The 56219-nt window shown below is 39.8% G+C and carries 64 protein-coding genes and 1 pseudogene (2 of these 65 only partly in view); 13 read left to right on the plus strand and 52 right to left on the minus strand.

The genetic code is table 11. The annotated features are described in order from the left end of the window. The 4 genes in view from AC5WOE_RS05465 to AC5WOE_RS05480 are tightly spaced (at most 15 nt apart) and all read right to left on the minus strand, a layout consistent with a single transcriptional unit that may run on beyond the window. Positions 1-248, minus strand: the start of a protein-coding gene (locus tag AC5WOE_RS05465) for an acyl-CoA carboxylase subunit beta (RefSeq protein ID WP_496049715.1). 1294 nt of this gene lie to the left of the window's left edge; only the first 248 of its 1542 coding nucleotides appear in the window; the start codon lies at positions 246-248; its stop codon lies off the left edge, out of view. Positions 249-251: 3 nt separating this feature from the next. Beyond that, entirely contained in the window at positions 252-668 is a 417-nt protein-coding gene (mce, locus tag AC5WOE_RS05470) for a methylmalonyl-CoA epimerase (RefSeq protein WP_496049714.1), read from the minus strand. 4 nt (positions 669-672) lie between these two features. Continuing rightward, positions 673-1071 carry a cobalamin B12-binding domain-containing protein gene (locus tag AC5WOE_RS05475; RefSeq protein WP_496049713.1) on the minus strand — a complete coding sequence of 133 codons (399 nt, stop codon included), beginning with the start codon at positions 1069-1071 and terminating at the stop codon, positions 673-675. 15 nt (positions 1072-1086) lie between these two features. After that, positions 1087-2652: an acyl-CoA mutase large subunit family protein gene (locus tag AC5WOE_RS05480; protein WP_496052106.1), complete on the minus strand. Its 1566-nt coding sequence runs from the start codon at positions 2650-2652 to the stop codon at positions 1087-1089. Positions 2653-2785: 133 nt separating this feature from the next. On the opposite strand from AC5WOE_RS05480, the gene AC5WOE_RS05485 reads away from it, so the two are divergent. Beyond that, positions 2786-2962: a hypothetical protein gene (locus AC5WOE_RS05485; RefSeq protein ID WP_496049711.1), complete on the plus strand. Its 177-nt coding sequence runs from the start codon at positions 2786-2788 to the stop codon at positions 2960-2962. A 56-nt stretch (positions 2963-3018) separates the two neighbouring features. Here the strand turns inward: AC5WOE_RS05485 and lipB are convergent, their stop codons facing one another. From lipB to yqiS, 7 genes are all read right to left on the minus strand, one after another. Then, the gene (lipB, locus tag AC5WOE_RS05490) at positions 3019-3663 is read right to left on the minus strand and encodes a lipoyl(octanoyl) transferase LipB (RefSeq protein WP_496049710.1); all 645 of its coding nucleotides are present in this window, start codon (positions 3661-3663) and stop codon (positions 3019-3021) included. Between the two features lie 34 nt (positions 3664-3697). Further along, positions 3698-4924, minus strand: coding sequence for a dihydrolipoamide acetyltransferase family protein (locus AC5WOE_RS05495; RefSeq protein ID WP_496049709.1), 1227 nt, complete (start codon positions 4922-4924; stop codon positions 3698-3700). A gap of 19 nt (positions 4925-4943) precedes the next feature. Next, on the minus strand, positions 4944-5927 hold the full coding sequence (locus AC5WOE_RS05500) for an alpha-ketoacid dehydrogenase subunit beta (RefSeq protein ID WP_496049708.1): 984 nt from the start codon (positions 5925-5927) through the stop codon (positions 4944-4946). 16 nt (positions 5928-5943) lie between these two features. Then, positions 5944-6882 carry a thiamine pyrophosphate-dependent dehydrogenase E1 component subunit alpha gene (locus AC5WOE_RS05505; protein WP_496049958.1) on the minus strand — a complete coding sequence of 313 codons (939 nt, stop codon included), beginning with the start codon at positions 6880-6882 and terminating at the stop codon, positions 5944-5946. A gap of 68 nt (positions 6883-6950) precedes the next feature. Beyond that, on the minus strand, positions 6951-8363 hold the full coding sequence (gene lpdA, locus AC5WOE_RS05510) for a dihydrolipoyl dehydrogenase (RefSeq protein ID WP_496049707.1): 1413 nt from the start codon (positions 8361-8363) through the stop codon (positions 6951-6953). A 177-nt stretch (positions 8364-8540) separates the two neighbouring features. Beyond that, entirely contained in the window at positions 8541-9647 is a 1107-nt protein-coding gene (locus AC5WOE_RS05515; RefSeq protein WP_496049706.1) for a Glu/Leu/Phe/Val family dehydrogenase, read from the minus strand. 18 nt (positions 9648-9665) lie between these two features. Then, positions 9666-10592, minus strand: coding sequence for a phosphate butyryltransferase (gene yqiS, locus AC5WOE_RS05520; RefSeq protein ID WP_496052238.1), 927 nt, complete (start codon positions 10590-10592; stop codon positions 9666-9668). 214 nt (positions 10593-10806) lie between these two features. Here yqiS and AC5WOE_RS05525 point away from each other — a divergent pair, with 214 nt between their 5' ends. The 3 genes from AC5WOE_RS05525 to AC5WOE_RS05535 all read left to right on the plus strand — a co-directional run bounded on the left by AC5WOE_RS05525 (position 10807) and on the right by AC5WOE_RS05535 (position 12495). Then, positions 10807-11100 carry a DUF2627 family protein gene (locus tag AC5WOE_RS05525; protein ID WP_496049705.1) on the plus strand — a complete coding sequence of 98 codons (294 nt, stop codon included), beginning with the start codon at positions 10807-10809 and terminating at the stop codon, positions 11098-11100. A gap of 78 nt (positions 11101-11178) precedes the next feature. Then, positions 11179-12126 carry a superoxide dismutase gene (locus AC5WOE_RS05530; protein ID WP_496052107.1) on the plus strand — a complete coding sequence of 316 codons (948 nt, stop codon included), beginning with the start codon at positions 11179-11181 and terminating at the stop codon, positions 12124-12126. Positions 12127-12258: 132 nt separating this feature from the next. Next, on the plus strand, positions 12259-12495 hold the full coding sequence (locus AC5WOE_RS05535) for a hypothetical protein (protein ID WP_496049703.1): 237 nt from the start codon (positions 12259-12261) through the stop codon (positions 12493-12495). 93 nt (positions 12496-12588) lie between these two features. Here AC5WOE_RS05535 and AC5WOE_RS05540 read toward each other — a convergent pair whose 3' ends face one another. From AC5WOE_RS05540 to folD, 13 genes are all read right to left on the minus strand, one after another. Then, positions 12589-13893, minus strand: coding sequence for a hypothetical protein (locus tag AC5WOE_RS05540; protein WP_496052108.1), 1305 nt, complete (start codon positions 13891-13893; stop codon positions 12589-12591). 167 nt (positions 13894-14060) lie between these two features. Further along, a complete protein-coding gene (spo0A, locus tag AC5WOE_RS05545) occupies positions 14061-14837 on the minus strand; it encodes a sporulation transcription factor Spo0A (RefSeq protein ID WP_496049701.1) in 777 nt (258 codons plus the stop codon). A 99-nt stretch (positions 14838-14936) separates the two neighbouring features. Beyond that, positions 14937-16190 carry a SpoIVB peptidase gene (gene spoIVB, locus AC5WOE_RS05550; protein ID WP_496049700.1) on the minus strand — a complete coding sequence of 418 codons (1254 nt, stop codon included), beginning with the start codon at positions 16188-16190 and terminating at the stop codon, positions 14937-14939. A 131-nt stretch (positions 16191-16321) separates the two neighbouring features. Then, positions 16322-18019 carry a DNA repair protein RecN gene (gene recN / locus AC5WOE_RS05555; RefSeq protein ID WP_496052109.1) on the minus strand — a complete coding sequence of 566 codons (1698 nt, stop codon included), beginning with the start codon at positions 18017-18019 and terminating at the stop codon, positions 16322-16324. A gap of 14 nt (positions 18020-18033) precedes the next feature. Then, positions 18034-18480, minus strand: a complete 447-nt coding sequence (gene ahrC, locus AC5WOE_RS05560; RefSeq protein WP_496049698.1) for a transcriptional regulator AhrC/ArgR — start codon at positions 18478-18480, stop codon at positions 18034-18036. An 11-nt stretch (positions 18481-18491) separates the two neighbouring features. Further along, complete coding sequence (locus AC5WOE_RS05565; protein ID WP_496049697.1) at positions 18492-19343, minus strand: NAD(+)/NADH kinase; 852 nt, start codon at positions 19341-19343, stop codon at positions 18492-18494. 24 nt (positions 19344-19367) lie between these two features. Further along, complete coding sequence (locus tag AC5WOE_RS05570; RefSeq protein ID WP_496049696.1) at positions 19368-19901, minus strand: hypothetical protein; 534 nt, start codon at positions 19899-19901, stop codon at positions 19368-19370. A gap of 26 nt (positions 19902-19927) precedes the next feature. Continuing rightward, positions 19928-20746: a TlyA family RNA methyltransferase gene (locus tag AC5WOE_RS05575; protein WP_496049695.1), complete on the minus strand. Its 819-nt coding sequence runs from the start codon at positions 20744-20746 to the stop codon at positions 19928-19930. 9 nt (positions 20747-20755) lie between these two features. Continuing rightward, on the minus strand, positions 20756-22642 hold the full coding sequence (dxs, locus tag AC5WOE_RS05580; RefSeq protein WP_496052110.1) for a 1-deoxy-D-xylulose-5-phosphate synthase: 1887 nt from the start codon (positions 22640-22642) through the stop codon (positions 20756-20758). 152 nt (positions 22643-22794) lie between these two features. Next, positions 22795-23691, minus strand: coding sequence for a polyprenyl synthetase family protein (locus AC5WOE_RS05585; protein ID WP_496052111.1), 897 nt, complete (start codon positions 23689-23691; stop codon positions 22795-22797). Positions 23692-23883: 192 nt separating this feature from the next. Beyond that, positions 23884-24126: an exodeoxyribonuclease VII small subunit gene (gene xseB, locus AC5WOE_RS05590; protein ID WP_496049956.1), complete on the minus strand. Its 243-nt coding sequence runs from the start codon at positions 24124-24126 to the stop codon at positions 23884-23886. Beyond that, complete coding sequence (xseA, locus tag AC5WOE_RS05595) at positions 24123-25460, minus strand: exodeoxyribonuclease VII large subunit (RefSeq protein WP_496052112.1); 1338 nt, start codon at positions 25458-25460, stop codon at positions 24123-24125. Before xseA ends, xseB begins: the two co-directional genes overlap by 4 nt. Continuing rightward, complete coding sequence (gene folD / locus AC5WOE_RS05600; protein ID WP_496049691.1) at positions 25460-26308, minus strand: bifunctional methylenetetrahydrofolate dehydrogenase/methenyltetrahydrofolate cyclohydrolase FolD; 849 nt, start codon at positions 26306-26308, stop codon at positions 25460-25462. Before folD ends, xseA begins: the two co-directional genes overlap by 1 nt. 82 nt (positions 26309-26390) lie before the next feature. Between folD and AC5WOE_RS05605 the strand changes: the two genes are divergently transcribed. Beyond that, positions 26391-27569: an endonuclease Q family protein gene (locus AC5WOE_RS05605; RefSeq protein WP_496052113.1), complete on the plus strand. Its 1179-nt coding sequence runs from the start codon at positions 26391-26393 to the stop codon at positions 27567-27569. Here the strand turns inward: AC5WOE_RS05605 and nusB are convergent. The 4 genes from nusB to accB all read right to left on the minus strand — a co-directional run bounded on the left by nusB (position 27541) and on the right by accB (position 30297). Beyond that, positions 27541-27948, minus strand: coding sequence for a transcription antitermination factor NusB (nusB, locus tag AC5WOE_RS05610; protein ID WP_496049689.1), 408 nt, complete (start codon positions 27946-27948; stop codon positions 27541-27543). The two genes, AC5WOE_RS05605 and nusB, sit on opposite strands and share 29 nt — an antisense overlap. 101 nt (positions 27949-28049) lie before the next feature. Continuing rightward, a complete protein-coding gene (locus tag AC5WOE_RS05615) occupies positions 28050-28439 on the minus strand; it encodes an Asp23/Gls24 family envelope stress response protein (protein ID WP_496052114.1) in 390 nt (129 codons plus the stop codon). Further along, positions 28439-29797: an acetyl-CoA carboxylase biotin carboxylase subunit gene (gene accC, locus AC5WOE_RS05620; RefSeq protein ID WP_496049687.1), complete on the minus strand. Its 1359-nt coding sequence runs from the start codon at positions 29795-29797 to the stop codon at positions 28439-28441. Before accC ends, AC5WOE_RS05615 begins: the two co-directional genes overlap by 1 nt. A gap of 17 nt (positions 29798-29814) precedes the next feature. Beyond that, entirely contained in the window at positions 29815-30297 is a 483-nt protein-coding gene (accB, locus tag AC5WOE_RS05625) for an acetyl-CoA carboxylase biotin carboxyl carrier protein (RefSeq protein ID WP_496049686.1), read from the minus strand. A 192-nt stretch (positions 30298-30489) separates the two neighbouring features. Here accB and AC5WOE_RS05630 point away from each other — a divergent pair, with 192 nt between their 5' ends. Beyond that, the gene (locus AC5WOE_RS05630; protein ID WP_496049685.1) at positions 30490-30750 is read left to right on the plus strand and encodes a hypothetical protein; all 261 of its coding nucleotides are present in this window, start codon (positions 30490-30492) and stop codon (positions 30748-30750) included. A gap of 166 nt (positions 30751-30916) precedes the next feature. Further along, positions 30917-32710 (plus strand): oligoendopeptidase F, encoded by a 1794-nt coding sequence (pepF, locus tag AC5WOE_RS05635; RefSeq protein WP_496052115.1) that lies wholly within the window; start codon positions 30917-30919, stop codon positions 32708-32710. Positions 32711-32877: 167 nt separating this feature from the next. On the opposite strand, the gene AC5WOE_RS05640 is transcribed toward pepF, so the two are convergent. The 10 genes from AC5WOE_RS05640 to AC5WOE_RS05685 form a co-directional block, all read right to left on the minus strand. After that, entirely contained in the window at positions 32878-33276 is a 399-nt protein-coding gene (locus AC5WOE_RS05640) for an Imm1 family immunity protein (protein WP_496052116.1), read from the minus strand. 19 nt (positions 33277-33295) lie between these two features. Continuing rightward, positions 33296-34696, minus strand: coding sequence for a hypothetical protein (locus AC5WOE_RS05645; RefSeq protein ID WP_496052117.1), 1401 nt, complete (start codon positions 34694-34696; stop codon positions 33296-33298). Positions 34697-34787: 91 nt separating this feature from the next. Further along, the gene (locus AC5WOE_RS05650; protein WP_496052118.1) at positions 34788-35078 is read right to left on the minus strand and encodes a hypothetical protein; all 291 of its coding nucleotides are present in this window, start codon (positions 35076-35078) and stop codon (positions 34788-34790) included. Positions 35079-35082: 4 nt separating this feature from the next. After that, a complete protein-coding gene (locus AC5WOE_RS05655) occupies positions 35083-35295 on the minus strand; it encodes a hypothetical protein (protein WP_496049681.1) in 213 nt (70 codons plus the stop codon). A 104-nt stretch (positions 35296-35399) separates the two neighbouring features. Next, a complete protein-coding gene (locus tag AC5WOE_RS05660) occupies positions 35400-35588 on the minus strand; it encodes a hypothetical protein (RefSeq protein ID WP_496052119.1) in 189 nt (62 codons plus the stop codon). 341 nt (positions 35589-35929) lie between these two features. Beyond that, the gene (locus AC5WOE_RS05665) at positions 35930-36391 is read right to left on the minus strand and encodes an NUDIX hydrolase (protein WP_496052120.1); all 462 of its coding nucleotides are present in this window, start codon (positions 36389-36391) and stop codon (positions 35930-35932) included. Between the two features lie 30 nt (positions 36392-36421). Further along, complete coding sequence (locus tag AC5WOE_RS05670) at positions 36422-36643, minus strand: aldo/keto reductase (protein ID WP_496052239.1); 222 nt, start codon at positions 36641-36643, stop codon at positions 36422-36424. A 16-nt stretch (positions 36644-36659) separates the two neighbouring features. Next, a complete protein-coding gene (locus tag AC5WOE_RS05675) occupies positions 36660-37040 on the minus strand; it encodes a hypothetical protein (protein ID WP_496052121.1) in 381 nt (126 codons plus the stop codon). Positions 37041-37080: 40 nt separating this feature from the next. Further along, positions 37081-37341, minus strand: coding sequence for a hypothetical protein (locus AC5WOE_RS05680; protein WP_496049677.1), 261 nt, complete (start codon positions 37339-37341; stop codon positions 37081-37083). Next, positions 37338-37577 (minus strand): hypothetical protein, encoded by a 240-nt coding sequence (locus AC5WOE_RS05685; protein ID WP_496049676.1) that lies wholly within the window; start codon positions 37575-37577, stop codon positions 37338-37340. The genes AC5WOE_RS05680 and AC5WOE_RS05685 overlap by 4 nt, the downstream gene beginning before the upstream one ends. 411 nt (positions 37578-37988) lie before the next feature. Between AC5WOE_RS05685 and AC5WOE_RS05690 the strand changes: the two genes are divergently transcribed. After that, positions 37989-39359 (plus strand): helix-turn-helix domain-containing protein, encoded by a 1371-nt coding sequence (locus tag AC5WOE_RS05690; RefSeq protein WP_496052122.1) that lies wholly within the window; start codon positions 37989-37991, stop codon positions 39357-39359. 373 nt (positions 39360-39732) lie between these two features. Here AC5WOE_RS05690 and AC5WOE_RS05695 read toward each other — a convergent pair whose 3' ends face one another. The 3 genes from AC5WOE_RS05695 to AC5WOE_RS05705 all read right to left on the minus strand — a co-directional run bounded on the left by AC5WOE_RS05695 (position 39733) and on the right by AC5WOE_RS05705 (position 42258). Beyond that, positions 39733-40755, minus strand: a complete 1023-nt coding sequence (locus AC5WOE_RS05695; protein WP_496052123.1) for a beta/gamma crystallin family protein — start codon at positions 40753-40755, stop codon at positions 39733-39735. A 307-nt stretch (positions 40756-41062) separates the two neighbouring features. Beyond that, entirely contained in the window at positions 41063-41572 is a 510-nt protein-coding gene (locus tag AC5WOE_RS05700) for an SRPBCC domain-containing protein (protein ID WP_496049673.1), read from the minus strand. Between the two features lie 245 nt (positions 41573-41817). Then, a complete protein-coding gene (locus AC5WOE_RS05705; RefSeq protein ID WP_496052124.1) occupies positions 41818-42258 on the minus strand; it encodes an Lrp/AsnC family transcriptional regulator in 441 nt (146 codons plus the stop codon). Positions 42259-42411: 153 nt separating this feature from the next. Between AC5WOE_RS05705 and AC5WOE_RS05710 the strand changes: the two are divergent. Continuing rightward, positions 42412-43707, plus strand: a pseudogene (locus tag AC5WOE_RS05710) (APC family permease). A 192-nt stretch (positions 43708-43899) separates the two neighbouring features. On the opposite strand, the gene AC5WOE_RS05715 reads toward AC5WOE_RS05710, so the two are convergent. From AC5WOE_RS05715 to AC5WOE_RS05760, 10 genes are all read right to left on the minus strand, one after another. After that, positions 43900-45144 carry a hypothetical protein gene (locus AC5WOE_RS05715; protein ID WP_496052125.1) on the minus strand — a complete coding sequence of 415 codons (1245 nt, stop codon included), beginning with the start codon at positions 45142-45144 and terminating at the stop codon, positions 43900-43902. Between the two features lie 147 nt (positions 45145-45291). Continuing rightward, on the minus strand, positions 45292-45852 hold the full coding sequence (locus AC5WOE_RS05720; RefSeq protein WP_496049668.1) for a SpoIIIAH-like family protein: 561 nt from the start codon (positions 45850-45852) through the stop codon (positions 45292-45294). A 12-nt stretch (positions 45853-45864) separates the two neighbouring features. Further along, positions 45865-46446 (minus strand): stage III sporulation protein AG, encoded by a 582-nt coding sequence (gene spoIIIAG, locus AC5WOE_RS05725; protein ID WP_496049667.1) that lies wholly within the window; start codon positions 46444-46446, stop codon positions 45865-45867. 11 nt (positions 46447-46457) lie between these two features. Beyond that, positions 46458-47069, minus strand: a complete 612-nt coding sequence (gene spoIIIAF, locus AC5WOE_RS05730) for a stage III sporulation protein AF (protein WP_496049666.1) — start codon at positions 47067-47069, stop codon at positions 46458-46460. A 13-nt stretch (positions 47070-47082) separates the two neighbouring features. Further along, positions 47083-48273, minus strand: coding sequence for a stage III sporulation protein AE (gene spoIIIAE / locus AC5WOE_RS05735; protein ID WP_496049665.1), 1191 nt, complete (start codon positions 48271-48273; stop codon positions 47083-47085). Between the two features lie 11 nt (positions 48274-48284). Beyond that, positions 48285-48674, minus strand: a complete 390-nt coding sequence (gene spoIIIAD, locus AC5WOE_RS05740) for a stage III sporulation protein AD (protein ID WP_240873997.1) — start codon at positions 48672-48674, stop codon at positions 48285-48287. 16 nt (positions 48675-48690) lie between these two features. Further along, complete coding sequence (gene spoIIIAC / locus AC5WOE_RS05745; protein ID WP_160802473.1) at positions 48691-48897, minus strand: stage III sporulation protein AC; 207 nt, start codon at positions 48895-48897, stop codon at positions 48691-48693. Positions 48898-48909: 12 nt separating this feature from the next. Then, positions 48910-49428: a stage III sporulation protein SpoIIIAB gene (spoIIIAB, locus tag AC5WOE_RS05750; protein WP_496052126.1), complete on the minus strand. Its 519-nt coding sequence runs from the start codon at positions 49426-49428 to the stop codon at positions 48910-48912. Next, a complete protein-coding gene (gene spoIIIAA / locus AC5WOE_RS05755; RefSeq protein ID WP_496049663.1) occupies positions 49416-50375 on the minus strand; it encodes a stage III sporulation protein AA in 960 nt (319 codons plus the stop codon). Before spoIIIAA ends, spoIIIAB begins: the two co-directional genes overlap by 13 nt. 138 nt (positions 50376-50513) lie before the next feature. Then, the gene (locus AC5WOE_RS05760; protein WP_496052127.1) at positions 50514-51809 is read right to left on the minus strand and encodes a helix-turn-helix domain-containing protein; all 1296 of its coding nucleotides are present in this window, start codon (positions 51807-51809) and stop codon (positions 50514-50516) included. Between the two features lie 332 nt (positions 51810-52141). Between AC5WOE_RS05760 and AC5WOE_RS05765 the strand changes: the two genes are divergently transcribed. Then, positions 52142-52657, plus strand: a complete 516-nt coding sequence (locus AC5WOE_RS05765; protein WP_496049661.1) for a hypothetical protein — start codon at positions 52142-52144, stop codon at positions 52655-52657. 274 nt (positions 52658-52931) lie between these two features. Here AC5WOE_RS05765 and AC5WOE_RS05770 read toward each other — a convergent pair whose 3' ends face one another. Beyond that, positions 52932-53327: a CD1247 N-terminal domain-containing protein gene (locus AC5WOE_RS05770; RefSeq protein ID WP_496052128.1), complete on the minus strand. Its 396-nt coding sequence runs from the start codon at positions 53325-53327 to the stop codon at positions 52932-52934. A 130-nt stretch (positions 53328-53457) separates the two neighbouring features. Between AC5WOE_RS05770 and AC5WOE_RS05775 the strand changes: the two genes are divergently transcribed. The 3 genes in view from AC5WOE_RS05775 to AC5WOE_RS05785 are tightly spaced (at most 38 nt apart) and all read left to right on the plus strand, a layout consistent with a single transcriptional unit that may run on beyond the window. Then, entirely contained in the window at positions 53458-54708 is a 1251-nt protein-coding gene (locus tag AC5WOE_RS05775) for an MFS transporter (protein ID WP_496049659.1), read from the plus strand. Positions 54709-54746: 38 nt separating this feature from the next. After that, positions 54747-55517, plus strand: a complete 771-nt coding sequence (gene comA, locus AC5WOE_RS05780; RefSeq protein WP_496052129.1) for a phosphosulfolactate synthase — start codon at positions 54747-54749, stop codon at positions 55515-55517. Continuing rightward, positions 55514-56219, plus strand: partial view of a 2-phosphosulfolactate phosphatase gene (locus AC5WOE_RS05785; RefSeq protein ID WP_496052130.1) — the 5' portion only. 5 nt of this gene lie beyond the right edge of the window; 706 of the gene's 711 nt are visible here — the first part of the coding sequence; its start codon is at positions 55514-55516; its stop codon lies off the right edge, out of view. Before comA ends, AC5WOE_RS05785 begins: the two co-directional genes overlap by 4 nt.

Below are 56219 nucleotides of genomic sequence, written 5' to 3' on the forward strand. Positions count from 1 at the left end.
CCATCGATCTTTCCACTTCCTGTTACCACCCCCTCTCCAGGAGCTTCTTCTTTATCCATTCCAAAAGCTGTGATCCGATGCTGGACAAAAGGATTTAGTTCAACGAACGTCCCTTCATCAAGGAGCATCTCAATTCGTTCTCGTGCCGTTAATTTCCCACGTTTATGTTGGGATGCAATTCGTTTCTCTCCCCCACCTGCAAAAATTTTTGCCCGTCTTGCGTTTAGTTCATCAATTTTTTTCTGCATCATCTAGTCCTCCTGTGATTGCGATTGGCAGAGTTCTGTTAATACTTTTCCTGTTGAAGAAGGATGTAGAAAAGCAATCTGTGACTGGTGGGCACCTCTTTTTGGCTCTTTATGTATCAAGGAAATACCCTTTTGCTCAAGGTCTAAGAGGGATGTAGCAACATCGTCCACCTCATAGGCAATATGGTGAAATCCTTCTCCTCTTGTTTGCAGATGTTTGGCAATAGGACTTGAATCATCTGTTGGTTCAAGTAATTCAAGTCTACTCTCGCCAATTTGAAAAAAAGCTACTTGTACCTTTTCGCTCGCAACAAATTCTTTTCCAAGAAAAGATAGTCCAAGTGTATCTCGATAATAAGGTATCCATTTTTCTAGTGATTCTACTGCGATACCAATATGACTGATCTTTTGAATACTCATGTTATCACTCCTTAGAAAACATGTTTCGAACAAAAGCTATCGTATCTTTTATCGTACTGCCCGGCGGAAAGATTTCTTTGATCCCTAATTGTTTGAGATGAGGAATATCCGCCGCTGGAATAACACCGCCTGCAAAGATTGGGATATCTGATGCTCCTTGCACTTTTAATAGACGTATCACTTCAGCGAAAAGTTCATTATGCGCACCTGAAAGGCAAGAAAGACCAATTAAATCAACATCTTCTTGAATGGCAGAGACAACGATTTGCTCCGGTGTTTGACGTATACCTGTATAAATTACTTCCATTCCCTCATCCCGCAATGCTTGAGCAATGATCAATGCCCCTCGATCATGTCCATCCAAGCCCGGTTTTGCGATTAATACACGGATAGGTCTTTGCACAACACTCTCTCCTTTCTAGATGACATATTCTCCATAAATTTCTCGCAAAGTGTTACAGATCTCCCCAACTGTGGCATAGGCGCGTACAGCATTTAAAATATAAGGCATCACATTTTGGCTGCTGTTAGCAGCTTGTCTCAATTGAGTTAGCTCGGTTTGAACAAGTTTATTATCCCTTTGCTCCCTTAACTTTTGGAGGGATGCTATTTGCTTTTTAGCTAAAGCAGGGTCTACACGAAGCAGTTCTGGAGCAATCTCGTTATCCAATTGAAACTGATTCATCCCAACGATGATCTGCTCTTGAGATTCTATCTGTCTCTGAGTAGCAAGAGCTGCTTTCCGTATTTCCCGCTGCATAAAACCTTGTTCTACTGCTGTAACAGCACCGCCTAGTTCTTCGATTTGACTTAAATAGATAATGGCTGCTTCCTCTATTTGATCCGTTAAACTTTCTACTGCATATGATCCGCCGAAAGGATCAACCGTATCAGCTACTCCACTTTCATAAGCGATGATCTGTTGAGTACGAAGTGCAATCCGAGCTGACTCTTCAGTAGGGAGTGCCAATGCCTCATCCCGTGCATTAGTATGGAGACTTTGCGTGCCTCCCAATATTGCTGCAAGCGCTTGCAAAGTGACCCGAACAATATTGTTATCTGGTTGTTGTGCGGTTAATGTCGAACCTGCTGTTTGCGTATGAAACCGTAATTGCCATGATTTTGGGGATTTTGCTTGAAAACGTTCTTTCATGATTTTCGCCCACATTCTACGGACTGCACGAAATTTAGCAATTTCCTCAAAAAAGTGATTATGAGCATTAAAGAAAAACGAAAGTCTTGGGGCAAATAAATCAATATCCAAACCTGCTGATAGTGCTGTTTCCACATAAGCTATGGCGTTTGCCAATGTAAAAGCAACCTCTTGTACCGCAGTTGAACCTGCTTCACGAATATGATAGCCGCTGATGCTTATCGTATTAAACTGAGGGGTGTGCTCCATGCAGTATTGAAAAATATCCGTAATAATTTTCATAGAAGGTTTCGGAGGAAAGATATAAGTACCTCGTGCAATATATTCTTTTAAAATATCATTTTGAATCGTACCTTTGATCAGCTTAGGGTCTACACCTTGTTTCTCTGCTGTCGCAATATACATCGCTAACAAAATGGATGCAGGTGCATTAATTGTCATCGACGTGCTCACTTGATCCAGTGGAATTCCTGCAAACAATTTTTCCATATCTTGAAGCGAATCAATAGCAACTCCAACTTTTCCTACTTCCCCAATGCTCATCTGATCATCTGAATCATAACCAATTTGTGTTGGAAGATCAAAAGCCACACTGAGTCCTGTTTGACCTTGCTCCAGCAGATAACGATATCTTTCGTTGGTCTCTTCTGCGGAGCCAAAACCAGCATATTGTCTCATCGTCCAAAGTCTACTTCGATACATCTTTTGATGGATGCCTCTTGTATAAGGATATTCTCCTGGCGGGCTTGTATGTTTAGGAGAATCAGATTCGTCATATACTGTCTTTAACGGAATACCAGAAAGCGTTTCAAACTTCTCTTTACGTTCCATCTATTTTCCTCCATTGGTCAAGTGAACCTTGTGATGAAGAAGTCATGAAAAGTTGTTTCGGGATTGTTTTTTCTTTACTATTATGAGTATACTCTTTTATGTGGATGTTTACGGAAAGCAGGTGAATTCATTTATGGAATATTTTATGGTACCACTACTTGTAATCATCAGTATTCTTGCAGTTATTGGAACTACATACAACAAGCGAACTGGTAACACAGCGGGCTTTTATATTGGAGGAGTATTCACTTTAGGTGTAGTTGTGGTGACTCTCCTGTCCCTTTATGATTTATTTGTTGGAATTCAATAAGAAAAGTGAATAATGGGTAAGATGGAACCGCGGTAAAAGTATTGTACCGCGGTTTTTTACGTGAAAATTTCCTTCATCGCCATCTCAACTTCATCCATAACAATATCCATGTCCACTACTTCACCTAAAATTTGAGACATAGAAGTCACCCCGTAGTCCGTAATTCCACAAGGAACAATCGTCGAAAAGTACTGAAGATCTGTGTTGACGTTAAGGGCAAAACCATGACTTGTGATATATCCTTTTTTGTTACGTGCTTTATGAAATTTCACTCCGATAGCCGCTACTTTTTCATCCTTTACCCATACTCCAGTATGTTTCTCCATCCGTCCCCCATTAATTCCAAAGGAAGACAATACACGGATAAGTGCTTCTTCTATATCTCGAAGATAGGAATGTGCATCATGCTTTTGATCGCCTAAATAAAAGATCGGATAACCAACTAGCTGACCTGGTCCATGATAGGTAACATCTCCACCTCGATCAATTTCCACTATATCGATCCCTTTGGACTCGTAATCTTGTGTAGACAGAAGCAAGTTACTCAAGTGGCTTCCCCGTCCCATCGTCACAGTATGAGGATGTTCCAACAACAATAATTGATCAGGTATCTTCCCTTCATCTACGAAACGTACAATATTTCTTTGCTCGTCCCATGTTGGCTGATAAGCCGCCATTCCAAGGCGTTGTACCTCAAACATGATGAACACTCTTTTCTAAGCAAAATTTACTCTCTTATAAGGCAGTATTGACTTGGTATGACTCTAATCTTTCTTTTACTCGTGCTAAAAATTGTCCAGCAGTCAAACCATCTAATACACGATGATCCAACGATAAACAGAGATTCATTCTATTACGAATTGCGATCATGTCGTCGATTACTACTGGTTTCTTTACAATCGATTCAAAAGATAAAATAGCTACTTGAGGTTGATTAATAATCGGTTGAGAAGCAATTGAACCAAAACTTCCTGTATTATTAACCGTAAATGTTCCCCCTTGCGTATCAGCGATACCCAAGTTTCCGTTTCTCGTCTTATGAATCAAATGCTGCAAAGATCGTGCAATCCCAAAAATATTTTTTTCGTCTGCTTGATGAATAACAGGGACATATAGAGCATCATTTGCAGCAATCGCAACAGAGATATTGATATCTTTCTTTAAAATGATCTTATCCTCTGCCCAAACCGAGTTTACATAAGGAAACTCACGCAATGTATCTACCGTCGCTTTGATGAAAAATGGCATAAAGGTTAAAGGGATACCATTTGCAGCAAAATCGTCTTTGTACTTATTGCGCAAGGCAACAAGACCACTGACGTCCGCTTCCATCATTGTCCATGCATGAGGAATCTCTGTCTTGGATTTCACCATTCGCTCCGCGATCGTACGACGAATCGAGGAAACAGGCACGATTTTATCTTCCACTAATATTTCAGGTGGTAGAGTTTCCTTTACTTTTTTCTTCTCCACTGGAGCAGTTACATTCTTAGTAGGAACAGACGCAGCAGCAGATTTGTTTTCCACCGCATATAAGACATCTTTGCGCGTAATTCGTCCACCTTTTCCACTGCCTGATAGTTTCGTGAGATCAATCTGATTTTCTTGTGCGATACGAAGAACGGCAGGAGAATAACGATGTTTCATCGAAGTATCCGCTTCATTTCGTTCTTGGGTTATAGAAGTTGGCTCATCAGGCTCAACAGTCTGTGAGGCTGTTTCGGTTTCGACTTCCATTTTGCAGATGATTCCACCTACCTCAATGGTTTGTCCCTCATGAGCTAAAATTTCTCCCATTTTACCGTTGTACAAAGAAGGAATTTCCGTATTCACTTTGTCAGTTTCTACTTCACAAATTGGCTCATATTCTTCTACTTCATCTCCCGGCTTTTTCAACCAGCGGGAAATGGTTCCTTCTGTTACACTTTCACCTAACTGAGGCATGACAATATCAATAGTCATTTATTCCGCTCCTCGTCAACTACAGTTCTGCTAGTTCGCGAATGGCTGCTGCTATTTTTTCTGGGCTCAGCATAAATGCCTTTTCGAGTTTAGAATTATACGGCATGGATGGCACATCTGGACTGCATAGTCGACTTACTGGTGCATCCAAATCAAAAAACGCTTCTTCGGCAATGACTGCTGCAACCTCTGCACCAAATCCACTCGTTTTATTATCTTCATGTACAATAAGTACTTTTCCTGTTTTCCTAGTTGCTTCTAGAACAGCTTCTTTATCGAGCGGAATCAATGTACGTAAATCCAATACATGCACATCAATCCCCTCTTCAGCTAACTTTTTAGCTGCGTCCAATGTGTAATGCACCATCAGACCATATGTAATGACGGTAATGTCGTTTCCTTCTCGTTTCACATCTGCTTTCCCAAGAGGAATCGTATATTCTTCACTTGGTACTTCATCTTTTATTAAACGATACAACTTCTTGTGCTCAAAGAAAAGCACAGGATCATTATCTCGTATAGAGGAAAGAAGCAATCCTTTTACATCATAGGGTGTACTAGGAGTAACAATTTTTAAACCTGGTACACCAGTAAATAATGCTTCGATGCTTTGAGAGTGATACAGTGCACCATGAATTCCTCCACCATATGGGGCACGAATAACCATCGGACACTGCCAATCTCCATTGGAACGATACCTCATCTTAGCAGCCTCACTGATGATCTGATTTATTGCCGGCATGATGAAATCGGCAAATTGGATTTCGGCAATAGGTCTTAGACCATATGCTGCTGCACCAATTCCAACTCCTACAATGGCTGATTCTGTTAAGGGGGTGTCTAAGACTCTATCTTCGCCATATAGATCTATCAAGCCGTTGGTGGCTCGAAACACACCACCTCTTACCCCTACATCTTCCCCTAGAACAAAGACACTTTTATCGCGACCCATCTCTTCGGAAATTGCCTCTGTAACAGCATCGATATAAGAAATTACAGGCATTTAAATTCTCTCCTCTCTATCCGGCAAAAACATGCTTGGATAAATCATTTGGGTTAGGATGGTCTGCCGCTTCAGCGAATTTGATCGCTTCCGTTATCTCTGCGTCCATTTCTTTACTCAACGCCTCTTTCTCATCGGCTGTCCACAACTGATGTTCGTCTAAGTAAGTTTCCAACACAAATAAACCATCGCGTTTTTTTGCTTCATCTACTTCTTCTTTTGTCCGATAAGTCAAATCATCGTCATCACTCGAATGTGGCGTTAGACGGTAAGAGACTGCCTCAATCAGTGTAGGTCCTTCTCCTTTTCTCGCCCGTTCTACTGCTTGCTTCATCACATCATATACTTGAAAAACATCATTACCATCTACACGGATTCCTGGCATTCCATAACCTTGTCCACGGGCAGCAACATTTTCTCCAGCTAATTGTTTACTGAGTGGCACAGATATGGCGTACATATTGTTTTCTACTAAAAACACCACAGGAAGTTTATGAACACCTGCAAAATTCAATGCTTCATGCCAATCTCCCTGGTTACTAGAACCTTCGCCACATGAGGTTAATACCACATGATCTTCTCCTGTTACTTTACCTGCATATGCAATTCCAACAGCATGGAGCATTTGGGTCGTAACAGGACTAGAACCAGATAAAATCCGATAACGACGATCCCCGAAGTGATTTGGCATCTGACGCCCCCCGCTATTGGGGTCATCTTTTTTGGCAAAAGCAGATAGCATTTGATCACGAGCTGTTTGACCAAACAACAGCACCATACCTAAATCACGATAATAAGGACATAGCCAGTCTTTCTGCCGATCTAGCGCATATACTGCTCCAATCTGTGTTGCTTCTTGTCCTTGGCAGGAAACAACAAAAGGCAGCTTTCCTGCACGGTTCAAAAGCCACATTTTTTCATCCACTTTTCTAGCTAACAGCATATAGCGGTACATTTCTCGAACCTGCTCATCTGTTAACCCCAGTTCTCGATGTTTCAAACTGGAATCCCTCCCTTGCTTGTCTATTTATATCCTTGTGTTACTTCTCCAAATACTTCAGAAAAAGTAGGATGAGGAAAAATAACCTGTCCGATTTCCCAAGGTGAAGCATCTAAAAATTTAGCTAAACTAGCTGTTGCGATCAACTCAGTAGCCTGTACACCTATCAAATGGACTCCTAGCAAGTCTTGCGTTTTTTTGTCACTTACTATTTTTATAAATCCGTCAGCATTTCCATATACTAAAGGCTTACCAAGATATCTCAAAGGATATTTGCTTGCTGCAACATCGTAACCTTGTTCTTTTGCTGCTTTTTCCGTCAATCCAATACTCGCTATCTCCGGACGACTATACGTACAACGTGGCACTTGGTTAGGATTTACTAATTCTATCTCATCTCCCATCATGTGGTTTACAGCAAGTATTCCTTCACGAGATGCAACATGAGCCAATTGATATCCACCGATAACATCACCAATCGCATAGACATGGGCCTCTGCGGTCTGGTAAGAATGATTTACTTGGATAATCCCACGTTCTACTTGAATATTGGTATTATCCAATCCTAAATCCTCTGTATTTGCATCTCTTCCCACAGATACTAACACCTGATTGATGGTGATCGTATGCTCTGTGTCTGAATCATTTCGTATAATAGAAAGCGTTACTTGTCCATCTTCTATATGTACACTATGCGCCTCTACTTGTGCATTTGTCCATATGGTAACATTTCGTTTTTCCAGAATTCGTTTCATCTCGCTGCTTATTTCTTCATCTTCCAAAGGCAAGATTCGGTCCGCATATTCCACTAGAACTACTTGCACACCCATATCACTTAACATGGAAGCCCATTCGACACCAATGGCTCCTCCACCTACAATCAACATCGATGCAGGTAATTCCTGTAGTTCTAAAGCATCATCAGATGTGAGTATATGAGTATGATCCACTTCTAATCCACTTAACATCCTTGGACGAGAGCCGGTTGCTAGTAATACAAATTTAGGGACAAGCATTTCTGCTTCACCTTCTTGTTTTTCGACAGCAATCGCTCCACCTGCGAGTGGGGAAAAAATCGATGGTCCCATTAACCTGCCTGTACCATGATATATGTCAACCTTATGACCACGCAACAAATTATTTACTCCTTGGTGCAACCGATCTACCACTTCTGTTTTTCGCTTTTGTACCAATTCCATGTTTAAGCGAACACTCTCTGTTTCTACTCCATACGAGGTGCTTTCTTTTATCGCGTGATACATCTCGGCACTTTTCAGTAGCGATTTACTTGGAATACATCCTTTATGCAGACATATTCCCCCTACTTTTTCTTTTTCTACCAATGCTACTTTCCATCCCTTTTGAGCAGCATGTGCTGCCGCTACGTAACCACCGGGACCTCCACCTATCACGACTAAGTCATAATGATGTGCCATGCACCCACTTCTCTCTTCTATGTAATTATGTAAATTTCGACGATAGCTCTACGCTAAATCCGTTTGCTTTACGTATGTAAATAAGATTTGCAATGGTAAATCTTATTACTAAAAAAAACCAATTTCACTTGACCAGCCCAATCCTATTTTTAGATTGGGCTAATTTTTCTATCCATACTATCTTCCGTTTTTTTCTAAATTCAAAGCATGTCTGGCATTTCGATTAAACCGGCTTCGCACATGTTTCATCTTAGCAATTCGCTCTTCTGCGAGGTGGTCAGCAGCAAGGTGTGTAGTAAGGCCTTCACGCTTTGCAATCGCAAATATATCGAGTACTGTGCCATAAATATTTGCTACTTTTTGCATGACTCGATCCTCATTATATCCAGTCAGCTCGTCTGCAACCTGAATCACTCCGCCTGCATTGATTACATAATCTGGTACATACAAAATGCCTTTTTGTTGTAATAACTCGCCATGTCTTGGTTGGTGTAACTGATTATTCGCAGCTCCTGCAACAATTTTACACTTCAAGCGATCAATGGTTTTGTCATTGATGACAGCACCGAGCGCACAAGGTGCAAAAATATCGCAGTCTGCATCATAAATTTCATCAGGCAAAACGGAAGTTGCCCCATATTCGACAACTGCTCTTGCCACTTGTTCTTCATGAATATCGGTTACAATCAGACTGGCTCCTTCTTTAGCCAAGTGACCGAGCAGACGAAAAGCCACATTTCCTACACCCTGTACTGCAATTGTTTTCCCTTCAAGTGAGGAGGTCCCAAACGCTTCTTGAGCAGCTGCTCGAATCCCTTGATAGACACCATAAGCAGTAGCGGGAGATGGGTTTCCAGCAGATCCGGATGCTGAAGAATAACCAGTGACATAACTGGTCTCCAAGTGAATCAATTCCATATCGTTTTCCGTTGTACCAACATCTTCAGCCGTTATATACCTTCCATTCAGCCCTTCTACATAGCGGCCAAACATACGAAAAAGAGCCTCACTCTTATCCTTCCGTGAATCTCCGATAATAACAGCTTTTCCTCCACCTAAGTTCAATCCAGCTACAGCTGCCTTATATGTCATCCCTTTTGCCAATCGTAAAACATCTTCTATCGCATCTTCATCTGATTGGTAGTTCCACATTCTTAGCCCACCAAGTGCAGGCCCTAGTGTAGTATCATGTATACAAATGATTGCCTTTAAACCTGAAACTTCATCTTGACAAAATACCAGCTGCTCATAATTACTCTCTTGTAATCGATTAAACAATTCCACGAGGAGATCCCTTCATTTCTAACGATTTGAATTTGCTACTTGTACTGCTGCTAAGGCAATCGAATACAGCTTTGCCTCCGCAGAGTCCGCACGTGATGTTAACACAATTGGAGCTTTAGCCCCCAATACCAAAGCACCAATCTTCGCTTTTGCGAAGTAGACCATCGATTTATAAAGAATATTGCCAGCTTCAATATCTGGTACCAAAAGGACATCCGCTTTCCCTGCAACTGGACTTTCGATTCCTTTATGTTCTGCTGATTCCACAGATACTGCATTATCTAAGGCGAAAGGGCCATCGATGATCGCTCCTTTTATTTGCTTACGACGATTCATCTGGGCAAGAGCAGCAGCATCAAGCGTCGCTTGCATATTGGGATTGACGACCTCAACCGCCGCAAGAGCAGCTATTTTTGGTTCCTCACACCCTAATGCATGACACAATTCAATGATGTTTTCCACAATTTGAAACTTCTCTGGCAGTGTAGGTGCTACGTTTAAAGCCGGATCTGTCACATGGATGAGGTGATCATAACCTGTCACTTCAAAGGTAGCCACATGACTGAGTACCTTTCCACTCCGCAAACCTTTTTCCTTATGTAAAATTGCCCGAAGGAAGTCAGCAGTCTGTACCATACCTTTCATCACAACATCTGCTTTTCCTTCTCTCACTGCTGACACTGCTGCAATGCAAGCAGCTTGTACATCAGAAGTATCCGTAATAAATTCCCCAGCAGTTAAAGTAAGTCCGATTTCCCTACTAATACGTTCGATCTCTTGTTTTTTTCCGTACAATTGAAACTGAGCAATCCCATGTTTTTTTGCATCTAGGACTGCTTCCAAGACTTCTCGATCATCAGCAGCTGCTACTGCAACTGTGACCGAAGGAAGTGATTCTGCCTTCACTACTATTTCTTGAAATGTCTTCAACTTACTCAAACATATTCCTCTTTCCTCTGTCTGGATTGTCTTATTAGGGTTCGCGAAAAAGACTTTTTGAATACCTAGATCCTTTTATATCCTAGAGAAAACAAGAGAATGAGTCAATCTATCCAGCCGAATTATGTATGGAAAACAGCACACTCCTATCATACCACACAGGTGGATATCGTGCCGGAAATGAAGTAAAATGATCGTGGACATAGGAAGGTGACTTGACATGCAAAAGGAAGTTTTTCAAAGACTTATTGCCATTATTCTCATGTGTATCCCTGGGGGAATCAGTGTTTATGGTTGGACACTCATGCGTGACATTCTCTTTTCTACAGCAGCTGGTGAATCTTTTCCCCTTTTCACTTTTGTACTCGGACTGATCTTGTTTTTACTCGGTTTAACGATTGTAGGAGGATTTATTTTTTACCGCGATAAAAAGCGAAACAAAATTCAGCCTAAACTGCTGAAAAAGACGGATGAATATAAAAAAGAAAAACATGCTTTTCTTGACAAAGTTTAGATCCTTGACCGAAAGGGATCTTTTTTTTATGCATGTTTTAGATACAGTTGCATATTTTCCTATTGGGAGGGATTTCGTATGTCAACGTATCAAGAGTGGTATGAGAAATGGTTAAAAGAACCGATTCTCGAGACGATCCGTTTTCATCAGCAATGGTTATTACAAGACCCTTTTGACTTAGAAACAAGTAGTCATGAATCATTGAAAAAAAGATTAAAAAAATTGGAAGCAGAAGTGAAATCTGCCTCACCCGATCCAAATAGCTACTATCAATATTTGAAAAAGTTGGTAGATATCGAAAAGGAATATACTACTTTTCAAGAAGAAAACATCTACGAACCTTATTATGGAACCGCATACCTCAGTAGTGAAGAAACGAGTGAAACACATACATATGACCCTGTTCCTATTGGAGGGCATACATTACCCCCCTTACCTTATGCTTACAACGCTTTAGAACCATACATCGATGAACAGACCATGTATTTGCACCATGATGAACATCATAAAAAATATGTAGATGATCTGAATAAAGCAGAAAAAATGCTGGAAAAAGCGAGAATCACCAATCAATATGACCTCATAAAATATTGGGAACGCGAACTCGCTTTCAACGGTGCCGGACACTATTTACATACTATCTTTTGGGAAGTGATGAGTCCAAACGGTGGTGGAGAACCGAGCGGTTCCTTAAAAAGAGAAATTTGCCGCGATTTTGGGAGCTTTCACCAATTTAAAAAACATTTCTCTGAGGCAGCTGAAAAAGTAGAAGGCGGCGGGTGGGCAATTCTTGTCTACAGCCCTAGGTCACAACGTTTGGAAATTTTACAAGCAGAGAAACACCAAAACCTCTCCCAATGGGATGTCATTCCACTTTTAACTCTTGATGTTTGGGAGCATGCCTATTATTTAAAATATCCCAACAAACGGAAAGAATATATCAAAAATTGGTGGCATGTCGTCAACTGGCCAGCAGTACAGGAACGTTATCGTAAAGCAAAAAAATTAGCTTGGACTCCATATTAAGGGTAATAGAAAAGCACTTTCCTATATAATAAAAATAAGCAATGCGGAATAGAACATACTTTTATACACATCCCATCACATACCACCATTCACCCTACTATTGGCTATTTTTTTATAGAGGGGACAGGGATGATGAGTAAAAAAAGAAAGACGAGAGATAAAGAAAGTCAACAAAAAGCCAAAGCACGCTACACCAATCGAGCAAATATCTTCTACAAAGAAGAAGTAGCTCCTCTAGAGAAAGCTTACAAACGTGCTTTATCAGGAGAGCAATACCGAGAAGCTGAAGACATTTTCAGGAAGATTCGGGAATCGAAGAAACGGCATCGCACAATATTAATGAGGAAAGAGTTTGTGAGGATAAAATGAAAGACAACGAGTGCGGCCGGGTCCCTCCTGGAGTGGAGCGAACCCGGCCGTTTCACAAGCAGCTAACTTCCTTTTTTGTCTTTGGGAAGTCAGTTACTTCTTGTCCGCCTTGGAAGATTCGTTCTTCTCTTCCTTTGTACGGATATCATGTGCCGTCTTGGCATTGGCCATGGCAACAATCACTCCCGCCGTAAAGAGCAGGAAAGGACTCTTACCAGAAGCCTTATCAATCTGTTCGAAGAGATCAACCGGCTTTTCCTTGATGTACCAAGCTGCGTTGGTATAACCAACAGTCCCATAAAGCTTCGCGAGAGACGTGGTCAGGGGATAGGCAATGGCGAAACAACACTTGTTGAACAGCCAGTACCCGAACTGATACTTCTTGAAGCGTCCAACGAAGGGAGAAATCCACTCGTGAACAGTGTGGACTCGCCTTGCCAGACGGTGGAGGAACAGGAACAGGATGACGGTAACGCATACGGAGATGTTTTCCATCACCTTCCGCATACTTGCTTCCGCATCTTCCTGCTGCAACTTCAACTTCGTGTAACCCTGCTGCTTCGCACGGACAATGCAGAGCAGATCCTTGATCGAGAAGTTGTTCCTGCCGAACTCCTTGATGATCATCCGATCCGCGAGCTCATAGAGCTCTGCGACAGGAGCGGTAGCCATCTCCCACTCCTGCTCAAGACGATGCTCAGCCGAAGATCGAATCGCCTCGACGATGTCATCGTTGTAGACCTGAATGGACTTCGATGCCGAATCGACGATTCGAACAATTGGGTTTGTCTTTCCGACATCACCACTCTGCCAATCCTGTCCAGCGTGCTCCTTGTTCTGAGTGGCGATCCCATCAGCAATGGTCTCGTCAGATGCGAGGAGTGGCTCATCTCCAACCAAAGCTTTCTTGACGGTGCCTCGAAGCGTACCTTCTACTTCCTCACCGCACTTCTGTGACACAAGGTTGAGGAAATCGTCCCCGAGGTCTCCGATGATGTCCATGGTCAGAGCCGTGATGATTTGGTGACACGTTTCACGGTGCCGCATCTCCTCATCAACCGCCCTCTGACACTGTTCAAGTGTCAGTTCGGGGAACCGCTTCCGCTCCTTCGGGTCGGTGACCATCTCAAGATACAGCGCAACTGCGATGCTGTGGTATCCCAGTTCCTTGATTCGAGGAATCTTGATGTGAGGGTTTTCTTCCTCGATCTTACGAAGACTCGCGGGAAGCTCTTCGTCAGCCCACGGGATAGCGATCTTTGGATACTTCTCCTGCAGATATTGCTTGATCTCAGGGAGTTCCGGGTTGATCAGACGGAGGCGGTGATCGAGCAACCTCCGCGCGTCTTCGTACAGCTGTTCACTGTGGTAGCCACTTGCCAAATTACTGGTGCCCACTTATTGTCCTTTCAACGTGGGGGGACCGACTTGGTCTTAATCCCATTATAAAGACGTTGTGCTCTAAGAAGCAAATTTATTTTCTCTGTATTAACAAAAATTTAAAAAACCCTTTCAAAATTGAAAGGGTATACATTTTCTAATATTTCGATTTTACTTTGCGAATTTTATGCCATTTTATGTTCAATCCTTAATTTATCGGCAACCATCGCGATGAATTCACTATTGGTAGGTTTTGCTTTGGTAACATTTATCGTATAACCAAATAAATTTTTAATGGAATCCATATTCCCTCTACTCCAAGCAACCTCGATGGCATGACGAATAGCTCTTTCCACTCGGCTAGGGGTAGTATTGAATTTTTTGGCAATTCGAGGGTATAACGTTTTTGTAATTGCTCCGAGCAAGTCAACTTCATTATACACCATTGTGATCGCTTCTCTTAAATACAAATAACCTTTTATATGAGCTGGAACTCCAATCTCATGAATGACAGTAGTAATATTTGCATCTAAATTACCAAGGCGTGATGATACGGGAACCGCAGCACGAACACGGGAAGTAGTTGGTGCAGTTTGTCCGATCATTTGACGAATTCGCTCTGTGAGCACATCCATATCAAATGGCTTCAAAATGTAGTAAGATGCCCCTAGCTCCACGGCGCGCTGGGTAATATTTTCTTGGCCAAAAGCAGTTAACATGACAATTTTTGGTGCTGGTGACAAGTTCATCTGCTGGAGTTGTTCCAATACCCCTAATCCGTCCAAATGAGGCATGATAATATCTAATACGAGTACATCTGGAGTCCGCTCCTTTATCAGTTCTAGTACCTCTCCACCATTGTGAGCTGCTCCCAATACTTCCATATCTTCTTGACTGTTAAAATGATCTTTTAATAATTGCGTAAACTCTCGATTATCATCCGCAATAATCAATTTAATCAAATCTCTCTCCCCCTTCTCTCATCAAAACTGTTGTTTAACATTTTCGACAAATGAATTCTTCTTTCCTTCTTCCTATAATTACCACAAAGAGATATCATTTCAAAAAACGGGGCACCTACAGAAAAAAGCGGCACCTGTTAAGGTATCCGCAATGGTTTGTATTCCCGCATCCTTGAGCATCCATTCGATAAAAGTACCATATCCAGCAGAAGGATCATTAACAAAAACATGAGTCACCGCACCTATTATTTTACCATTTTGTATAATCGGACTTCCACTCATCCCTTGAACTATCCCCCCAGTTAGTTTCAAGAGTCGTGGATCTGTCACTTTTAGAATAAGACCTTTTGTGGAAGCAGAGCGCTGTTTGTTCACACTCACAATTTGGATTTTAAAGGACTCTACTTTTTGTCCATTTACCACCGTTAATATGTTTGCTGGACCTTCTTTCACTTCTTCTTGTAATCCTACAGCTATCGGCTTATTATATAACCCTTTATTTGGTAATTCACGCATTTCCCCAAATATTCCAAAGGGAGTGTTCCGGACAATATTCCCAAGTATTTGATCTTCATCGGTAAAAATCGCACGCTTTTCACCCGGTTCGCCTGATTCACCCTTTTGAATCGAGGTAACATGTGAACGAAGAACTTTTCCTTGTCCTACTACGATCGGCTGCCCTGTATCAACATCTGATATCACATGACCAAGTGCTCCGTATTTGTGTGCTATTGGATCTAAAAAAGTTAATGTCCCAACACCAGCTGCCGTATCGCGTACATACATCCCCATTCGATAAGTCTGTTCCTTTTGATCCATAAGTGGTTTTAAACGTACCTGATGCTGTTTGTTTGCTCTTAGTACAATAAAATGTAAAAACTTATTTGCCTTTCCTGCTTCCATAGCAAGTAGACCAAGTGTCTTTACACTCGTAGCTGCTTGACCATTGACACGTAAAATGGTATCTCCTACTTGAATCCCAGCTCTTTCAGCAGGAGAAATATTACCAGCAGATGTTTGAATCAAATTATGTCCTACCACCATAATCCCTTTGGATTTCAATTTAATCCCGATTGACTGACCACCTGGAATTACCTTCACAGGAGGAACTACTTGGACAGTTGCGCGTTTGACGGGTATTTTCCCAATGTTTAGGGTAGCATAATGAATACCTGCTTTATCCGCGCTATATTGGACTGGTAAATGAGCAGGTTTTATTAACAGTTCTCCATTCACCATCCGGATTTTGCTTGGAAAGGCCATGAAATCTTGCCAAGTCGGCGACAAACTGACAACGGTTAGGAGAAGGACAAAAATAAGGCCTAAACTTCTCTTCAACCATTTTTGCTGCACACTACCACTCTCCTGCGAGTTCTACCTATTCCTTCGCACTTGAGAGGCTTGTGAAGTTAATTTGCCCTTGATACTGTTTCCTTATAAGTAACAAATGCTTCCTAGCCCATAAACAGTTTGGAACATTTTCGTTACTGTCTTGTTTTGACTTTATTCGCTAAAAATAACATTTCAGCAGCATGCTGCTTTGTTCTGGCTGTAACTTCTGCCCCGCCGAGCATTCGAGATAATTCCATAATTCTCCCTGCTTTATCCAGCTTTACAACTCCAGAACTTGTCTTTTGATCACTGATCTGTTTGGATACATAAAAATGGACATCAGCCATACACGCCACTTGCGGCAAATGGGTAATACACAGCACTTGGTTTTCAGAAGCAAGTATGGCTATTTTTTCAGCAATCGCCTGAGCCGCTCGACCACTCACCCCTGTGTCTACTTCGTCAAATATCAACGTTTGTACTGGATCACGCCCACTAAAAATGCATTTTAATGCCAGCATGATCCGAGATAACTCCCCGCCTGAGGCAATTTTGGTTAATGACTTGAGAGGTTCTCCAGGGCCTGGGGAAAGTTGAAACTCGACTTGATCCATCCCAGTCACCGTGATTGCTGCTTTTTGCAAGGGATCAGGAAAAAAAGAAACATGAAAAACACTGGAACCCATCATCAAATCAGCTAATTGCGCTTCGACATGTACTTCCAGCTCTGAAGCTGCTTGTTTTCTTAACTGAGTCAACCCTGCTGCTTTTTGCAATAACTCATTCTTCAACTGCTTTTGTTTCTCGTATAGATGTTCTTTATTTTCTTCCACATTCAAAAGCCGCTCTAATTCTTCTTCTGCACTCTCCAGATAGTACAAAATATCAGAGGTGGTCTCTCCATATTTGCGCTGCAATTGCCGGATCGTATGAATTCGATCCTGTACTTCATATAACCGCTCTGGCGAAAAGTCTAAGCTGTCTTGATAAATACTCAGATCTCGAGCTGCTTCCTCTAATTGAAAAGTAGCTGCTTCCATCGTTTCTAATATGCTTTGGATAGCGGAATCAAGTCCTGCCACTTCTTGCAAATTGTATACCGCTCGACGCAGCTGAGTGATTCCACCGCCTTCAGCCGATAAAATCTGATAGGCTCCTGATACCCGGGAAACTAATTTTTCACCACCAGCTAACCGTTTTTCTTCTTCTTGCAATGTCTCTTCTTCCCCAGACACCAATCTTGCATCTTTTATTTCAGATACCTGAAACTGGAGCATATCTACTCGCCGTTCCATCTCTTGCTGATCGAGATCGAGCTGTGCAATTTGTTTGGTTATCTCTTGATATTGACGATATACATTTTGGTATTCCCTACGTTTATCTAAGATTTTAGATCCACCAAACTGATCCAACCAGACAAGATGCTCTTCTACTTGCAGCAATCCCGTATGCTCATGTTGACCATGTATATGAATGAGATAATTTCCTAATTGTTTTAACATAGCTAAAGTGATCATACGTCCATTAACTCGACAAGTGCTCTTCCCATTTATTGCAATCTCTCTGCGAATGATGAGATACTCTTCTTCTGCCTCAATATCCCATTCTTTTAACAATGCGATAGCAGGATGGTCTGCTGGGAAGTCGAAACTAGCCTCAATAATTGCTTTTGGAGAACCATGACGAACAAAATCACTAGAAGCTCTGCCTCCAATGACTAGTCCAAGAGCATCTATTAAGATGGATTTCCCTGCCCCAGTTTCCCCCGTCAATACGTGGAAACCTTGGTCAAAAGTCAGGTTTATATTTTCTACGATGGCAAATTGATGGATGGACAGTTCTTTTAGCATAAACTCATCTTCCCCTACAACATGTCTAAGAACCGTTGAACTATTTCTTCCGCTACTGGTTTGGATCGACAAATGATCAAAATCGTATCGTCTCCAGCAATCGTCCCCAATATTTCATCCCAATCAAGATTATCTAATAAAGCTGCTATAGCATGGGCATTACCTGGCAATGTATTCATGACGACTAGATTTTCAGCAAAGTCTATCCCAACGAAAGATTCTTGCAATAATCGCTTTAATTTTTGCAATGGGTTAAAGCGACGGTCTGCAGGCAAGGAGTATTTATAGGCCCCATTGCTAAGTGGAACTTTTACGAGATGCAATTCTTTGATATCACGGGAAATCGTCGCTTGTGTGACGTTATAGCCAGCTTTTTTTAACTCCGCTACTAAATCATCCTGCGTTTCAATATCTTTACTTGTTATGATCTCCCGAATACGAATATGACGCTGTGCTTTCATGAAAATCGCTCCTACTGCTCTTGCAATTTTTTGCGGATTACTTCAAAGAAAGTACGCTCTTTCCATTTGATCAAATGTGTGGAACAAGGTGACTTCCCAATTCGAACAATATCTCCACGTTCTAACGTAAATCCTTCTTGACCATCTATTGTAACACCAATTTCGTTGTGATTGGCTGCAACCTCGATTTCTAAAATACTATTTGCCGGAAGCACCATAGGACGTGAAGTTAAGGTATGCGGGCAGATTGGCGTGAGTAAAATACACTCCAAGCCTGGCCAAACAATAGGACCCCCACAGGAAAGGGAGTAAGCAGTGGAACCCGTTGGAGTAGAAATAATAACCCCATCCCCAGAGTAAGTACTGACAAAGGTTCCGTCCATTTTTACGGTACACGTAATCATCCGGCTAAAAGAACCTTTTGCGATTCCAATATCATTTAAGGAAATTCCTCTTTTGATCACTTCATCTTGGCGAATCACTTCTGCTTCTAGCATGAGTCTTTTCTCGACACAATAATCTCCCGCTAATATTCGATCAACGGATGCAGAGAGGTCTTCTGGTTCTGCTTCGGATAAAAAACCGAGGTATCCCAAATTAATCCCCAATATGGGGATGCGGGAACCGGCTAATTTTCTCGCCACTCCAAGTAGTGTACCATCTCCACCGAGCACAAAGGTACAGTCTACATGTATAGGAAAGTCATCCAAAGGAATCCCTTTATGTTCTTGACCAAGTACTTTTGCCAGATCTGTATCAAGACATACAGTAGCACCTTTGTATTCAATCAGATCTGTCAGCTTTTTTGCAACCGTCAGTGCCGTAGATTTAGTTTGATTAGCCATGATGCCTATTGTTTTCATCTGTCCACCTCAAGGTTACGCTTATCATTTTTGTATTATCCACATCAAAATCATACCAATTAAGAAAGTAATCACATAACCCATTGGAAATTTTTTTTGTGATTCCAATAACGCCGCATGAGAAAACTGTACAAGTGACACTTTATTTTTTGCTTTATCGACATATACAATTCCTGCTGGTCGATAGAGCAAAAAAAATGGGAAAAGATGATCACGGATAGCTGCTCCTGTTTTGCGTAAAGGTTTTCTCTCTTTTGCGACAAGCACCACATATAATAAATCTTCTTTCATCGCCAAAAAATCGATAAACATTCTGCTCTCATATGGCTCTTTATCCAATTCGATGGAGATAGGAATTTTTTTCTTTCCTTCAATGGGTTCATAACCATATTCTCGAAGTAAATCTGCTACTTCGCCTTTTATCTGTTTGGGTTCTTTTTGTGTTTTGTTCAATAGTATGTCTTTGGCAAATTGAAAAGAAACCCATTTTCTCAGTATCAAAAATAAAATAAATAGAATGATAAGTACTAAAACAATGGAATCACCTGAGTGTGACACGCTCCCTCCCTCTCTCCATAAGAAAACTATTCTTCCAACATGGGGGATTGATGAGCTTCTTGTAATACCAGCTCGATCTGCTCCTCTATAGAAAAAGAACGTTCGTCCGTTCCCTTTATCAGATACGCTAAAAATTCTATATTTCCTTTTCCTCCCCTTATCGGCGAGGAAGAAAGACCTGCGATTCCATAACCTTCTCGGGTGAACATTTCGATCATTCTTTTCAATACATCACGATGAACAGCTGCATCACGCACTATTCCTTTTTTCTCCACTTGATCTTTTTGAGCTTCAAATTGTGGTTTAATCAAAGCTACTACTTCACTTTTATCAAGTAGTAATCGATTTAACGTCGGAATGATATTCGATAAGGAGATAAAAGAAACATCGATAGTTGCAAAATTAGGAACTGGTCCTATTAAGTCTTTGGCTTGTACATGACGAAAATTCGTACGTTCCATCACTTTTACTCGTTCATCTGTACGAAGTTTCCAAGCAAGCTGACCATATCCCACATCTATGGCATATACATAGGAAGCTCCGTTTTGCAGGGAACAATCCGTAAAGCCACCAGTGGACGCACCAATATCCAATACCACTTTATTCTTCATATCAATAGAAAAAACGTGAAGTGCTTTTTCTAGTTTTAAGCCTCCGCGGCTTACATAAGGATGGGTTTCTCCTTTTATGTGAATTGAACTATCCACTGGATACTTAGTACCCACTTTGGTCGAAGACTCATTGTCTACAAAAACAAGCCCAGCCATAATGGCCCGCTGGGCTTGTTCCCGACTGGGATAATATCCTTTTTGTACAAGGAGAATGTCTAATCTTTCCTTAGCCATTCGATTACCTCAGATCTTTTGAATATCAGGGACACAACTTTTCCTTGCAATCTCGCAAATCCCCTCAGCTGTCAAACCAATTTCTGCTCGTTGTTCACTGACACTGCCATGTTCTACATAGTAATCAGGTACACCGAGGATAGACACTCGCTGATTTTTGTTTTGTTCCGCGAAAAACTCCAATACGGCGCTGCCAAAACCACCAATTTTGGAGCCCTCTTCGACTGTGATGATGGGCAATCCCTCTTGATGGATAGAGAGCAACAGTTCTTCATCTAAGGGCTTTGCAAAACGAGCATTGACCACTTTCGCTTGAATTCCTTCTTCGGCCAGTTGTTCTGCTGCTTCTACAGCTACAGAAACCATGTTTCCGAACGCAAGAATTGCCACATGATTCCCTTCTCGAATTGTTTCCGATTTTCCGATCGGGATCAATTGAAAGTCCTCATCCATCGGAACTCCTTCACCTTCACTTTTGGAGTATCTCACCGCAATCGGTCCTGATTCGTATTGGGTAGCAGTATAAAGCATATGTTGTAATTCGTTTTCATCTTTTGGCATCATGATCACTAATCCGGGTTGAGAGCGCATGAAGCTGATGTCATATACACCTTGGTGTGTCTCGCCATCTTCCCCAACAAAACCAGCTCGATCAACTGCAAAAACAACATTTAAATGTTGGCGGCAAACATCGTGAATCAATTGATCATATCCACGCTGTAAAAAAGTCGAATAGATGGCTAGCACAGGCTTCAACCCTTGTGTCGCTAACCCAGCTGCAAATGTTGTGGCATGCTGCTCCGCAATTCCTACATCAAAACAACGCTCTGGATAGGTTTGCTGAAATTTGTCCAATTTAGAACCTGTGATCATAGCTGGTGTGATAGCGACGATCTTTTGATTTTTCGCAGCAAGTTTGATCATTGTTTCTCCAAATACGGCTGGATAAGCAGGAGCATTAGCCTTTTTCTTTTGAAAAGCACCCGACTCAATTTTATAAGTCCCTACGCCGTGGAAGTTGACTGAATCGTCTTCTGCTGGTTTATATCCTTGGCCTTTTTTCGTAATAACATGCACAAGTACAGGTCCCTTTGTATTTTCAGCTTGACGCAAACACTCCATTAGTTCATCCATATGGTGACCATCAACTGGACCTAGATAAGTAAAACCAAGCGTTTCAAAAAGCACACCTGAAACCAATAAAAATTTAATGCTGTCTTTTACTCGTTCTAGTGTTTTTGCCACTGGCCCCCCAATAGTAGGGATTTTTTTCAGTACTTGTTCTACTTCTGCCTTCATTTTGTTGTAATGGCGATGAGTACGTAGTCTACCCAAGTAGTTATGTAATGCACCTACATTAGGACTAATAGACATTTCATTATCATTTAAAATGACAATTAAATCTTTTTGTTCTTGACCGATATGGTTAAGTGCTTCTAGAGCCATACCACCTGTTAGCGCACCATCCCCAATTATCGCTACTACTTTGTTACTTTCCCCTTTGATATCTCGAGCAGCAGCCATTCCCATCGCTCCAGATAAAGAAGTACTACTGTGCCCTGTTTCCCATACATCATGCTCACTTTCACTCATCTTAGGAAATCCGCAAAGACCTTTGTATTGCCGAAGAGTGGAGAATTTGTCTCCTCGTCCAGTTAATAATTTGTGTACATAGGCTTGATGACCTACGTCCCATAAAAACTTATCATTTGGACTGTTAAATAAATAGTGCAGGGCAATTGTTAATTCTACTACACCAAGGTTTGATGCTAAATGACCACCTGTACTGGACAGACTGTTAATGAGAAACTGCCTTATTTCTTCCGCCAACTGAGGAAGTTGATCCTCCGATAATTTCTTTAAGTCTGTAGGTGTTTGGATCTGCTCGAGGAGCAAGAAAGACCGCCTCGCTTTCATAGTTGTATATTCGTTCAGAAAAATGCCGGTCTATTTGAAGACCGGTAACGATGAACGTTTCTATGTATCTTTGGTCACAAAAAGGTGTTCAAATTACTAGATTTTGAAATACATTATAGCATAGGTAAGCCTTACCTGTCCCGTAAGAGTAAATAATCTGCTAGCTCCAATAACCGAGTTGGATCTAAGTCTTCTCTATTCTGAATCGATCCACGTGCGATGTGAATACAATCTTGTAATCTTTTTCTCGACTCATCTAATCCAAGTAAGGATGGATATGTAGCCTTCCTATTATGTTCATCACTGCCAACAGGTTTTCCGATGACTTCTTGGTCTCCAACCACATCCAATATATCGTCTTGAATTTGGAATGCCAATCCCAACTGATAAGAAAAAGTCATCAATGCTTCTAATGTTTCTTGTTTTGCTCCAGCAATTAATGCTCCAACTCGTATAGAATAAGTAATTAAATCACCTGTTTTCCGACGATGTATTTCTTCCAATTCATCTAATGTAATGGATTTGGATTCACTTTCCATGTCTTGCACCTGACCATTGATCATGCCCTGTGTACCTGCATACCGCACTGCTTCTTGAATTAAATCGAGAGAAACGCCAGCAGGTAAATGAGCTTCTCTTGCTCCTTTTGCGATCAACCCGAAGGCCTCGGTCAATAAACCATCTCCTGCAAGAATAGCCATTGCTTCCCCGAACACTTTATGGTTCGTCAACTTTCCGCGGCGATAATCATCATCATCCATCGCTGGTAAATCATCATGAATTAAAGAATAGGTATGGATCATTTCAATCGCACAGCCAAAAGGCAAAGCCGTTTCTATGCTTCCTCCTAGTGCTTCTGTTGTAGCAATGGTAAGAACAGGGCGGATCCGCTTTCCACCTGCGAGTAAGGAATAGCGCATTGCTTTTTGCAGTGTGGCAGGGATACTTGTCCATTCCATACTAATGGTATCCAGCTCTTGATGAACTATTTCTGCCATATTTTTTATGTATGTTCTTGCCTCTGTCATGATCGTAATCTTCCTTCCTCACGCACATCATTCGAAAAACATCTACGCTCATTTGTAAAATTTTTGCACGAATAGATTGGAACACTGGATTAAGTCGTTTGTTATATGTGTTTTCCGCGACTGCCTACGAAAAAACACAAAGGACGCTCCCAATCACATATGCATTTTTGCGTTGAATCATGCAACAGGCACTTATGTATTTTCTTCTCGAATAGGCTGAAATGGCTTTTTCGTCCATTCACCGTTCTCTTCTACCAATATTTCCACTTGTTGCTCTGCCCAATCCAACTTCTTACGACAAATGCCTGCTAACTTTGTACCTTCTCCATATAACTTAATCGCTTCTTCCAAAGGGATATCACCATGTTCCAATTGGGCTACAACTTCTTCCAATCGCTCCATTGCCTGTTCAAAAGTTAAATCGCTCATGTTCATTCCTCCTTCTTCCATACCTGACACTTTAATTTCCCTTCTGCGAGTTGTACATCAATCAAATCGCCAGGGTTCACTTGTTCAGCAGAGGTAACTAACTCATTTCCAGATAAACGATATACTAATGAATATCCCCGTTTCATTACAGCGAGAGGGCTTACCGATTCTAAACGTGTAATAAGTCTTTCAAATCGCTTCTCTTTCTGTTCCAGTGATTGCTGAAACAAATAGTCTTTCTCCCTCGAAATTCGTTCCAATTTAGCCTTAGCATTTGCAACTTGTGTTCGAGGCTGGCGAGATTCCAGTTGGTGAATAAATCGTTCTAATCTTCGATCCTCTCTCGAATAATTGGTTGCTAACGTTTGGTTCAATCGCTTTGTCAAGTATTGAAATTTCTCTTGGTGAGGGATCAATTTACGATTGGGATGCTGAAAAATCGGTCGTTCTATCAGTCGATTAACCTCAGTACGACGAGAATCTAGCAGCTTTTTAGGCAGTAGAGCTAATCTCGAAGCAAGAGAGGAAAATCTCATCTTTAAGTCTTCTTGATTCGGCACAGCTAACTCTGCTGCTGCAGTTGGAGTAGCAGCCCGAACATCCGCTGCAAAATCACTGAGTGTCGTATCTGTTTCATGACCAACAGCAGAAATAATCGGGATGGTAGAATTTGCAATATTCCTTACGACGATTTCCTCATTGAAAGCCCATAATTCTTCAATCGAGCCTCCACCACGCCCAACAATCAACACATCCACTTCAACCCGTCGATTCATTTCTTCAATAGCTTGTGAAATTTCCCAAGCTGCCACATCGCCCTGAACTTGTACAGGGTAGAGTAAAACATTTGCTTGTGGATAACGACGTTGCAAAGTAGTGACCATATCTCTGACAGCCGCTCCATGTGGCGAAGTGATTAAGCCAATCCGCTTTGGATGAAGAGGTAAAGGAAGTTTCTCGCGATGGAAAACCCCTTCTTTCTCTAACTGTTCTTTGAGAGATTGAAATCGGGTAAACAAATCTCCTTGACCGCTGTTTCGCATTTCCAACGCCCGAATCTGCACTTGTCCATCACGATCATACACATCAAGCTGTCCACGAATTGTAACTCTATCTCCATTTTTCGGTTTAAACAACAAATATCTAGCAAACCGAGCAAAAAAGACAACCCGCATTCTCGCTGATTCATCTTTTAAAGTAAAGTACATGTGGCCGCTTGCATGATGAGTAAAGTTAGAAATTTCACCTTCAACCCGAAGTGACTGTGACTTAGGATCTTTGGTAACAAGTGAGGTAAGATGGGCTACTAACTGGCGTACCGTCCATACCTCTTTGGCCATTATCTTGCATGCCTTTTTGCAGATTCAATCGTGTTCGCCATTAACATAGTAATTGTCATAGGGCCCACACCACCCGGAACTGGTGTGATCGCAGATGCAATTTCGCTTACTTCATCAAACTTAACATCTCCAACTAATCCTTCTTCCGTTCTATTCACCCCAACATCAATGACGACTGCACCAGGTTTTACATGATCACGTGTGATCATTTCTGCACGTCCTACTGCAGCGATCAAAATATCTGCTTGTTTGGTAATAGCTGCTAAATCACTTGTTTTTGAGTGACAGATGGTCACCGTCGCATCTTTCTGCAATAACAGCATGGCTACAGGTTTTCCTACAATATTACTTCTGCCCACTACAACAGCATGTTTTCCTTGGATAGGCACATCGGTTCTTTCAAGTAACTCGATGATTCCCTGTGGTGTACAAGACAAAAAGGTCTCTAACCCTATCACCATCCGGCCAACACTCTCAGGATGGAAACCATCGACATCTTTTTCCGCAGCAATTGCTTCAATGATGCGCTGCTCTGAAATTTGTTTTGGCAATGGAAGTTGAACCAATATCCCATGAACAGTAGTATCTTGGTTCAACTTCTCTACTTTATCCAATAGTTCTTGTTCACTGATCGTCTCTTCTAAACGAATCAAAACAGACTCCATACCAATCTCTTCGGCTGCACGGATTTTTCCTTTGACATAAGATTCAGACGCAGGATGATTTCCTACTAAAACTACTACTAATTTAGGAAAAATCTGATTTTTCCTCAACTCACTTACTTCTGCTTTTAACTCTTGACGAATATCTGCTGCTATTTGTTTTCCACTAATAATTTTTGCTGGCATTCTTGTTTCACCTCTTTATATAATATCTATAGTTTACCATTTGTTTGGAAACATGTAACTATTTAGCTAGGAGGAGTAGAAGATGAACCGGATATTTGCTGACCTTCATATCCACCTAGGAAGAACCGAAAGCAATTTACCTGTGAAAATAACTGCTGCCCGTAATATGACCTTCCGTCATGTCGTAAAAGAGGCAAGTGGAAATAAAGGCTTGTCTATGATTGGTATTATCGATGCGCATTCTCCGCCTGTTCAAGCAGAAATTCAAGCTGGCCTTGCCGAAGGTATCTATCAAGAACATCCAGATGGCGGAATTGTATATCAAAATACGGTTTGTTTGCTGGGAGTCGAAGTAGAGTGCAGGGAACCGAATACGGCTCCTTTTCACATGTTGGCTTACTTTCCAACGCTAAAGTCAATCAAACAGTTTACAGCATGGCTGGAATTGCATATGAAAAATGTCCAACTCAGCACCCAGCGGCTCTATCAACCTGTATCGGCTTTCATGGCTAAAGTAAAAAGCTTGCAAGGTTTAGTGGTACCTGCACATATTTTTACTCCTTTTAAAAGTCTATACGGAAGTGCGACAACTTCCATCAGAAATCTATTGGATATATCTTTACTAGACGCAGTGGAGATAGGATTGAGTGCAGATACCTTAATGGCAGATCAGATCAGCGAATTAGCATCTCTACCATTTTTAACAAATTCAGATGCTCATTCCCTCCCAAAAATCGGAAGAGAGTACAATGAATTTTTGGTAAAAGAACCTAGTTTCCAAGAATTTACGTATGTGCTGCAACAAAAGAGAGGCAGAAAAATTGTTGCCAATTATGGACTAAATCCACGATTAGGCAAATATTATCAAACTTTTTGCCTGGTCTGTGAGCTTCAAAAAGAGACAGCCAAAGAGACCTGTCCTAATTGTGGCAGCATCAAAGAAGTGACTGGAGTAAAAGATCGTATTGAAATGATAAGAGATCAACTTTCTACATCTCCAAAAAACCGTCCACCCTATATCCACCAAATACCTTTAGCTTTTATTCCGAAAGTAGGTCAGAAAACTATTTCCAAGCTTATATCGCATTTTGGATCGGAAATGAATATTTTGCATCATGCACCGATTGAGGAAATTGCCAAAGTAACAAATGTTACGTTAGCAGATTATATCGATCGAGCACGCAAAAATAACTTAGCAGTAGAAAGAGGGGGAGGAGGGACATTTGGAAAAGTTATTTCTTCACCTCTAACTCAGCAATAATCTTGCCGAGAATACCATTTACAAAACGTCCAGCTTCTTCACCACTAAATGCTTTTGCCAAATCTATTGCTTCATTCACAACGACTTTGGAAGGGATATCCTTTTGATAGAGCAATTCATAAACTGCCAAACGGAGAACTGCTCGATCAACGATGGAAAGACGATCGAGTGACCATCCGCTTTTTACATACCGACGGATGTAAGGATCAATCTCTTCCATATGTGTTGTTATTCCATTTCGCACGATCTCATAGTAACTTTTATCCTCACTAGAAAGCTTTGCTTCATTCGGTGCAAAAATATCCCCCTGATCTTCGGGGTGCACTAATTGTTGATATTGGCGTTGAATAACGAGCTCACGAACTAACCGACGACTCATAGGTCTTTCACCTCCAAAAAAATCCCGAGCCAAAAGGCTCGGTATCTTTATAACAATCTTTTATAGTACAAAAGAACCAACACTTTTTTGCATAACAATCCTTATTTTAAACGATTTGGCTTCTCTTGTTTCTCTTTCGGTTTCTCAGGTTGTGGAACACGAATTCCTTCTACTTGAACGATAACTTGATCCACAACAATACCTGTCATCGCTTCAATTGCTGATTTTACTTGTTCTTGCACTTCTTGACCGACGTTAGGAATATGGTATCCATATTCGACAATGATCGATACTTGAATGGCAGTTTGCTCGTCTAAAGCTACTTGAATACCTTGTCGTAAGTTTTTACGTCCGAGTAGTTGGTTGATATCTCCGACTACCCCACCTTTCATGCCACTGACACCTTCCACTTTAGAAGCTGCCATTCCAGCTATTATCTCAAGCACTTCTGGTGCAATCTCCACTTTTCCTAAAGGCCCTACACGTTCCATCATATTTCACCTTCTTCGAACAAGTTTATCCCTTCCAAAAACTGAATATGAAAATCTCCCTCTACAAAGTTAGGTTGAGACATCATTTTGATATGGAAAGGAATGGTGGTATGCACTCCCTGAATAGCAAATTCAGTAAGTGCCCGGCTCATTCTCGCAACAGCTTCATTTCGATCTTTACCCCAAACGATCAATTTCGCAACCATTGAATCGTAGTAGGGGGTAATAGTATACCCCGGATAACATGCGCTATCAACTCGCACACCTGTTCCACCGGGAGGCAGATAAAATTGTATCGTCCCAGGAGAAGGAAGGAAGTTTTTCTCTGGTCGTTCCGCATTAATGCGACATTCAATAGCCCAACCATTGATTTGGATATCTTCTTGAGTGACAGATAACGGATGTCCTGCTGCTACTAAAATTTGCTCTTTTACTAAGTCTACACCAGTAATTAACTCTGTAACAGGGTGTTCTACTTGAATTCGAGTATTCATCTCCATAAAATAAAAGTTTTGGTCACGATCAAATAGAAATTCAATGGTACCTGCTCCGGAATAGTTTACTGATTTTGCTGCTGAAATCGCAGCTTGACCCATCTTTTCTCTTATTTCGGGAGAAATTGCAGGAGATGGAGCTTCCTCGATCAATTTTTGATAACGCCGTTGAATCGAACAATCTCTTTCCCCAAGATGAATGACATTGCCATGATTGTCTGCTAAAACTTGAATCTCAATATGCCGAGGTTCGACAAGGAATTTTTCCAAGTATACACCGGGATTTCCAAAGTTAGCTTCTGCTTCTTTCTGTGCGAGATTCACTGCATTCACTAGTTCTTCTTCGCTGTATACGACTCGCATTCCTTTTCCGCCACCGCCAGCCGTCGCTTTGACGATAACAGGGAAACCGATTTCTTTGGCTGTTTCCAATGCTACTTGGATATCTTTGATGACACCTTCGGTACCTGGTACAACTGGTACACCGCTATCCATCATCGTTTCCCGTGCAGTTGTTTTGTCTCCCATTTTAACAATCGCTTCTGGAGATGGACCGATAAAGATAATATTACAGCTGGCACATAACTCTGCAAAAGCAGCGTTTTCTGCCAAAAAACCGTAACCTGGATGAATCGCATCGACTTCTAACAATGTTGCAGCACTCATAATATTGGTCATGTTCAGATAGCTGTCACGGGACATTGCTGGACCGACACAATATGCTTCATCTGCAAGGGTTACATGGAGAGCTTCTCGATCTGCTTCGGAATAAATGGCAACAGTCGCAATCCCGAGCTCACGGCATGCTCGAATAATTCGAACCGCAATCTCTCCACGGTTGGCTACTAATATTTTTTTAAACATCATTGTCTCCTCCTTCCCTAAGAAGGTTTCACAAGAAATAGGGCTTGACCATACTCTACTAGCTGTCCATTCTCTACTAGTACTTTCTCAATGGTACCACTTACTTCTGCTTCTAGCTCATTCATCAACTTCATAGCTTCGACAATACAGACTACTGAGTTACTGTTGATGGCATCTCCTTCTTTTACATAAGGATCGGAATCTGGAGAAGACGCACGATAAAACGTCCCTACCATTGGTGAAACAATTTTATGTAAGTTGCTGTCTGTTGATTCCTCAGCAGGGGTAGATACAGCTGGTGTCGTTGCCTCTGCTACTTGTACTGGGGCAACGGCTTGTGGCACAAAAGGAACAGGTGCGGTAACTTGTCCAGTGATCACTTCTGCTTTTGCCTTCTTAATTGCTACTTTCTCTCCATCTTTTTCAAGCTCAAATTCATCAATAGAAGATTCATCAATTAAACGAATAAGTTCACGTATTTCATGCATTTTTAATGTCATTGTGCCTTTTTCCTCCTTGAAAACATTACGTCCTTATCATATCCATTTTTGTTGGAAAAGGCTAGTGTAGAAGTAAGATGATACATTTTTATGATTCATTTTATTATTAAAGTAAATATGTTGAAATTTAAATATTTCTCTATTATGATGAAGTTACTCGATGGAAACATCGTTTTTGTGGGAAGGGGAATTATGAACATCTTTGGACCGTCCTCGCCGCTCGCTTCGTCCATCGCGAGGGTACTGATGCTGCCGATCACGCTGTACCTCTGGATATGGGGTCAGATAGGTTGGTGGCTGGGCAAGCTGCTGATCTGGATGAACGTTCCCGATGTCACTCAGAGTGACATGAGGGACTTCTTCGTAATCATCGGTTTGATCGTGCTCGGTGTCGCGGTCTGGAAGGGTGGCGGCCGAGACCTCTGGGCGAAGAGGCCGTTCAAGAAGAAGTAACCCCTTACCGTCTGTGCACTTCTGGCGACAGAAGTGCACAGACGGTTCCCCACCAAATTAAAAATAAACTGACCCAATATCGGGTCAGTTTTCTAATTTCTGCTTCCACTCTGCTATAATAAATAAAGTAAATGACCATATTTTCACCCTTTAGGAGGACCCTTTGATGTCCAAATTACCATTACGTTCTGAGCAAGACAAAGCTACTCAGTGGAAATTAGAAACGATTTTCCCTACTGATGATGCTTGGGAAGCAGAATTTGCTGCTGTAAAGAAATTGATTCCAAATTTACGACAGTTTGAAGGAATACTAGCAGACTCCGCTTCTACATTTTATCAAGCACTTTCCACTCGAGATGAACTTTCCCAGCGCATCGGCAAACTATTTGTCTATGCCCGTATGCGTTACGATCAAGACACGACCAATTCCCACTATCAAGCATTCAACGATCGCGCCACCAGCTTGACGACAGAAGCAGGCAGTGCACTTTCTTATATGCGTCCGGAAATATTAGCCATACCAGCAAACACGATTCAGAAATTTTTACAATCAGAGCCAAAATTACAGCTATATGCTTATGAACTGGAAGAATTGGATCGTTTCCGTCCACATGTATTATCTGCCAAAGAAGAAGCTCTGCTTGCGGAAGCTAGTGAAGTGTTAGGTGCATCACGGAATACATATGGCTTACTCAATAACGCCGATATCAAATTCCCTACCATCAAAGATGAGAATGGGGAAGAAATCGAGATCACTCATGGCCGGATGATTCAACTCTTGGAAAATACGGATGATCGCGTTCGTAAAGATACTTTTCATGCTATCTATGAAACCTATGGCGGGTTAAAAAATACATTTGCGAGTACCCTTTCTTCTCATGTAAAAAAACACAATCTCATCGCCCGCTTACGACACTATGATTCTGCTCGGCAGCGGTCACTCAGCGGTTACAATATTCCAGAAAAAGTGTACGATCAATTAATCGCGATCGTTCATGAAAACTTACCTTTGCTGCACCGCTATATCAATCTCCGAAAAAAAGCAATGGGTGTGAAAAAGCTTCATATGTATGATCTCTACACTCCATTTATCCAGCACACACCAAAAAAGATCACTTATGATGAAGCCAAAGACATCGTCATCACTGGGCTTTCTCCACTAGGAAAAGAGTATAGCAATACCTTGCACCAAGCTTTTCGTGATGGTTGGATCGATGTATATGAAAACCAAGGAAAACGCAGTGGCGCATATTCTTTTGGTACCTATGGTACGAACCCATTTGTGTTATTAAACTGGCAAGATAGTATGGATAACATGTTTACCCTCGCGCATGAAATGGGACACTCCATGCACAGCTATTACACACGGAAAACTCAACCTTATGTTTACGGAGATTATTCCATCTTTGTTGCAGAAGTAGCTTCTACTTGTAATGAGGCAATTTTAGGAGACTACCTGCTTCAAACTACAAAAGACCGAAATGACCGACTCTACCTATTAAATCATCAAGTAGATAAATTCCGCGGAACGGTCTTCCGTCAGACGATGTTCGCTGAATTTGAACTCATCATCCATCAACGAGCACAAAATGGGGAAGCATTGACTGCTGATACATTGACCAAAATCTACTATGAACTAAACCAAAAATATTTTGGCACTGACATCATCGTGGATGAACAAATCGGCCTAGAATGGTCTCGAATCCCTCATTTTTACTATGATTTCTATGTGTATCAATACGCAACAGGGACGAGTGCAGCTACCGCACTTGCCAAACAAATCTTAGAAGAGGGCAGACCAGCAGTTGACCGCTATCTCACCTTCTTGTCATCTGGTAGTTCCGCAGGCCCGATCGAAGTCTTACAGCGTGCAGGTGTAGATATGACCAAACCTGACCCCATCCGCTCTGCATTTGATGTTTATGAAGGCTACTTGGATGAATTAGAAGAATTGTTATAAACAAAAAATACGCACCCTCTAAAATAGACCATGATAACCCTGTGGGTAATCTCATCTATTATTAGGGGGTGCTTTCCATTAGCAGAATGCCAGAGTTTATATCCATAAAATAAAAAAGCTGGGAGCTGACCACAAATAAACGAAAATTAACTGCGTCTATGAGACTGTTAAAACCAAATCAAATCTTGGCTTAACTTTCCCGTTTCAAAAAAGTGTTTAAATGCCGCTACAACGTCCGGAAACTCAACGCAATATTCTGCTGGAAAATCAATTCCTACTTGTTCCACTGTAATATAGAGATATTCATCATTTGGAGTAACATGTGGATTCACTAGTTGGCTAGTCCCTAGTTGATCATCTTCTGGATAGTACTCTACAGCGTACACCTGTCTGTCCTCTATCAAATCCCCACCCCAAATCATTAAAAATCCGGTCCCTGTTAATTCGAGATCTGCTTGAGTAAATGTCTCGCCATCTATATGTGTTAACACTTGATAAATCTGTTCCCAGCTAGGGTTATCTATCGTTTGGGATTTTCCTTCTATGTTTAAAGTCCACTTTTCCATTTAGAAACTCCTTTTTTGTTTACCAAGTCTTTCTTTGCTTACCAGGTCTAGGTGTTATAGTTTCTTTTCCTGATGGTGTGATCACAATTAACTTGTCTAACCCAACTTCTTCAACTAGTTGCTGTACTCCTCTCGAGTCACCACAAGCGGTACAAAATGGGCGGTCCACCACTAAAGTTGCTGTTCCGCCTAGTATGTTGTGTTGCTTCCTGTATTGGTATAGATTCCAAAAAGCATCTCCTTCCGCATGGAAAACGGTTTGATTATTTGTAGCACTCATACTTCTTTGGCCACCACTTTTTAACCAAGCTGTCCTCATTGATTTGTATCCACCCTGGTCAGCCCCCCAACCGTTTCTTCCCCATACTTGTACTCCATCCGCTTTTAAAACGGCAACTGTCTGTTCCGCTTTCAAGTATTTTAATTCCTTTAAAACGTAATCATCTCCAATTGCTGGTATCCCTAGCTCATGTCGTACTTTGGCAACCGTATTCAAGTCCATTTTTTCAGGAGCAGGGAGTATTTTAGGTACATTATTCACTTTTTTAATTACTTGTCCCTGAATAATCGCACCATCTTTTGTCTGAAATTTTCCTTTGCTTATTGCTATTGGTTTCACATTTTGTGCTACAAACTCAAGAAATTTAGCCAGCGATTTTGCAAATGTTTGTTCATCCTTAATAACTTTTTTGATTTTTTTTTGATACTCGATATAGATTTTACAAATACAAAGGGTGGTGATTTTCTTTAGTTGGGGATTGAGGTATTCCGTAGTTACCGAACATTGACAATTCTCACTTTTTTCTTCAGCATACACTGGAGTAGTACCAAAGAATTTGCTTACAGCAATGGAAGGTTCATTTGCTTTCGTGGTTTTCTTTCCAATATCTATACTGCTTTTTAAAACTTCCGGTAATTGTTGATACATTTTGATTTCATCGTTGGTAACGGTAATGAAATCGTTTAATGCCTGTTTTGCTGTAAGTTGGTCCTTTTTAGGTAACTTTCCTATGTCACTTTGTAATAAAAAAGCTTTTTTATTTATTTCTTGAATATATTTTTGTTTCTTGTTTGCAAAGTCAACAAGTTGATTGTTAATTATTTTTACATATTCATTTTGAATTTGATCGGGCTTAAGTTCTCCAGAAAGTACCTTCTGTTGAAGCTCTTCGTTAATTTTTTGGTAATTTGAAAGCGTTACAGGAAATTGGACATTAAGATCGATGGCATATCTTTGATTCACAAGGCTCAGAAAATTGTAGTTAAAGTTCGTTGAATCGATCTGACTCTGTGTGTAAGGAACAAATTTTTGGGATGCAACTTTGTCTGCTGTCGGAGTGCATCCTGCTAATAAACTAAAAGTAAGAACCAAAATACATGCAAATCGCACAATACGCTGGAAAATTTTCTTCTTATTCATCAAATCCTCCTTCATACATAGTTCTTACACTCAAAACAGTGGTTGCTAACAATTGAACAAATGCGGTTCATTTTCCAACTATTAAGTTTTTTCACCACTTACTGCGCTCAGGATCGATATCACTTATGTTCCATCCATTTCTCACATACTCTTCTACCGTTTTTTTACATTTTTCTTCATCTGAATAAAAATCGTAATCGTAACTCACAATGACAAACTTTTGTTCATCCATAGAATAAAGAACAGATTTTATTCCATAGCTTTTTTTATCAAATATCAAAGGTATGTGGGCTTTAGGAACAAAAGGCAAATTACATTCATGACAAACCCATCTCTGAAAAAATCGGGAATAAAGACGCATGTGAATTTCACATTTATACATTCTTCTAGTTCCCTTCTAATGGATAGAATCTGGAAGCGAAAATATCAACTCCTGTTACTATCCAAACATTCGTGCAATATTCTCTATACTCATCGTCGTTTTTCAAACACTCAAGACAATAGTCAAAGTGATGTCCACGAACTCCTAATGCAGTAATAAAAGCTGTGTATGCAGAATTCACGGTGTACTTTTTACCACATCTTTTACACTTGTTCATTCTGCACTCTCCTCTCAAAGATGCTTCGTAGTTTGTAATACTCTACAATAGGGCTAATAAGTAAGATAAATCCTATTTGTTGTCAAATTGTGCTTCTGCCACGATTAATTGTTCTTCTTCTCATAAATAATCATTGCTGTATAATATGCTTCTGGATAATGCGGCGTTTTATAATAGGAATCAAATTTAATATCCAAAATTTCATACACATCGTGATTTGCTGCAATCCAGTCATTTATTTCTTGCTGTAGATCACCTAAGAAAGCGTTTTGAAAAAATAGCACCTGTTCCATGATTGTCTCCTTCCTATATCACCCTGTGACAGAGTTGTTGTTTAATCAGTCAAATAGTTCTATTTATTGTAATCTTTATGCATCTATTCTGAAAGAAGGATGAAAAATCCCTATTTCTGATTTTTCCTAATTATATCATTTTATTCACTCTGAAAAGAAATCATTTTCATTTTAATCAGATTTTTGAAATTGATCTGACAGGGATAGAAGCAAAACGGAATAAAGAGAAGGATTATCTCGAAAACGAGAAAAAGGAAAGGATCGTTTCGATGAACTTCATAACTAATAATACACATCACAAAAAGAGACTTATAATATCCCTATAAGCCTCTCTTTATGTACTATGAACGATGCACTAATTTCTCAGCTTCCCAACCATAGCTATCAAACCATCGATTCTCTTTGTAGTTTTCAATAGCTCTTGAAATATAAGGTATCACATTGGAAGGCAAATTGTTTAATGGGAAAAATTGTAAATCATCACACTTATGCGGTTCGAGATTTTGTATTTCTCCACCCCAATCCTTCACAACCGCAAAGAAATCCACTCTTTCATCTGCCGCTCTCCGGTGCATAACACCAACGATTTCAACATTTTCCGCTGTCACATCTACTCCAGCTTCTTCTTTTACTTCGCGAACAGCGGCTTCTTTAACCGTTTCCCCACCGTCCAGATGACCTGCTACCACGCTATAGTTCCCGTCTTCATAGCCTGTGTTATAACGACGAAGAAGAAGTATTTCTTCGTTTTTGATGAAAAACAAATAGATGGTTACGGGCGCTGTGAATCTTTCTTTACTCAATTATATCAACTCCAGAATTCTAATGAATGGTTATTTTAACAATAGTTTGTTTATTCCGTCCACTGTCTCCCTTTGAAGTGAAATTCCACTAGCCTTGACACTTTGTTCAATTTGTTCAGGGCAACTTGCGCCAACAATCGCGCTTGCTATTGATGTGTCGCGAATCGTCCAAGCTAATACGAGTTGAACGAAAGATAAACCTTCTCGCTCAGCAATAACCTTTAATTCTGCCTTATTGTGTTTTTTTAAAATTCATCATCAACGACTTCTAGCTAAGCAACTGCAATAAATAACGTTCTTGCTCTCGAATCTTTTCCAGTTCAAAGGCAAAAATAAAGGTTGTGAGGTCAGAATGAAAGCGCAGGACATCTTTGGCTTGTCCTTTTTTAATAAAACGGAACAACCTCTCCATCTTGACTCGATTCATTGTCTTCATGGTGCATTTCAATTGAAGATGACCATATTTGAGGAGTACATAGATAGACTCAATGATGGATGATCGCGTTTGTGCTTCTCTTAACCTCGTGATAAGAGAAACGTAATGTTCCCCTTCACCACATGAATAAACGAAATATTCCGCTAAATTTTTACCCAATTCTAGTGTTTGGTTTAATTCGAATTTGTTTGTGTCTGAATCATTGATGTTCATTTACCAACTATCTCCTTCCTGTTTAGGTCAAAGAGTGGTACTACAATGATTTATTTTCATCAAAACTTTTACCGTGAACGATTATCATCCCATTAGACATTTTCGTTTTATGAACTTCATTCATAACAAGTTCCAAGATACCATTGGGTGTTTTCAAGCAAACTTGAATATTCTCTTGCCGTTTTACCCGCTTAAAAGATAAAGAAAATTGGATTTTATTCGCTGCTGCATTGCTGTTTTTGTCAGCTGATATTGTCATACTGCTGATGGAGCAGTTTCCATCCATTTTCCGCATATTCACCTTGTCCCTCCTTGTTTCTCCACTGTTAGTGAAGGAAGTAAATTTTTGTTAATGGGATTTATTTTCCGCAAAGCTCTTTGTATCTGTCCTTTTCTTTCTAGAAATAAAGCTGCTCGCAGTTGGCTTCTCTGTACCATCATTTTTTCTTCTACTTCTTTTTGATACTTAACCAACGCCAAGGTGATTACATTTTTCAATTCCTCGTCGATTGATAAAACAAGATTTCCTTTACTCACCATCTCATCTCCCTCTCCTTCATCAACACTATGATTTAGAAGCTATAGTGCAACGCAATTCTTTAATAGAAAATGATATTACAACAAATCCACTTAAAATTAACGCCCAGAAAAAGTTGAATATTCCAAAAATATATATAGCAAATTTTGATATATTGCTATATATTAATACTGTAAATCATGGACTTCTATCACTTTTAAGATTTACATCCATTCATTTTGCTTCTCCTGATACGTTTCTTGTTGAAATCTTAAGTCCATTATAAAATATTCAGAATATAATTTCAATTTTAATATTATGGCATGTTTCTTTAATGGAAAAATTTAAATACTATCAAATCTAGCAAATCACGTCATAAATTTAAAAATTGTTTATCCATCTTTAAAATAAATCAAATGGGAGTGATTTTTTTGCTTAAGTTCATCTATAACCAAGAAAAAATGGGAGAAATTTTTCGTCAAACGCGTAAAGATCAGGGATATCGCCAACGAGAAGTAGCAGAAGCCACTGGTCTTTCAGAAGCGACAGTCAGCAATATTGAAAATGGAAGTCACAAAGCAAGAGAGGATAATATCATATGTTACGCCGAATTTTTAGGAATAAAAGATGAGCTCTTCGGCATTGTGAGTGAGTTAGAAAAAAGAGAAAAACAAGCCAAACTAGATTTACTAGAAATTGAAGAGATAGTCGTTGCTAATCCAGATAAGGCTCTTGAGAGGCTAAAACAATTGAAGTGTTATTACGATATTGAGGCAAAAAGTACCCTAGCTCCCATTGGTCAATATCTTTTCGGAAGATACTATTTCGAAAAGAAACAATGGAACCAATCCCAAAAACATCTTCTTGAAGCAATTAAGCTTATTGATGAAAAGTTGACTGAACACCCTGAGCTGAGACTCTCAAATATCAAATCAGCATGTTACAATGAACTTGGAAGTATTGCACACTTCCTAAATCAAAACAAAGAAGCTTTGCAATATGTCACGGAAGGGATAGAATGCTTTGTTGAAGATGGGAAAAGAAAATATCGTAAATACTTCCTATTACTTAACAGAGCAATCTACCTTGTGGCGTTAAATCGTAAAGAAGAAGCTTTACAAGCACTTGAAGAACTAAAAATTGCTATTAGTGAAATCAAGAACACTTCCGAAGTATTTCAAAATGTTAGAACCTCTGTTATCGTGAAAATGTACAGAATGTATGCAAAGCTGTTAAATGAATTAGAAATGCCTTATAAAGCAGTGGAAGAATGTGAAAAAGGGATAAGAATAGCATGGTTAAATAATGACTTTGATCGTGTTTTTACATTATGGACAACAATGGGCACGATTTATTACAATATAGGGGATTATGAAAACACAGAAAAATTTTATTTTAAAGCGTTGGATATCCGACCAAAAGTAAAAGAAGAATTTCTTTATCCCTTTCATTATGTTAATCTTGGAACATTGTTGATTCAGCAGAATAAATTGCAAGATGCTAAACAATACATTGAAGATGCCATTGAAATTAGTAGATTATATAAAGATGATCTTGCACTGACTGAATCATTGATGGCAATGGGACAATGGTGTATACAGCAAAAGCTGCATACGGAGGCAATTAATCTGTATAAACAGGCTGAAGAAATTGCCCAGCAAAATAATTTCCTTTCAAAAGAATCTGAAATATTGACCAATTTATGTATCTGTTTTGAAGCTATTTCGGATGAAACCGAATTTCAGAAACATACTGTACAATTATTTCAAATTAGAAAGAAATTGTTGGAAAGGAGGGTATAATTATGATGATTGGGGTTGACCCACCAGAAAATTAAAATTTATACCCTTATACATCTAGAGACTTAAGAATATTTCTTAAGTCTCTATTTTTCTTATTATTTACTATTTATTTTTCATTACTTAACTTATCTTATCAGGTAAAAAGCAAGAGGAAAAAGCATTTATGATAAGAACTAATATATATGAAGGCAATTCAGAGGGATAGGAAAGGAGGGCATAATTATGATGGGCATTGATCCACCAGAACACTAAAATTTATACCCTTACATTATCACTTTGTCTAATGTAGCTGATTTCATTTGAATCAAATATAAGCGGAATATAGCAAAATATCCAATCATCTAAAAATAGGGATTGGATATTTTTACGAACCTTATAATATCTTAATCGATGAGATAACATCATTCCAAGTACCTTTACCAAGCTTGTACTTAGTAAGATCAGACAATTTTTCTCCGGGTTTTAACTTCCAGCTGCGTCCACCGAATTTGATATCTTGATAAAAAATGATTCCATTGCCATCACCAGAAACTTTTATAGAAGATGCCACGTCATTCCAATTCTTTTTGCCATATTTCAAATGTTTACTTTTGTTGTTTACAAGAGTTTTATCATTTGAACAAAATGTTATAGATGCGCCTCGAAAATGAATGTCTTCATATAGAGTAACGCAAGATTTTTCTGGTTTTGGTTCTGGTGTTGGTGTTGGTGTTGGCTTCGGTTCTGGCTTTGGTTTTGGTGTTGGCTTTGGCTTCGGTTCTGGCTTTGGTTTTGGTGTTGGTTTTGGCTTCGGTTCTGGCTTTGGTTTTGGTGTTGGCTTTGGTTTTGGCTTCGGTTCTGGCTTTGGTTTTGGTGTTGGCTTTGGTTTTGGCTTCGGTTCTGGCTTTGGTTTCGGTTTTGGTTTAGAGGTTGGGTGCTTTGGTTTTGTTTTCGGTACAATACTTGTTGCATAGCCTCCAAAACTTGTTGGTTTTACTGCTGGTTTTACTGCTGGTGTTGATGCTTGTTTAGAAGAAATTGCTGGAGAAGAATCTGATTTTGATTCTACTTTTGTTGAGCTTTGATTATTTGCTTCTGGTGTCGCAGTTTGATTACTATTGGTTGATGGCTGCTCTGTATCTTTGTAAGATATAGGACCTGCGTCCAATTCCTTTTCCACACTTTGAGATGGAAGAGTATCCATCATTTCCTTTTCTACTTCTCTAGAAACAACAGAACTTTCTACTAAGGTCGTTTGTAATCTCGGCTTAACTGTAGAAGATTGGGCATAAGTCTGAGCATATTGGTAAATAATAATGCCACCAATTGTACAGATGAGCCCAAGTGATGTTAACTTCAACCATCTGACCAATTTATCATTTGGTGATTTATTCATCGAATCCTTCTTTTCCTCCATAGCTTCCCTCCTCCAAACACATACTATTACTATAGTACTATATATTCCCATTTATGTAGACGATAAATTATGAAAATTAAGTCCTGTTATTGTGCGAATATCCCACTCGTTATTTGAATGAGAGAATAATATTGACAAACTCTAGATTCCATATTTCAACAGAGGAATGTTAATCATATACTTCCAATAACAGAAAAACCCAAAAAAGGCAGGCAGATTTTATTATTTCATCTGTCTGCTTTTTTGGGAATATATCAACACCAACCGCTTAACAATACAACAACAACCAAGTTTATGGCATTTGCCATTATGATAACGCCTGCAAATGTTCTTCCAAACGATCCATTGTCTCCGAAATACCTTGCTCCATTCCCATATCGATAACAGCTTGCAGTGCTTCTGGTGTTTCATACTTCGCTTTGGTCACCAGTTTTGTCTTACCGCCTTGCTCGATAAACAATAAAGTAATGTTACTGGAAGGCATACCTTCTGTTTCATTACCATTTTCATCGGAGAAATAATCGGTATAAGCTATTTTTTCTGCTGTTACGATATCATCATATACCGCTTTTCCCCACGATTCCATCCCATAGAAATCGCCTTGATTTTTATCTTCACATTTCATACAGTAGTGCCAAATGCCGCCTGGGCGAAAATCGATATTGCAAACCGTAAGCGTCCAACCACGTGGTCCCCACCATTGTTTTAAGTGTTCTTCTTTCGAATACGCTTCAAATACTAATTCTCGTGGTGCATCAAAAACTCGCTCTAATGTTAGTACATTACCTTCTACTTTAGATGTCATTTTGTTAGCCATCACATTGCCTCCCACATTTTTGCATACTTTTTCTTACATTATCAATTTACCCAATGTCGTTCATTTCCATCTGCATTCAATATAACTCATTAGGAATATTCCTGTCAAGGAATGTTTATTTTATACTCCTTTAAGGGGTATAAGGACGAATCCATCAAATTAAGAGAAATGAATGATGAAAATAAAAAATTGGATACATTTGGGGCATTATTTTGTTTTTAGCTTACCGTAACCTCAATGGTGAGCTACTCACTTTGAGGCAGTATTTCTCGATAAGGAATGGGAGAAGAAAAGACGATAGATGTATTTACTTGACCATATGGAACGAGACGATCTACAAGAGCTTCTAAATGTTGTATGGAGTTAACTGCCACTTTCACGAAGTAACTGTTTACTCCTGAAACTCTGTGACATTCAAGAATCCCCTCTTCTTGTTTAATAAGTTCTTCAAATTGACGACACGCTATTTTAAGATTTCCAATTTGGATGATAGCCTGCACTACTCTCCCTATTTTCTCTGGTGAAATTTTTGCTGTAAATCCCTCAATAATACCGCTGTCCTGCAAACGGGATAGCCGTTCATTAACGCTTGGACGACTGAAGTTTAGCTCTTTAGACAAATGAGCGATAGTCATTCTTCCATTCTTTTGAAGAAGTTCTAACAACTTATAATCTATTGTATCCAAACCTATCCCTCCATTTAATATTTTGTAAAGATAAACGAGTTTTTTCATTCAAATAGTTAACCATAACCAAGATAATCCATTCACTTATTTATATAAAGTATACCTTTTATATTCTATAATCCAAGTACGAAAAGATATAAGGAGAGGATCGAGGTGGCAAATTCGTTTAAACAAACGATTTCCATCCCTCAAGGAACTGCTCTATATGTAGGAGCAGTATTGGGATCTGGAATTCTAATCTTACCTGGTATAACAGCAGGCATAGCAGGTTCAAATGCATTGGTATCGTGGATAGGAATGATTTTGCTGAGTATTCCATTGGCCTGCACTTTTGCTTTTTTGTCCATCGACTATCCAAGTGCAGGTGGCGTTTCAACGTTTGCAAATCAGGCATTTGGCCGTTATGTCGGAGCACTTTCGGGTTGGTTGTATTTTATAGCAGGGAGCTTTGGGCAGATTATTGTTGCACTAACTGGTGGAGTATATATATCTTTTGCTTTCCATTTACCGTTCTTTACAACTTACCTAATTGGATTGATCATACTGATCATTGCAGTAATAGGAAATTATTATGGTCCGAAGTCCAGTGGAATGGTCCAGCTTATTGTTACAACTCTTACCTTTCTTATATTGTTAGGAACCACTTTGCTATCCATTCCCCACTTTCAATTCAGTCAATTTTCATGGGCTATTAACAAAGATAGTATTATACCCATAGGTCAATCAGCGATGTTGATATTTTGGTCTTTCTTTGGGTGGGAAGCTATATCTAGTCTAGCTCCTGAATTTAAAAATCCTAGAAAAACAAATATCTTGTAGTCAACTTGGGGAGCTATTATCATTGTTGGAGTTTTATATTTAGGAATTGTTTTAGCTGTCATCGGCACACAATCTTATGTTGCTGGCGAAAACTCAGCTATTCAATCTATAAATAACGCTGCTTTGGCTGAAGTTGTAAGAAAAGTCGGAGGAGTAAATGGTACGTGGATATTAGGTATTGTAGCTTTTACTATATGCTTGGGTACAAATAATGCTTATGTCGCTAGCATTAGTCGATTGGGGTATTCTTTAGCTCATAATAAGACCGCTCCAAAGTGGTTGGATCATTATGATAAAAAAAATTCTGTACCTCGACATGCAGTATTACTAGTAGGGCTATTTGCGATAGCAGGATTAATTATCAGTTTTATATTTCATTTAAGATTGGACCAATTGGTGTTTATTCCAAATTCTTTAGCCATTGCTACCTATGTTATTGGCACAGCTGCCGGAGCTAAGCTAATTAAACACCTCATCGGGAAGGTTTTAGCAGCCCTTTCTTGTATTTTATGCCTAGCTGCGTACCCGTTTATAGGAACTACTATTATGATACCAGTAGCAGTCATATGTATTTGCATTCTGTATATGATTTATAGAGATAAAAAAGAACGAAGATCTAAAACAACTTAAGTTTTGAATACAGTTAATGATTTTAACTCTGTTAATAAACGATATTAAAGTCTATTTTGTTTAAGCATCTCATATATCCATAAGAATGAGTCTTATAGTCCCTTAAATAAAAATATCCGACCTTCTAGAATAGGGATCGGATATTTTTGCAAAACTTAATATTTAATAGAAGAGATAACATTGCTTTTACCTTTATTCTTTCTTTTTACCTTTTCCTTTTCCTTTATCTTTTCCTTTATCTTTTCCTTTATCTTTTCCTTTGTCTTTTCCTTTGTCTTTTCCTTTACCTTTGTCCTTGCCTTTGTCTTTGCCTTTTCCTTTGTCTTTGCCCTTTCCTTTGCCTTTATCTTTTCCTTTGCCTTTATCTTTTCCTTTGCCTTTATCTTTTCCTTTGTCTTTTCCTTTACCTTTGTCCTTGCCTTTGTCTTTGCCTTTGCCTTTTCCTTTGTCTTTTCCTTTACCTTTGTCTTTTCCTTTACCTTTGTCTTTTCCTTTGCCTTTATCTTTTCCTTTGCCTTTATCTTTTCCTTTGCCTTTATCTTTTCCTTTGCCTTTATCTTTTCCTTTGCCTTTATCTTTTCCTTTGCCTTTATCTTTTCCTTTGCCTTTTCCTTTTCCTTTGCCCTTTCCTTTGCCTTTGTCTTTTCCTTTACCTTTGTCTTTTCCTTTACCTTTGTCTTTTCCTTTGTCATTGGGCTTTGGCTTCGGTTCTGGTTTTGGTTCTGGCTTTGGTTCTGGTTTTGGTTCTGGTTTTGGTTCTGGTTTTGGTTCTGGTTTTGGTTCTGGTTTTGGTTCTGGTTTTGGTTCTGGCTTCGGTGTTGGTATTGGTTTTGGTGCTGGTGCTGGTTTTGGTTCTGGTTTCGGTTTTGGTTCTGGTTTTGGTTTCGGTGCGGGTTTCGGTTTTGGTTCTGGTTTTGGCGTTGGCTTCGGTTTTGACTTTGACTTTGGTTTTGGTTTAGAGGTTGGGTGCTTCGATTTTGGTTTAGGTACAATGCTTGTTGCATAGCCACCAAAACTTATTTGTTTTACTGCTGGTGTTGATACTTGTTTAGAAGAGGTCGCTTCAGAAGAACTTGATGTTGATCCTATTTTTGCGGAGCTTTGATTATTTGGTTCTGGTATCGAAGTTTGATTACCATTGCTAGGTGATTGCTCTGTATCTTTGTAAGATATAAGACCTGCATCTAATTCCTTCTCCACACTCTGTGATGGAAGACTATCCATCATCACCTTCTTTACATCTTTGAAAACAACAGAACTTTCAACAAAAGTCGTTTGTAATTGCGGCTTAACTTTAGAAGATTGGGCATAAGTCTGAGCATATTGGTAAATGATAATGCCGCTAATTGTACAGATGAGACCAAGTGATGTTAACATCAACCAATTGGCTAATTTATCAGTTGTAGATTTATTTATCGAATCCTTTTTCTTCTCCATTGCTTCCCTCCTTCGTACACATACTATAACTATAGTACTATATATTCCCAGTTATGTAGACGATAAATTATGAAAATTAAGTCTCGTTATAGAAGAAAAATGAAGCAAAAAGGAATATAAAAAAAGAAGCGTTATGAGCAACGCTTCTTACGCTTTATAAGCTACAGATATTTGGCCAGCTGCTACTTGCATTTGTTTTTGTGCCATTGTGATGATTGCAACTGCTTTCTTTCGACTCAAATCTTTGCTCTGAACGATAATATTGACATGGTCATTTTCTTGCATTACGACTACATCTTGAAATCCTGCTTCTCGAATTTGTTCTTCAAGAGTGGTCTCTGCCTTATCCAATTTGTTCATCGCTTCGATTTTTGTATTTGCTGTCTCTAGTTCTTGTTTCGTAGAGGTAGGATTCATCAGTACTTGGTAGTATCCTTCTAATTGCTTTTCTCGTGTTGCATTTCGTTGCATGTGATAACTCACAAAATAATCACTTGCTTCACTGGTCTCTTTTTTCACTGCTACTGGTTTTTCCAATGATTTGATATCTACTTGTACTTGATCGCTTTTTTCATTCCCCATCTCATCAATACTCTGGATTGCAGGACCTGCTGATTGATCTGGACCGGTCACAATATAGTAAGCTGATAATACTACCATTAGTGTCAACATGGTTACCAGCCACATAGTTTGACGATTCATTGCCATCACTATTCCTCCTCAACCTCTTGGTAAAACAGATATTCGATACGATGGAACATCTAAAATACGCTGTACTGCTTCGATTATCAGTGCTCGAACTTGCAGATTTTCCACTCCACGAGCTACTACAAGCACCCCTCTTACTCGTGGCTTAAGTCGTTTGATCACAATTGGTTGCTCTCCTTGGTTTGTCCGATATACAGAAGTTTTTTTATCTACATTGTTTTGGTTCACGGATCGAGATCCACCTTTTGTATCTGCTTCATTTGTTGTTTGCTCTGATTCCCGTGTGTCCGATTGAACGACTTCTTCTTCGGTTGAATCAAGGTTTACGACTACAGATACATCACTTACCCCAACTACTTTGCTCAAAATAGCAGAAAGCTCTGATTCGAATTGCTCCTCATAATCTTGCATTCCATTCTGTTGCAGATGGCTTGTCTGTTTGTTTGTAGTCTTGTTTGTTGAAGGCGAATTTGAAATTGCATCTTCTTCTTGTGTAGTTAGGAACGAAGAAAAGAGAAGAATACCAGCTCCCACGCACCCAACTAATATGAGGTAATGCCATTTTTTCTGCTTTGGCAACCACTTTTGGAGCATGTCCTTCACTCCTACTTGCTTTGAATTTGTACCGCAACCTGTTTGGCATCAATATTCCAAGCACTCCCGATAAAGTATTGGATCTCTTGCTGAACTTTTGTATCTTGTTTTGGCAGTTCCTCTTTTTTTATATCTCGGCTAATGTCAATAGTCTCGATCGGTTTTATGACTTCTGAAGCGGACGATTCCCCAGTTTTTACACCCTGCACTTCAATTTTTTGAATAACAGGTGTCTCTTGATCGATATTTGCAGTTACTTTGGCGCTCACCACCTTTACGTGATATTTTTGTGCTACTTGCTTTTCAATCCAAGAAGAAATGGAGCTTTGAAATTGTTGCTTTATGGCTTCTTGTTGTACATGGGTTAACTCTGTACTGTTTTCTTGAATTTTTCTCAAAGACGTATACTGATCCATATCTACAGCAGGGGCTAGTAATGCCGAAACCTTCAACCACTTATCTTCATTGAGTACTAATTGTAGAACGGGTTGTAGAATCGAAACGATAATAATTAAACCCATGATCAATTTGACATAACGCTCCAAAGATGAACTCGGGAGAAGTAAGTCGATAAAGGTAGCGATAAATATGATCAAAATAATTTGTCTGATCCAATCACTCATCCATTCCACCACCTTACCCCCTTATCATCATGGACAAATTTCCAGAGGTGATCACAATGGTTATCGCTAAGAAAAACATCAATCCAACTGCTGCTAACGCTGCAAACACATAGAGCAAAGTTCGTCCAATTGTTGTTAAACTTGCAATGATTGGACTATTCCCAAGTGGCTGCATGATTGCAGCTGAAAAATTGTAAATAAAACTAAGTGTTAAGATCTTTAGCGCGGGAAAAGCACAGATCAATAATAAAATGATCACTCCTGCTAGTCCTACACTATTCTTCACCAACAAGGACGCTCCCACAACTGTATCTGTCGCATCTGCAATCGTTCGACCCACTACTGGGACAAAGTTACCACTAATATATTTTGCTGTACGCACAGTTATGCCATCTGTTACAGCAGTAGTAGCACCTTGTACAGATAAAACCCCAAGAAACAGTGTCAACAAGACCCCTAATACCCCAATACTTACTTTGCGAAGTAAATCTGCCAGCTGATTTACCTTATATTTATCAGAAAGACTGCTGACAATATGTAAGATGGTCGAAAAGAAAAGAAGAGGCAGCACAACGGTATAAATCACAGTTCCAATCACATGAATCATAAAAATGATGAGTGGGTGAAAAAATGTGACCGAACTGATATTACCCATCGTTGCAAGCAATGCGAGCAACAGTGGAATTAACGCTAACATAAAATTAACCATTCCACCGATCGCATGCTTAGCGGCTGCGACAGCAACCGAAAAACTATCTACTGCTAACACGATTAACACCATAAACACAATGGCATATGCGACTTTGCTCACTTGATTCCGTTCGAATGCAGTCTGTAAAGTTGCCAAAATCATGCTAAATACGGTCAGCACAATGATACTTCCCAGCAGTTTTCCACCTTGCAGAACCTCGTGAAAAAAATACTCCACAAAGGCCATCAGTACACTTTTCCAAGTAAACGATTTTTGATTCGTTAATAGCTCCATCAAACTGGGTAAATCTTTTTCTTTAAAATATTGTCCATAACTGGAACGCAGTTGCGACCAAAACGATTCCACTTCTGTTAATTGCATTTTATTAAGTTGAGAACGAATGAGATTTTCATTACTCTCGGTCGCTTTCGGGTTTTCCGTTGCAAAAACAATACCAGTACCCAGATATAGAAAGAAAACAGTGAGCAGGAGGATGCGAAACATTTTTACCATATCGATCCTCCTCATGTTGGTAAAACCTGCATCACTGTTTCGATAATGACAGTGATAATGGGAATTGCCATGACCATAATTAAAATCTTGCCAGATAACTCAATCTTACTAGCAATGGATCCTTGACCTGCATCTCGCGTCACTTGTGCTCCAAATTCCGTAATATATGCAATGCCAATAATCTTTAAGATGGTCGTCAAAAATAATTGGTTTACATGAGCTTGTACGGCCAAATGTTCTAAAATTTTTATTACTTCTGCTATTTTGCCAGCTAAAGCAATGAAAATAATGATGCCCGTAAAAGTAGCTAAAAGAAAGGCGAAGACGGGTTTTTGTTCTTTGATGATCAATACCAAGAAAGTGGCAATTAACCCAAGCCCCACCACCTGGATTATCTCCAAGCAAACCTCCCCCTCTTCACGATCGGAACAGGAAGACATTTTTTATCGTGGTAAATAAGTCTTGCAACAGCATGACAATCATAAAGAGCACCACACCAAAACCAAACAATGTTACCCAATGAGCAAAATCTTCTTTCCCCATCTGTTTCAAGACTGTGTGAATCATAGCGACGATAATTCCGATTCCAGCTATTTGAAAAACTGTATCGACGTTATAAGGCATTCGGACCCTCTCCTAGTACAGCAGAATGATCAGGAGCGCTCCTGTAAGGACACCTAAAGTTCGAACCATCTTTTCATACTGAGTCTGCTCTTCTCTAGCTTTTTGTTCTTCTACTTGTAAGTTTTGTTTCACCAGAGCTAGATGAGAGAGTTGATCATGACGATCCGATTTCCCTAATGTCTTACAAAACTGCAAAAACACTTCTTTCTCACTCGATTTCATTGCAGTAGCAGGCCACCAATCTTGCACAGCTAACCTCAAACATTCATATGTTGCCGCACCATCCATCGTGGTAAGACGCAGCGACATTTGATGAAACAGTTCACTGACGTTTTCTAGGTTTCGCTCCCCGATATTATGGCAAGCAGCAGCCAAATTTCTGCTTCCATATCCTATCTCTGTTTCTAAAATAGCTATTGCATGGATCAAGCGTCGAATTTGTTTTGGTCTAGCAGCTAATTTCCCGGCAAACACAAACCCAATGCCAGAAGTAGCGAGAAGCAGTAAGATACACCCGATTAACTTGAGCACGATGTACTCCGGATTAACTGACATTTTCCATCGTAAACTGCTTCGATCGTGCCAGGTCCAGAACGACGACTTAGTAAAACGATACGTTCAAAAACTTCTTCCTCAATTAGTTCACGTAAAATTGGTCGTTTGCGTACTTCTTGAATAGAACTGCCATGAGCGGTGGTGAATAGGTGAACACCCGCATAAATAGCTTCATGAATAGCATCAGCATCTTCTCTTCTGCCAATCTCGTCCACTACTAAAACTTCTGGAGACATGGATCGGATCAGCATCATCATTCCTTCTGCTTTTGGACAAGCATCCAAGACATCTGAACGGGGGCCTATATCATGTTGGGGAACACCTGTTACACATCCCGCTATTTCTGATCTTTCATCCACAATACCTACTTTTCTTGCACTACACCCTTCTCCTATACTCACAAGACGAGCTAAATCACGTAACAAAGTCGTCTTACCACACCCGGGCGGCGAGACTATTAACAAGTTTTTTATGCGATCTTGATCGATAATACTTGATAGTAAAGCCTTGCCTACACCTTTTATTTGTCTGGCAATTCGAATGTTAAAAGCTGTTATATCTCGCACATGTCTCACTTTTCCACCTTCTGTTATCACTTTCCCAGCTAAGCCAATTCGATGTCCTCCTTCTACTGTGATATAGCCAAGCCGAAGCTCTTCTTCTAATGCATAGAGAGAATGGTTACTGATTAAATTGAGCAGTTTATGGCATTCTTCACGGGTGGGAAGAACACTATCACGGGGATCAAGCTTTAATTGTTGATTACTGCTGACAAACCATGTTTTTCCAGCTGCTATTACCTCTAAGGGACGATCTTGGCGAATTCGAACTTCTTCTAATCCTGATAAAATGGTTCTAGGAAGTGATTGAATTCGATTCCGAATGGATAGAGGCAATACTTGATAGATTGGTTTTAAATCCATACCACACCTCAATTCCCACTCAAACCTGTTTTACCATCATGCTTATGGTAGGCTTGTTTCCTTTATGCTTAACCAAACAAAAAAACTGCTAGAATCACTCCAGCAGTTTTTATCGATTTTTCATTTTTATAAAATATCCTATGGTCTGTTATTCATCACCATTTTCATTTCATACATCTCAACAGTACAAGCAATAAACTTATCTGAATCTAACTCCTGATATACTTTTGCAGCTTCGAAAATAGCTTCATAGGCCAGAATAGGCAGATGATGCTCTGTTGCCATATCTCTTGCTTTATGAAAATATCCCATAGCTGCTTTTGTATCCTTACTCATAAGAAAAACTTGTCCCATTGCTAAATAAGCACGCACAACATCTTCTACTTCATTGTATTTTGAACCAAGTTGAATTGCTTTGTTTAGCAATACACTCGCCAGTTGATATTCTTTTTGTTCTTGAAGTAACTTCCCATAAAAAGTATAAGTAGAAATCAATGCAGATTTGTCTTTTACGTGAAACTCAAACACTTGAGAGGTTCGAAAGCAAACTTCAGCTAGATCATACTGATATTGGTTCATATAAATCTTTCCTAGCTCTCCCCACAGCACACAAAGAGCATAATACTGATTGTTCTGCTTGGCCAAATGAATTCCTTCTTCAGCATAAGCATGAGCTTCATCCCATAATCCTGTAATGATAAGTAATTTTACACGAACTTGATAAAAATCGAGAATCAAGTCCATTTGTGTTAAATTACTTAAGTGAATCCAATTGTCTTTGATCAATTTTAATGCTTCAGCTTCTTTTGATTGTTTAAATAAATACTGCGCTTTGTTGCGAATCAAAGAAAGCTTTATATCAGGATTTTCTTGTATGAGATCAAGCCCTTTTTCTGCATAGGCAATAGCCTGGTACACATCATTTTGATAATAAGCTGTGCGAGATAATTCATCATAGCATGCAGCTTCTAAGGGACTTGCTTCCATTTGCAGGCGGCTGAGTCTGATCGATTCATAAAATGCATGGATTGCTTTTTTCCACTCTTTTAAGCGAAGGTGGCACTTCCCTTTGAGAAAAAAAACTCGTGAAGCCAACGGATGATGATCGACCAGTTTTATATGGTTCAATTCTGTAAGCGCTTTCGATTCTTCGTCACAGACAATCCATGATTCCAATCCTGTTAGCTGTAGTGAAATATACTCATCTTTCTTTTGAAGATTTTGCTCTAACGTCGTCAGATCAGAAATATCGATCCCTAACTTGTGAAGTAAATAATTTACTTTTTCTTGCTTCACGTGAGCAAAACCACGTTCAATATTGCTGATTGTAGATACAGATATATTCTCATCTGCCAGATCTTCTAACCGAAGACGTTTTTCTTTTCGATAGTTTCGTATAGCCTCTCCTACTAAATTTAGATCTACAAATACCATTTCCTCTTCCCTCTCTTCTATCAGAACAACTCTCATGATTTTATTCATGTGTAATTTTATTTTCAGATAGTCCAATTCAACAGTATTGTACCATATTTCCCTGTATTCTGAAAACACTAAAAATAATTACAAAAGAGTTTCTATTTTTGTAATTAAAAGCATTCCCACAAAAGAACCCCTCATAAATATGCTTTTTACAATTCCCATAATTGTTTTCACATCTAAAAAGTTATAGAATCCATTTTTTACCTTTTGATTTATAAAATAATTCTGTATACTTATAAAGAGTGTAGCTCAAACAACAGCAACTCCTCTGGAAAGGGACTGAAGTCATGGCCGAAAACCACCCCGTCGTGGACCTCATCGGTGTAAACTTCAAGCGCGTCAACCGCCCTGGCGGAACGGTAGAGATCGAGTACAACAAAGGATGGATCACCGCGAAGAAGGTATCCATCCTCATGAACCTCCCGTCCGGCAAGGGGGAACCGAGTGTGGTGCGTGCCAATGAGCTGATCGTCGCAGGTCTGGAGCTCACTGTCGACTTCATCACCAGCATGTCGGTCGGCGAGATGACACCGCACCGTTTCTACGTCGGGGAACAGCACGAAGTCCAAGATCTGGTTCTGGGTCGGCGCACGGAAGAACAGTGGCTTATCGAGTACGCATACGCCTACCCCATCCAAAACGGTTTGACGATCGAAGATGGGATGCTCCGGTTGTGCCACTTGAAGGGTGACCTGCCTTCTTCCGATGTGGACGAGGACTACAGGACCGCCGAAATCAACATGCAAGGCGCAACCTTCTCCCGATGTGTCATCGGCCCTGGGGCAACCATCTACGAGTCCTGACGGGATGTCTTATCGGCATCCAAAACGAAGTCCACTCTAAGGAGGGATGTTCGGCTGTTGTAGGGACTCATTTGATCAGTTAGCAAATGAGTCCCCACTAATTCTTTTGAACTAATCTTAATAACCTTATATTTATAGCAAGTTATTGTATATTATGAAATAAAAAACGATAGATAAAAGACTTGAGTTATCTTTTTCTCAAGTCTTTTTTTCCTATACTAAAAAGTAGTATAGGAAGTGCTATTTCAATAAGAAATACGAACTTCAATGATTGTTAAACTTCTATTTTCTCTATTTCTTCTGCTTCACTTGCATCTTCAATCGTCAATGTAGTATGGCAGTTCGGACAGAGCAAGTCAATTTCATCGTCTTCCAAATCATCCAAATCAACTGCTACGTCTTCTCCGCACTCTGGACAAGTGATCAAATAATTATCATCATCTTCGTCGTCATAAAACAAAAGTTCCAAATCATTTAAATCCTCATCAATTGCTTCTGCATATTCTTCTAGCTCTGCTTGACGAGTATCTAATTTTTGGGTTGCTTCCACTAATTCGTCCACTACACCGATTAGTCTGATAAGAGCTTTAGCATCTGGGTTGTTACCCGTTGTTGATCCTTCTAACAGCCCTTCCACATAAGAAATTTCTCTACGAAGACGATCATACATGGCTTACCATCCCTTTTCGTTTATTCGATAGGACTAGTTTCGCCAAATACAGATTTTTCAATTCATGATGCATATAAAATAGCTTTATCCAAAAAATAGAACCAACGAATGTACTAAGAGGTGCTCGTTTATGACAACCACAAAAAAAGCTGGATGGGGAACCTTGCTTACACTTTGCAGTATTCCCATCATCATGGTTCTTGGAAACTCCATGCTTATTCCTGTCTTTTCTAGTATTCAAAGTGTGTACGGAATAAGTTCTTCAAAGGTTGGACTTTTAATTACTTTATTTTCCTTTCCTGCTGCTTGTATGATTCCCATCGCTGGATTTTTAGCGGATCGAATTGGTAGAAAAAAAGTGATTATTTTTAGTTTGATTTTATATGGTTTGGGTGGTGTTTTATCTGGAATCGTAGCAATTATAGATGCAGGTTTTAACCTGTTGTTATGGACAAGAGTAATCCAAGGGATAGGCGCAGCAGGAACTGCCCCAATCGCTATGGTGCTCACAAGTGATATTTTTGATAAAACAGAGAGAAGTAAAGCTTTAGGTACCATTGAAGCTGCCAATGGGATGGGTAAGGTTCTAAGTCCCATTTTAGGATCTGTCATTGCCCTCATTAGTTGGTATGCGATGTTTTTTGTATTTCCCGTCTTATGTATTCCCACTGCACTTGCCCTTTTCTGGCTTGTAAAGGAACAGCCAGTGGACAGTGCTGTTTCTATAAAAACATATCTCCATCAAGTGAAGAACATCTTTTTGCAACATGGAAGATGGTTGAGTGTTGCTTTTTATGTTGGAGCTGTAACCATGTTCACTATGTTCGGTACTTTATTTGCTTTATCGGATGCATTGGAAAATTCCTATGGTTTAGCTGGTATAAAAAAAGGGTTCGTACTTGCTGTTCCGCTTTTAGCTCTCTGTATTACGTCTTTCTTAACAGGTCGTCATATCCAAGATCAAATAGGTAAAATGAAACAAATGATAGTACTTGGCTTATTTTTTCTCTGTCTTCCTTTGATTGTGGTTCCATGGGTAAACAACCTGTATTTCTTAGTAGCCTTGTTTGCATGGATCGGTATCGGAGCAGGTCTTGTCCTTCCTTGTTTGAACATGATGATCACTTCTGCGATTCGTTTGAAAGAAAGAGGAATCATTACCTCTTTGTACAGCAGTGTGCGATTTTTTGGTGTTGCTCTGGGTCCTCCTACATTTGGAATGCTGGCAGACCATCCTTTTCTTCTTTACTTTGGAACAGCAGCACTTATTATTTTTGCAGTTTTGCTCAGTTTTTTTCTTATACATCGCCCACAACGAATTCATGGGAAAGAAGAACGCTCACGTATTTTAGTAGTTAAAAAACAATTACATCCTTCTTAAGCACGTAAGGTAAAATATAGAAAAAAGGGAGGTTAAACATGAGAAATTGGACAAATCCAGACCGTTCACTTAAACCGCGGACAAATGGGATTACGATGGTGATGGATAAAGGGCTTGGTCTGCAAGCGTTTAAAGATTTACTTTCTTTAGCTGCGGTTCATATCGATTTTATCAAATTAGGTTTTGGAACATTAGCTATTACACCAGAAGATGTGGCAAGACAAAAAGTTGCGCTGGCAAAAGAATACGGGGTTCACCTTTACCCAGGCGGGACCTTCTTTGAAGTAGCTTATATGGAGAAAAAAAACGAGGCTTATCTCCAGTGGCTAAAAGAACTTGGCTTTGAATGGGTAGAAATTTCTAGCGGGGTAATCGATTATGACCTATCAGAACGTCGATCCCTCATCCAATCTGCAATCGAGAAACAATTTCGTGTCATTACAGAAATAGGCAAAAAACAAGCAGGGAGTACGACTGAGTTGTCCTCTCTTGTGGATCAATTTTCCACAGACCTTGACGCAGGTGCATCTTATGTCATCGTTGAGGGACGAGAAACAGGAGAGAACATCGGCATATATAACAAACAAGGTGAAGTAGATACTTCTTACGTCAAACAAGTACTGCAAATGATCGATAACAACAAATGCATCTGGGAAACCCCTAAAAAAGGACAGCAAGTTACTCTGATGGAACTGGCAGGTTGCAATGTAAACTTAGGTAATATCGCCCCTACAGATGCATTATCTGTTGAGGCACTTCGTCACGGTTTACGGGCAGACACACTAACAATATGGCGGGATCACACATGAAACTATCGGTTATTTTTTATCCAGAAGAACGAGACTACACAGATCTTCTCCAAGGAAAAACGGTGATTGTTTTAGATATTCTCCGTGCAACTACCACCATTACTACTGCAATGACGCATGGAGCAAAAGAAATCATCCCCGTGAGGAAAATAGAAGAAGCTCTTGCTTACAAAGGAACAGACAAAATTATCGGTGGTGAAGATAATGGTTTAAAACCAGAGTCATTTGACCTTGGGAACTCCCCTTATGAATATCGGAATGATAATGTTCGCAATAAATCGATCGCCTTTCGTACTCGCAATGGAACCCAAGCAATTGTACTTTCTAAACCAGCTGACCATATATTGATTGGAGCTTTTGTCAATAGTACCGCGTGCGCCAACAAGGCTGCCAGTTTTCAAAAAGATATCGTGATCTTCTGTTCTGGTACGAGAGGAGAATTTTCACTGGAAGACAGCACAGCTGCCGGATATCTCGCTTCTATCCTTTCCCAACAGTACGATGTGTCGCTGGATGATGCTGGACTTTTATTAGCCGCTAGTTTTCCAGAGATAAAGCGAAACGATTTTGCTGTGTTAAAACAAAGTAAATCTTCACAGCGTCTCAAACACCTGGATAAATGGAGTGATGTCGAGGATTGTTTGCAGTTTGATACCTATGATGTCGTGCCTATGGTTCATGAAGGAGTTATTTCCCTACAAT

The organism is Shimazuella sp. NTD248, assembly GCF_059510395.1.

What these genes read in the sequence shown, in the direction of transcription:
- mce (WP_496049714.1), bottom strand. Translation starts at nt 668, where the DNA reads ATGAGTATTCAAAAGATCAGTCATATTGGTATCGCAGTAGAATCACTA.
- AC5WOE_RS05480 (WP_496052106.1), bottom strand. Translation starts at nt 2,652, where the DNA reads ATGGAACGTAAAGAGAAGTTTGAAACGCTTTCTGGTATTCCGTTAAAG.
- AC5WOE_RS05485 (WP_496049711.1), top strand. Translation starts at nt 2,786, where the DNA reads ATGGAATATTTTATGGTACCACTACTTGTAATCATCAGTATTCTTGCA.
- lipB (WP_496049710.1), bottom strand. Translation starts at nt 3,663, where the DNA reads ATGTTTGAGGTACAACGCCTTGGAATGGCGGCTTATCAGCCAACATGG.
- AC5WOE_RS05495 (WP_496049709.1), bottom strand. Translation starts at nt 4,924, where the DNA reads ATGACTATTGATATTGTCATGCCTCAGTTAGGTGAAAGTGTAACAGAA.
- AC5WOE_RS05500 (WP_496049708.1), bottom strand. Translation starts at nt 5,927, where the DNA reads ATGCCTGTAATTTCTTATATCGATGCTGTTACAGAGGCAATTTCCGAA.
- AC5WOE_RS05505 (WP_496049958.1), bottom strand. Translation starts at nt 6,882, where the DNA reads ATGTACCGCTATATGCTGTTAGCTAGAAAAGTGGATGAAAAAATGTGG.
- lpdA (WP_496049707.1), bottom strand. Translation starts at nt 8,363, where the DNA reads ATGGCACATCATTATGACTTAGTCGTGATAGGTGGAGGTCCCGGTGGT.
- AC5WOE_RS05525 (WP_496049705.1), top strand. Translation starts at nt 10,807, where the DNA reads ATGCAAAAGGAAGTTTTTCAAAGACTTATTGCCATTATTCTCATGTGT.
- AC5WOE_RS05530 (WP_496052107.1), top strand. Translation starts at nt 11,179, where the DNA reads ATGTCAACGTATCAAGAGTGGTATGAGAAATGGTTAAAAGAACCGATT.
- AC5WOE_RS05535 (WP_496049703.1), top strand. Translation starts at nt 12,259, where the DNA reads ATGAGTAAAAAAAGAAAGACGAGAGATAAAGAAAGTCAACAAAAAGCC.
- recN (WP_496052109.1), bottom strand. Translation starts at nt 18,019, where the DNA reads ATGCTAAAAGAACTGTCCATCCATCAATTTGCCATCGTAGAAAATATA.
- ahrC (WP_496049698.1), bottom strand. Translation starts at nt 18,480, where the DNA reads ATGAAAGCACAGCGTCATATTCGTATTCGGGAGATCATAACAAGTAAA.
- AC5WOE_RS05565 (WP_496049697.1), bottom strand. Translation starts at nt 19,343, where the DNA reads ATGAAAACAATAGGCATCATGGCTAATCAAACTAAATCTACGGCACTG.
- AC5WOE_RS05575 (WP_496049695.1), bottom strand. Translation starts at nt 20,746, where the DNA reads ATGGCTAAGGAAAGATTAGACATTCTCCTTGTACAAAAAGGATATTAT.
- AC5WOE_RS05585 (WP_496052111.1), bottom strand. Translation starts at nt 23,691, where the DNA reads ATGACAGAGGCAAGAACATACATAAAAAATATGGCAGAAATAGTTCAT.
- xseB (WP_496049956.1), bottom strand. Translation starts at nt 24,126, where the DNA reads ATGAACATGAGCGATTTAACTTTTGAACAGGCAATGGAGCGATTGGAA.
- xseA (WP_496052112.1), bottom strand. Translation starts at nt 25,460, where the DNA reads ATGGCCAAAGAGGTATGGACGGTACGCCAGTTAGTAGCCCATCTTACC.
- folD (WP_496049691.1), bottom strand. Translation starts at nt 26,308, where the DNA reads ATGCCAGCAAAAATTATTAGTGGAAAACAAATAGCAGCAGATATTCGT.
- AC5WOE_RS05605 (WP_496052113.1), top strand. Translation starts at nt 26,391, where the DNA reads ATGAACCGGATATTTGCTGACCTTCATATCCACCTAGGAAGAACCGAA.
- nusB (WP_496049689.1), bottom strand. Translation starts at nt 27,948, where the DNA reads ATGAGTCGTCGGTTAGTTCGTGAGCTCGTTATTCAACGCCAATATCAA.
- AC5WOE_RS05615 (WP_496052114.1), bottom strand. Translation starts at nt 28,439, where the DNA reads ATGGAACGTGTAGGGCCTTTAGGAAAAGTGGAGATTGCACCAGAAGTG.
- accC (WP_496049687.1), bottom strand. Translation starts at nt 29,797, where the DNA reads ATGTTTAAAAAAATATTAGTAGCCAACCGTGGAGAGATTGCGGTTCGA.
- accB (WP_496049686.1), bottom strand. Translation starts at nt 30,297, where the DNA reads ATGACATTAAAAATGCATGAAATACGTGAACTTATTCGTTTAATTGAT.
- AC5WOE_RS05630 (WP_496049685.1), top strand. Translation starts at nt 30,490, where the DNA reads ATGAACATCTTTGGACCGTCCTCGCCGCTCGCTTCGTCCATCGCGAGG.
- pepF (WP_496052115.1), top strand. Translation starts at nt 30,917, where the DNA reads ATGTCCAAATTACCATTACGTTCTGAGCAAGACAAAGCTACTCAGTGG.
- AC5WOE_RS05640 (WP_496052116.1), bottom strand. Translation starts at nt 33,276, where the DNA reads ATGGAAAAGTGGACTTTAAACATAGAAGGAAAATCCCAAACGATAGAT.
- AC5WOE_RS05645 (WP_496052117.1), bottom strand. Translation starts at nt 34,696, where the DNA reads ATGAATAAGAAGAAAATTTTCCAGCGTATTGTGCGATTTGCATGTATT.
- AC5WOE_RS05650 (WP_496052118.1), bottom strand. Translation starts at nt 35,078, where the DNA reads ATGTATAAATGTGAAATTCACATGCGTCTTTATTCCCGATTTTTTCAG.
- AC5WOE_RS05655 (WP_496049681.1), bottom strand. Translation starts at nt 35,295, where the DNA reads ATGAACAAGTGTAAAAGATGTGGTAAAAAGTACACCGTGAATTCTGCA.
- AC5WOE_RS05660 (WP_496052119.1), bottom strand. Translation starts at nt 35,588, where the DNA reads ATGGAACAGGTGCTATTTTTTCAAAACGCTTTCTTAGGTGATCTACAG.
- AC5WOE_RS05675 (WP_496052121.1), bottom strand. Translation starts at nt 37,040, where the DNA reads ATGAACATCAATGATTCAGACACAAACAAATTCGAATTAAACCAAACA.
- AC5WOE_RS05695 (WP_496052123.1), bottom strand. Translation starts at nt 40,755, where the DNA reads ATGGAGGAAAAGAAGGATTCGATGAATAAATCACCAAATGATAAATTG.
- AC5WOE_RS05700 (WP_496049673.1), bottom strand. Translation starts at nt 41,572, where the DNA reads ATGGCTAACAAAATGACATCTAAAGTAGAAGGTAATGTACTAACATTA.
- AC5WOE_RS05715 (WP_496052125.1), bottom strand. Translation starts at nt 45,144, where the DNA reads ATGGAGAAGAAAAAGGATTCGATAAATAAATCTACAACTGATAAATTA.
- AC5WOE_RS05720 (WP_496049668.1), bottom strand. Translation starts at nt 45,852, where the DNA reads ATGGCAATGAATCGTCAAACTATGTGGCTGGTAACCATGTTGACACTA.
- spoIIIAG (WP_496049667.1), bottom strand. Translation starts at nt 46,446, where the DNA reads ATGCTCCAAAAGTGGTTGCCAAAGCAGAAAAAATGGCATTACCTCATA.
- spoIIIAF (WP_496049666.1), bottom strand. Translation starts at nt 47,069, where the DNA reads ATGAGTGATTGGATCAGACAAATTATTTTGATCATATTTATCGCTACC.
- spoIIIAE (WP_496049665.1), bottom strand. Translation starts at nt 48,273, where the DNA reads ATGGTAAAAATGTTTCGCATCCTCCTGCTCACTGTTTTCTTTCTATAT.
- spoIIIAC (WP_160802473.1), bottom strand. Translation starts at nt 48,897, where the DNA reads ATGCCTTATAACGTCGATACAGTTTTTCAAATAGCTGGAATCGGAATT.
- spoIIIAA (WP_496049663.1), bottom strand. Translation starts at nt 50,375, where the DNA reads ATGGATTTAAAACCAATCTATCAAGTATTGCCTCTATCCATTCGGAAT.
- AC5WOE_RS05760 (WP_496052127.1), bottom strand. Translation starts at nt 51,809, where the DNA reads ATGGTATTTGTAGATCTAAATTTAGTAGGAGAGGCTATACGAAACTAT.
- AC5WOE_RS05765 (WP_496049661.1), top strand. Translation starts at nt 52,142, where the DNA reads ATGGCCGAAAACCACCCCGTCGTGGACCTCATCGGTGTAAACTTCAAG.
- AC5WOE_RS05770 (WP_496052128.1), bottom strand. Translation starts at nt 53,327, where the DNA reads ATGTATGATCGTCTTCGTAGAGAAATTTCTTATGTGGAAGGGCTGTTA.
- AC5WOE_RS05775 (WP_496049659.1), top strand. Translation starts at nt 53,458, where the DNA reads ATGACAACCACAAAAAAAGCTGGATGGGGAACCTTGCTTACACTTTGC.
- comA (WP_496052129.1), top strand. Translation starts at nt 54,747, where the DNA reads ATGAGAAATTGGACAAATCCAGACCGTTCACTTAAACCGCGGACAAAT.